We start from the raw sequence: 57671 nt of genomic DNA, 5'->3' as shown, positions 1-57671 counted from the left end.
ACTGAACAACATTACTTAATTTACTGAACAATGAAGAGAACACTATGCAACATACGGTAAGCACTAAAACCTTGATTAAAGCCAGCGTAACGGCGGCAGTTGTCGCTGTCATTGCACTGGTAACGTTAATTCTTCCTGCCGAGTACAACATTGACCCGACAGGTATTGGCAAACAGCTGGGCCTGACCAGTATCGCACAGGCGGCAAACGCTGAACCTGCTGCAGTACAGGCATTAGCAAAGGGCAGTGCTGAGTTTCAAACGATTGAAATCATAGTGCCGGCAGGTCGCGGCGTTGAGTACAAATTTGCCATGCCACAATACGCCAAAATGACTTTCGAATGGCTGACCGATGGCGAGCCTTTGTACTACGACCTGCATGGCGAGCCCGAAGGCGATACCACCGGATACTTTGAGAGCTACACCATCGCCACCAATAGTGAGGTTAAAGGCAGTTTTACCGCGCCTTTCGCAGGCTCACATGGCTGGTACTGGAAAAACAAGTCGGATAAACCGGTTGCGGTACAACTAATGGTAAAAGGCCAGTATGACGTCATTGGTCTAAAGCAATAATTCAACCTACATAACTTGGAGATTCAAATGAAAAAGTTAGTTTCAGCAGCTGCGCTGTGCTGCATATTAATCAGCGGCGGCGCATTGGCTCATGCCGATCACGGAATCATTAGCAGCCAACAGGCTGTGGCTATCGCGGTGAAGTCGGTGCAGCAGATGACGTTTAAAGATTTTGGTTTTGCTGTCGGCAAACTGGATACGTCATGGAAAGAGCTGGAAGCAAAGCAATTCTCGGTTGTTAGCATTGAAGAAGGCTTTTACATAGTGAGCGCAGTTAATAGCAGCAAAGCTGAACAGGTCTTTTTTAAAATTGCCAACAACGGCCAGGTATTAGATGTAAAGCCCGTTAATGAATTTTAGTTATCCGCTAAAGCTAAAGGCACTGTTAGTTCGCTAGCAGTGTCATTGCAAAGGTTATTTACTAATGCTTCCAAGTTTGGTTTACATTTTTAGCTGTTGTTAGCTGTTGTTAGCTGTTCTAAAGCATAGTGAACACCGATGCACAGTGCTTTGACAAGCCGAGGGACAAACTAATTGATGAAAGAAGTTGGTACAAATTTAACTAGCCAATTTAAATTTAGCGCACATAATCAAGTCAAAAAAAGTGTTTCAGTCTAATTTTTTGAGGAAACACAATTTGGTAACGTTGCCTTTCTGACTAAGTTTATGACGTTTCAACATTCAACTTGCTTGGTTTTATTGTGTCGTAAAATTACTGACAGACCCTCCCAATGTAATAGGATTATAAGTCAACAGCTCTGCAACCTGTTTTTGATGAATGTAATTGTGCTCTGATACTCGCTTAAAAGGCGATTGAAATCGTTATTTTTATAACGCTTTTGCCTTATTGCCGTTTTTAGTCTTTGGATTTCTTCGGGCGGTATTGTGTTGACAACTATCCCTTCAACATCAATACATACTCTATCAATTGCATCGATGAAGTCCTCATCCCGTTTTTCTAGTAGCGCTGTTTCGACACATATAGCGGCTTTATATAACTTCAACCTGTTTACGCTCTTATAGAGCGGAATATTTAATTGAAGCGCACGTTTAGACTGCGCAAGCAAGATTAGATACTCAATAACAAACTCCAGATCAGAGACATTGATTTTTGTAGAAGTTTGTTTAACCACATAAACCCCTTTGCCGTTATAAATATAACGGTAAAGATAGTATATTTCCCGATATTTGCAATGTTGTTTTCAACTTTCTCTTTTTGCGCTTTTCTATTGCTTGTCACAGCCACGGAAAGTACTCGGATAGTCTTCTTATATATGACCTGGTGGTAATAGTATCCGCAAAGCAATCGACCGTTTTCTTTACACTCACCGCCGGCCGCCAAATCAAATCACTCTAACCACAAAATGTGTAAATAAATTCTGTAAAGAAATCTATGTAAAGGTCAGGTACCTTTTCTATGCATTTGAGCTAGAATCCAAGGGATTAGTCGGTTGTCAGAGGTGTGCGATGATTGTTGGTTATGCCCGGGTGAGTACCCAGGACCAGTCTCTTGATCTGCAGAACGATGCGTTGAGAGCGGCAGACTGTGAGGAAATTTTCAGTGAGAAGATTACCGGTAAGCAAAGAGAACGGCCTGAATTGCAAAACTGCCTGCGGATGCTTCGTAAGGGTGATGTGTTGGTTGTTTGGAAACTGGACCGCCTGGCGCGTTCACTGAAAGACCTGGTTGAACTTATTTCTGAACTGGATTCAAAACAAGTTGGTTTTCGCTCAATTACTGAAGCTATCGATACCACCACCGCCGGTGGCAAGTTGGTGTTTCACATATTTGGCGCCTTGGCCGAGTTTGAACACAATCTTATCCGCGAACGCACACTTGCCGGTTTGGCTGCTGCCAGAGCGAGAGGACGCAAGGGTGGGCGCAAACCCTCAATGACTTCTTCCGATGTTCAGAAAGCTGCGGCAATGTTGTTGGATCCTAAAATAACGAAGACAGAAGTGGCAAAGCATTTCAGAGTAAGCAGGGTCACATTAAACAACTCACTCCGGACGTTATTGTGTGCTGAAAATTGAATAGGCGTTTGGGGACTATCTTTCTAAGGGTATTTAAAAATACAAAAGTCCCACTTGGGGACTTTTGATGTATCTTTACATTCTAGAGGTACACCGCAAAACCAGGGTTCGGCAGCTCCTCGAGGCTTACGTTCTAGAGGTACACCATAAAACAAACGTTCGATGGCTCCTCGAAGCTCGACGTGCAAATCTACAGTAGTCTTTCGTGATTTGCAAGCTCGAACTATTAATTGAGTGTACTAGAGGTTATACTTAATTCAAGTAACTAATTACATTAATTAAAAATTAGAACGCCTTTTTGCGTGAGACATTTGGGACAGTTATGAATTTTGAAGAAATTTTAGCCGCCGTTTCTGCCCCACGTTTGACATATTACTCACAGTACCTTAATTGCAACACAAACCCGAGCAAAGTTGGGGCATACTACTCTTTTTTGGAGCTTTCCGGTAAGTTTTTTCCTCTTATTCAGTTGATTGAAGTAAGTTTAAGAAATTCGATACATCAAATAGCCGCTACGCATTACAAGAACGCTCGATGGTATGAGGTGCACCCCACCTCAGAAAAATCTAAGTTATTAGTTTCTAACGCAATTCAAAAAGCACGAAGTGAGTTAAATTCAGTCCCCACTCCTGACGATATAGTGAGTAGATTAACGCTAGGATTCTGGGTGTACATGCTTGATTCTGAGTATCGAGATACAAAATCACCGTGCTATTTATGGACCCCTGAAAATAAAAAGAAAGTGTTTTCAAATGCTAGAAATGCTTGGGGAGCTGAGCTATCAATCAAGGCGATTTTCGAAGAGTTTCAGCAAGTTTTAAATTTGCGTAATAGGCTTTTTCATCATGAACCTATATGGAAAAAGCATGGTTGTAACTCTCTGGATATCGCCGTAAATAACGTAATGAAAAATTATGATTTTTTACTCAAAATTCTTGCTTTCATTTCACCTGCCAAGATAAAGCTTCTCACTGCAATGAAGACGCCTGAGAATTTTAAGAGCGAATGTACTATCGCCAGAGTAAATGCAATAATCCAAGAACTAGTTGGATTAGAAGTGCCAAAAGAGTTGGCAACTGAAGCTACCGTTTAACATGTGTTCTTACTTGAACTGTGAAAATGAGGTTCATTTCAATCTACGATGAGATACAAATTCTCATAATGGCAAGAGTAGAATGGCCAGATTTTCCTTTTACCGTGTACAAACTTAACACAATTAAAACTCCACTCTTCAGGATCAGAACCAATCACAACCATTACTGGGTGAGTACATCGCGCTTCAGTCGACAAGGCAATATTTAATAGCGTTTTTTCATCTTTTCGGCTTAAAGAAGGGGAACCGTTTGGGTGAGAGTGCCAATCACCTAAATAAGTCGTTTTGCCGTTGCTCAAGATAAACAGGCGTTCAATTTCTGCAAGCTGATAATCCTGATCCGGTTCGAAACTGTATCTACCTCTTTTAGCATCTGGGCCGGCATCAATAAGATCAGTCACGACAACATCGCCGTTGTCAGCAAAATAACCGAAGAAAGTACCTCCAGTTTCTAGTGGAGCATACTTCTCGATGTCTGTGATGATTTCATCTATGAAATGGCGACTTATCCAGAGGTTAGCCATGGCTATAATTAAAACCTTTCCAAGTTGGAGCTATTGGCCTTCCATCTGCCCATTGTTCCATAATGTAAACATCATCCTCAAATTGCCCATATGTGTCACCTTGCAACATTGAAACTGCAATTCGGCTTGCCATGTTTGACACATTATCGAGGTCGAACCCAGCGCCAGTGAATGTGGGATGAAAGCATCCTTTGGGTTGCACAAAACCTGATGGTTCTGTTGAAATAACATCCTCGGCGTGTTCTTCATTAAATCGAAACCACACATCATGTGTATAAGCACCAGGAGAGCGTCCTACGATACCACCCCACGCACCGTTAGTCGCACTACACCATACAAAATCGGTTGCCTGTTCATTACACAGACCAGAAAAATATTGATTAATATTTAACATTGCAGTGCAATCAATAATCAGGTCTGACTCTTTAATGATTTCTTGCTGTAAAAATTCGTGCTCACCTACGATAGAACCATCCTGGAGTTTGAAGGGCGCATTCGTACCAATTTCAATCTGATACTCTCTGATTTTCATGCCGACGAAATTTGAATTCAGTATGTTGGCTAACGCCTGTACCTTTGTTGCGCCAACCAAAGAGAGCCCGTTAATCCATCGAGAGAGGTTGCCAAGTTGGAGGTGGTCTTTATCGATAATTATCAGCTTTTTAATACCGGCTCTGGCAAGCTGAAACGCGACTTGTGAGCCAAGTGCACCAAGACCGATTAATGTAACTGTCTTATCAGCTAAACCCAAAAGCCTGGGGGTTCTCGCATATAATTGATCTGGGTGGAGGTAGTCAGTCCGGACAATACTACTTTTTCTATAATCTCTTCTATTTTTACGCCATTTACGGCGCACAAGAAATAGCCAGCTAGACTGGATATTTCCCCGAGAGGTTTCTTCGTCAAAACATACACCAATAATATCTGCTTCGACTTTCCCAAATTGAGAAAAAGATGGTAATGCGAGCTCCGGGAATTCACTGATCACTTGGCTCAATATCCCATCGGGGTCTACTGCACTTAACGGCTTTGACAACTTGACCCATCGTACAGGATGCCTAGTAGGAAATCTTTTGTGGTATTCCGTTTCATCCTCAAATACCAATTTACCTTTTTCATCAGATGCAGCTTTAAAGCAACCGGTAAAACACTCCGCATCACTTTCTTTAAACAGTTTGGTGCCTTTTACAAAGCTAATCTGCAGGTACCCTTTACCGCGATTTGGAAGATTTTCTGTATTTGTCGTTATGACAATGATCGAGCGAGGCTCCACATCCAACTGCCCACTGGGTTGATAACCCTCAAACTTATCTTCGTACTCTGAAATTACAGTTGGAGATTTATGTATCTCGTAGACTTGGGTAACTTGAGTTTGAAGCAGCCCAGCCAGGGTATCCCTCGCAATATTCCAATCGTTGTTTTTATCAGCGAACGTACAAATCGTTTTTCCCAAAGGTTCTAAGTGCCTTCCCGGGGGGAAGTTATGACTCGATATGAGTGGCGGAAAATATGGATAAGCCGAAGGATAGATGCATGTAAAATCAAGATCATCGCCATCAATGCGATACTTGACTTTAACAACAAGCTCGCCTTGACCCTTGGCGTGTTCGTCCACTTCGTACTGAGCGCCAATAGCTGCAAGACGATCAAGTTCGTCTTGCAGAATCTCTGGCTTATCTATAAACCAGACCATTATTTACCCCACTGGCCGTGAAGGCGGTTTTGGTGTTTCACCGGGCCGGCCCGGCGGGTTATCAGGTCGGTTACCTGGATTGTCTGGTCTTCCAGGTGGGTGATCTGGGCGATTGCCTGGGTTGTCAGGTTTGCTCATACAAGACTCCTTAATTTAATCAAAAAATCAGCTGCCTCAGAATTAAGTCGCTGAACAGGTAACTGTATACAGTTATTTAATTTCCGGCATACCGGAATTGAGTTTATATTCACACCGTTATATGCTATTGTCAATACATATTTTCCGGTATACCGAACTTAGTTCAGGAGATTGAAGTGGCAAACCAGTTGGGGAGTAAACTTAATAAACTCAGAAAAGAAAAGGGGTTTACATTAGAGTCTTTAGCAAAAGCCGCCAATGTAAGTAAAAGCTACTTGTGGGAGCTTGAGAACCGTGAAGTTAACAACCCCTCTGCGCAACGATTAGCGGCCATAGCTGATCAATTAGGTGTAACGGCCGATTTTTTCCTTGATGATGATACGAGTCATCCAGAAGAAAAGCATCTGGATGACGCTTTTTTTAGAGGATACAAAAGCCTTGGTTCACAAGAAAAAGAGCAGTTACGTAAAATCTTAGATGCATTTAAAAAGAGTTAAGCCTCAACTCGCGGTTTCCAGCAATCAAGATATTTTGGTAAAAGTAACAATGTGATAGTGCAATCGTACTGCTCAGAAAAGATCTTCATTTCGGTTAAATCAGCATCACTATCGGCATATTCAAACCATTTTTTGGCAGAGATCCCTCTGCCAATTCTATCCTCTGGCTCGTTGCTCAGCGATGCCAATGTTCCTTGTGGGATTTCTATAGTATTGCTCTTGGTCTTAAAATAGGCCCCGCTTTTTTTAGCGGCATTGCTTGAGCTCGCCCAATCCATATACCCATCTTTAGAGATAATTAAGACGGCCTTTTCTTCGGTATAACTCAGCCATTTTAATACTGCCGCTGTCAGTGAAACCTGATATCGCTCAGCGCAATTGCTAAACACATCAAAGTTAACATCGCCATTTAACTGCTCTCTAAAGTCATCTATGGGCATCAATAGATGCGATGCAAACTTATCGGCCTCTGCTTCGATATTTTTCCCGCCATCCCATTCAAGCATGTCTTCCTTACTGCATAAAAACTGCTCTTGTCGGTCTCGATGCAGCATGTAATGGCCTAACTCGTGCGCTTTTGTAAATCGGATGCGCCCATTTGAGGATAAGGTATCGTTATAGGCAATCATCCATTTCGATACATCGTCATTCGCTGCCAACATCCCCTCGAATCCTAGCAAACTGATAGGCGTAAGCTCTGTTATTGGGTCCTTCCATTTAAACAACTCAGCCGCCCCTTTTGCCATTGCATCGACATCAATTGGGAATCGGTCCACGCCATGAATTTCCTGCAACAGCATTGATGCTCTGTGGAGCAAGTTCGCTGCTTTGGGGGGGGCGAGATCTGTCGGTTTCAACTAATTCATCTCCTATGAACGCATTTATCCTGCCATAAAAATCTTCGAATGGAGCAAGAATATCAAACTCGACAGAGTATTCCGCTCCTCAGAAATTACTCATTTGGTTACTCACTGTATCTAATTTGGATCCAATGTAAACCTACAAAACACTTTTTGATCAAAGAATAATGATGTATTTTCAACTATCACTCGATTGAAAGGTGAGCTGTAAGTTTTTCAGCTATAGACTCAAGCATGCTTTAAGGAGGCATACAATTTGTCAAAGTTAGAAGCTCTTATCGATAACGCACAAGCGTATGCCGAAATGCATGCAAAACGTTGCTCTGAACTGGTTTCAAATGATGGCCTCGCAGCTGCTTTAAAATACTGTCAGGAGCAAGGGATAGAGCCTCCACAGTGTTCGCTTACAGCTGACTCTAGAAATGCCAAAATGCTCAGAGATAAAGCGACCAGAATGCTCTGTGAAACCAAATGGTGGAAACGGCGATTAGGCAATAAAGCAGGACGTGATTTTGAACATCGACAGATAATAGAAGGAAGAGTGACGAACATAATTTCGGATGAATCGTTGGAATACTATTTATCTAAAAAACGTCGATAGTATTCAGAGCGCCAGAAGGTCGAGTATGGTATTTAGAGATTTAAAAGGGAAGAAACTCACTCTGTTTGAGATGTGGCAACCATTTCGGCAATCAATATTACACCGTCACAAATTTTATGTCGAACAGGCTCGCGTTCGATTATTTTCGCAGTTCGACAATATTCAAGAGGATGCTTTTGAAGCTTCGGAGGAGTGGTTAGAGGCTCAGTCACGTCATTTCGATCCCGATAGACATGACCCAGCAGATTTATGTGAGCGCGCCAATAACATACAAATTGAGTTTTACCAGTTACTTGTCGATATACATGAAAGGACGCGCCTTAGCGTGGTTGCTGGTATTTATCATGAATGGGAAAAGCAATTCCGGCAATGGACTCATGATGAAATAAGACGTTGGTATCGCGGTGACAATGTACTGTCAAAGATATGGTCAGTCGACGTTGGAAAACTCGCAGAGCTCTTCGCCTGTCTTGGATGGAATTTTAAAAATGAAAGCTACTTTCCGAAGTTGAATGCATGTCGTTTGGTGGTCAATGTGTTTAAGCATGGTGACGGCAGCTCACTCAATAAACTTAAGCAAGATTATCCAGACTATCTGTTTAATCCATTGCAAAAGTTTGATGATATGTTCTCCGGTATAAATCATCTCGACCACACGGCATTAAAGGTTAGCGATGAGCATATCCGGGAATTTTCCGACGCGATAGCTGAGTTCTGGAAGGATGTACCCGAGAAAATAGTCGACTTACCTACAGCTTCGTTACCAAACTGGTTTAAGGATGCAGTTAAAAGTGATAAAAATGCCAACAACAACGAGGCTAATGTGAATCTATGAGATTGGGGCAGGTCCACCTTATTAAGAACTGCAACAAACAAAGGTATCAGATTATATCTCACCTATTGGTGAACCAAGATTTTGTTCTGCTCAAATCAAACGCCTTTGCACCATATCCAAGCGAGATGATTTTTTCAGGTAAGAACTCGTCAAATTTATCTACTCTTTTCTCCAGTACACTATCTGCAAGCTCTGCTGCGTTTGGAAGTGCATTCATCGATAGGGATCGCAATGAAGCCGCTACATCGCTTAAAGACGTTTTGCTGACCTCTATAACCCCTGCGTATGCACCCGCTTCGTATCCATTCATAATGAGTAGGGCAGCTATCGTGTTGACGACTTTGTCACCATGCCATGTAAAAATGTATACATCATTACCGTGTTGAAGCAACGAATTCTGTCGTAGTTCTGCCTCGTTAAAAAATGCCACGCTCTCTCTAAATAGTTCTTTTGCGTCGGCATCAGCAAAGTCTATTTTTTGGTCAGCAACAGCAATTCGGTAATCGCCCTCACTTAAAATTCTAAACATTTCCTGGCGCACCACGTCATGCACTGACATACCACTACCGCCAAATTTCGGAGGCTTCCCCCCTTTGGCGTGTTCAACATAAATCGTCTTTTTGTCGCTATCGATATCTTTGACTATCCACCTTTTTCCGCCAAAAATTATGTGTTGGCCAACGAGTACCAAAGAGTCGATAGGCAACGTACCAAGCGTTTTGCTACCACTGACAATCCTGAATTCTTCAGGGGTTTTGAACACGGCATAGAATGAGTAATGCCCGGTTATTCGTTCGCCTAATACGCCTAAAACTAACTCTCCACTGCCAAGCTGAGTAATTAATTCTGAGCTACCCATGTGCAGCAGAACCGCCTTGTAGTCGGCTGCAGAAACATTTTGGAAAGGCCCTTCTTTGCAGAGCAGGTTATACAACTGATCGGCTCTAATACCCCCCCACTGTGCAATAACTGCGAGGATCTGATGTAAGAGTGTAGAAAAGTGATAAAGGGAAGTATCTGCCGGTTCGTACCATTTACTGCTAATCAATAGCCTGATCATTGCAAATGACTGTATTAGCTCTAAACGAAGTTTATCAACAACACTCGAATCTTTAGTCAGTTCGTCTTCTGCAATCAACATTCGCAGAATAGAGGGGCCTCCACGGCGGCCAGAACGCCCCATTCTTTGGCGAAGACTTGAAACAGAGTGAGGGGCAGTAACCTGGACAACCGAATTAACTTTTCCAATATCAATACCGAGTTCCAAAGTCATGGTGCATACCGCGGTTGTTGGATATTGCTCTTGCTGAAGACGCTTTTCGAGGCTTTCCCTTAGTTCTTTAGACAGTGAACCATGGTGAGGAAAAAACTCATTAGGTACATGTTGTTGGTCACACATGTCGCTTAACGTTGCCGCGATGCTCTCCGTTCTATTGCGGCTGTTGGCAAAGACAAGGTGGTTTCCACCGCGGCAAAATTTAAAGAGATCCTGACAAATTTTGTATTCAGCATCGATGGGTTCTTTGACGTCTACCTGAGCAGGATTAATGTAGCCTTTGACCTGGACTTTAAGTGTCGATACAGAGTTTGAGTCTCTGATAATTTTGCATGGTAACGATTGATTAGGTCGCAAAGCCAAAGGGACTTTCTCTATCTCACCAAGCGTAGCACTTAACGCCACCCTTGGAATGGGGGACTTTAATCGTCCTAGAAGATGTTCAAGTCTATGTAGTAGCGAGAGCAAATGGTGTCCACGTTCTGAGCCTAAAAAGGCATGGAACTCGTCAATGACAACGTATTTTAGATGAGAAAAAGCCGACTTAACCCAGCCGGCATCACGAATGAGTAGTGACTCAAGTGACTCCGGCGTGATTAAGACAATGCCAGCAGGAGAGGTTTTCAACTTATTTTTTTTGCTCTGAGGGCTATCTCCATGCCATGGCGTAACCGGCATATCAAGTAAGTCTGATAGGCTTTCCAAGCGCCGGTCTTGGTCATTTATTAGAGCTTTAAGGGGACTGATATAGAGAATACCAACCCCTTCCTGTTGTTCTGCAATAGCACTTATTGCCGGGAGAAAAAACGCCTCGGTCTTCCCTGCGGCAGTTGATGCACTGATTAAAACATCCATTTTAGCAGATAAAATTGGCTCTATAGCAAGACTTTGGATCTCTCTGAGTCCAGACCAACCTTGCTGAAAAATCCAACGCTGAACTCTGATGTTCAGCTTCTCGTGCTCGTCTCTCATAGCTTAAAGTCGGCCAGATCATCCTCGGTATCTTCGATATCAAGCTCTACATCGGAAGGTTTTTCTTCTTCAATAGCCACAGAAGCGACCAGATTATTCCAGGCAATATTCGGATTCTGATCGATAACCGCCAGCATGTCTAGGAATGCCTTAATGGTGTTTCTGGGCGTTCTAAAGTATGCATCGCCGATAGTTTGGCTACAGTGTTTTAGAAACGCCTTTAACGACTCATCAGGAACAAGATACTTACTTTCATCACCTTCAGCGTAAACATGACGCAAGTTTTTCAGCAGGATGTAGAGCTCTTCCGGCGTTAAACTCGCAAGATGTAATGCAGGGGAGGAGTAATCGATAACACCTGCTTGTTTAGCAAAGGTGTTGCCAGCAAGCCTTGATTGCAAAGCTTCATAGCTATACAGACCTTTCCTGGGATCGAGAAGGAACTCAGGTGTGCCGCCAAGCAAGAAACCCAAGTGCTCTGCTGTACCTTGGAGACAGTCATTAAGAATTCGCAATATTTGTTCGTAATTTGACGTTCTGGCTGTAGTGTTATTCAACTTATAAAGGTTAACCAGCTCATCAAGGTTTACCAATAGACCCTGATAGCCGGCTTGGCGTACAAACAGACTCATTAGCTTAAGTGAGTCATAAAATGATGCGTCCGATATGATGGTTCTTACACCAAGGTCGTTGCGAGCATCGGTTTTAGTGGAGTATTCCGCGCGTAACCATTTAATGGCGTTTGCTTTAAGCTCTTCGTTATCAGCTTCATGCGCATTCCAATAGGCCTCAATAACCTTAGCAAAGTCATATCCACCAACAAGCTCAGAAAGTGATGATAGCTTTTCATGAATAACAGCGTTGATGCTTTTACTGCTGCTGTCTGCCTCCATCCGGGCTTCTGTGATAAATTTTTCAACAACACTCGTCAGCGCATTGCCATCCGGCTTATTACGAGTGGACATGTTACGCATCAGCTCTGAATAAAGGTTTCTTGCCTGACCAGCCGAGGCGTGGATCCGCCTGTCAGGTGACAAGTCGGCGTTGACAGTTACCAGCTTTCTTTCTAACGCAATTGCTCTTACTACACTCAAGAAGAATGTTTTCCCAGAGCCATACTCACCGATAATAAGCCTGAAGGCGGAGCCACCGTCTGAGATCCGCTCAATATCTTGGATCATGGCTTTAAGTTCATTCACCCGGCCAACTTGAATATGTTGGATCCCAACCTTGGGTGTTACGCCAGATTTCAGAGACTGGATAATTGCATCTCTTTCCTTAGCTCGAATTTTCTTAGCAATCATCATTTACCCCTTTAACTCTTCAACAATTTCGAGATCAATATAAATATCTCCATCGTCATCCAGCACCGGTGCATCGACTTTTTCGTATGCCCAATCATTAATCGTTTCGATAGCACCATCAATCATCAGTTTTAGCTTGCTGCAAAGCTCGTGAACGTCATTACGAGACCATACGGCCTTAGTTATGAGCTGGTCAAACAAGGCTTTGTGAGTCATATCCAGACTACCTTCCTGAGTAGCTAATTGGCTTATTTGTTCGGTGTCAGGCTCATCATCCAGCGCAAAAATATTTGCCAACATCAACTTGGCATCACTGGTATCACTCTCGTGCATTGCCAAAATGTCTTCATCCAGTTGGAATATCTCTTTGCTTTGGTCAACGCCTGATCTCGCAGATGATTTTGATTTCCAAGTAGTTGTCACATTGTGAATGTCACTTGCGACAAGTGATTTATCAAGTCCCAAAGAGGTATAAAGCTTTTCAATTTGCTTGATTTCGGATGCATCTACCTTGCCGTCAGCAAGGGCAATGGAAATGATGAACTTCTTCAGAAACTCAATTTGAGTAGCGTTTAATAACTCTATTCTTGTACTCAATCCTACGGTGTTAGCGGGACTATTTAGCCGCCATGTTAGGTAAGCAGATAAAGAGTTTTTTTCCGCTGGCGACAATTTATCATCATGCTCAATGAGCTTACGTAGAGTTTGTTCCTCATCATGATCAACAATGTCGTCAATAGTTGCCACCATTGCGCCTAGTCTTAAGGCGAGCATTACCTGATGATAAGCTGGGCTGGGCTCAAAAAACTCTCCATGGCCAGGCGAGAACAAGACGATATTTCCGTCTGCTTTGAATTTGGTGAGATGAAAACGTTGGTCGGGTGCAATTCCTATATCTGCTTTAGCCGCGAGATTAGTCAATAGTTCAATCTCTTTTTTATTAATGGCCTTCGGCAACGGCGTTCCTGTATGAGACCAAAACTCCTGAACGGTTGTCAGTCCCTTATTATTCTGGATCAGTTGTACAGCCCATAGCTTGAATGATTCGATAATAGGGGAGTTTGATTCATTTGCTAACTCTTTAGACAATAGCATTAATGCTGCAATATCGTTCTTAGAGGTATCTGCTTTACCTAAATAACGACTGTAACTGTTCAGTTCTTCTGTGCACTGCTCTGCAATGGGAATGAGTTTGTTAATTGGTGCTTTTAAAAGACTTGGGTCCGGTAAATCGTGTTTATTGATTTCAATACTGTGAATGCCATTATTCGCAGGATGGTAAGACAGCGATAGCTTGGTTTTATTTGGCTTAACCAACATGCCATTGCCGAATTTTTTAGTAAACCTTATATTGAACAACTTTCTGAATTCGTCTTCACATCGACGTGCAGGCGTTTTCAAAGAATACTCGAATGTGTTTTTTAGCCAGTCTAGTGCCAAGTCTGCGTCAACAGGCTGACCGCTTGCTATCGTAGTGGCAAGTTTTACTTTAAATGAAAGCCCATTGCTGGTTTCCGGTATTTCCTTCGCCCTGTGCTCAAGCAGATGGGGTCTTATCAAAGCCATTAACTCGAGGAAATTTGCCGAATACCCTCTAAAAGAACGGTTTGTACTGAACACTTTATTAAGACGTAGCACCTCCTCAAATATGGTAAGGAACTCTTGATCTGAAATCAGATTATTTGCTCGGTTTTCAATAATCCGTCTCTCGAATCCATAAAAGTAAATAAATACATATCCAATCGGAGTAGTTGGGTCAGAACGATAAGATGCTAAGAAGTCGAGATATGCTCCTCTACAACCTTTTGAAATGGATGCATAGCTTGGCCAGTATCCTAGCGTGTCATCGGTATATAAATGTGATCCGACGTTCGTAGAACTTACTAAAGCAGGTCGTTTTTCATCGACCAAAGAGGGCTCTATTCCGAACTCGGAGAGGGAGTTCATAACTCCGCCGAAATAAAAAAGTCCTTTTTCTATTGTTCTTCCCTTAACAGTCAGTTGTTCATTCTCATCAAGCCAGCGGCCCTTTTGTTTGTTAGACGATTTTTCGCTTTCTCTACCAAAACTTGTGTGAATAGTAAAAGTTGCAAAGTCATCATTATCACTGTGGGAAACTGTCGTAGAGCGAGTGCTAGTTGGGTAGCTGCTATGAGTATCTAATTTGGCTGTCCTATTAGTAGCAGAGCGATTAGTTGAGTTAGGTGTAGGTTTTGCTGATATGATTTTGTAAAGGAAATAAATGACTATAGCCCCTATAACGAATTCCATTTTCTTGTCCTTATGACCGCTGGGAGTATTCACTTTGTAGCTTTATTAGAGCCTGTTTTTTTCCTAAAATAAACACTTTAACAACTTTCATTTTCAATTAGACGTTGGTAGATCTGGTAAAAGTTGATCTAACCAATTAAGACAATAGTTCATTAAAGTAGTAAATAGCCGTTCATATTGTTAATCTTATTAAAGACTGCTAAAGGGTATTCAGCATATTTTTGAACATAAAACGAGTCTGCTACGGTGTTCAAAAAAGCAGATTTTCACATTCGCTCAGTGGAAAGTAATGCAGTCAGTACCTCAGTTGCTTTCTAAAAGCGAGCTGTTTTGTTGTTGGATGAAGTACCCTAAACACTCCATTGAAGACCGTTTTTTTAGTGACTGTGAGTGAGTTTTAAGTCAATATACTACAAGTACAGTATATGTTTGCTTGGTTTTATTGTGCAGTAAAATCATGGGAAAGGCCGACGTTTGAAACATAAAATGTAGAGTCGAGCCACGCAGGGTGTATTTGAAATGGGTAAATGTAAAGTCGTTGAGGGCTTTTAAGCAGGTCTTTACATTTTGAACGTATCAGGATGGGGTAATCGATTAGTATGTTGATTTACATAGATAACTGTCTTTACATTCTAGTAAGTGTAATAGTCCCGTTCTGATAACGAAACCTGATAAAAAGCCTGCTTAGTCAGGCTTTTTACTTTAGTTTGGCGGTTCTCTAAGCGGGTTCTCTAGGCGGATAGTGCTGGCATGCGAATTCTTCACAGCTCTGACTGGCATTTAGGCCAGCATTTTATTGGTAAAAGCCGCGCCGCCGAGCATGCGGCTTTTTTGCGCTGGCTGGTGGCGCAGGTAGATGAGCTGAACATTGATGCGCTGATTGTCGCCGGTGATGTTTTCGATACTGCTACCCCACCCAGTTACGCCCGCGAGTTATATAACCAGTTTATTGTTGATTTGCAGCCAACGGGCTGCCAGCTGGTTATTTTAGGGGGTAATCATGACTCGCCGGCAGTACTGGCTGAAAGCAAACAGCTGCTGGCCAGGCTGAATACCAGCGTAATACCGACGGTGCCCGCTGAGTTATCCGAACAGTTAATCGTATTAAAAAATAACAGTGACCAGCCAGGCTGTTTGCTGGCCGCAGTGCCGTTTTTACGCTCGCGTGATGTACTGCAAAGCCAGGCGGGCCAGAGCGGTCAGCAAAAGCAGCAGCAGCTGCAGCAGGCTATTGCTGAGCACTATCAGCAGTTATTTAAACTGGCACAGCAGTACAATCAGCAACATCAGCAGCAGTTACCGATAATGATGACCGGCCATTTGACCACTGTTGGAGTCAGCCAGTCCGAGTCGGTACGCGATATTTATATTGGTACCTTAGAAGCCTTTTCAGCCAGTGCTTTTCCGCCTGCCGACTATATTGCGCTCGGTCATATTCATCAGGCGCAGCAGTTGAACAGCAGCACCGATATCCGCTACAGCGGCTCGCCGATAGCGCTGAGTTTTGATGAAGCGCGCCAGCAAAAGCAGCTGTGGTTAATTGAATTTGATGGTAGTGATAAAACTGTCAGCAGTATTGTTGTCCCGTGCTTTCAGGCGCTGGCCAGTATAAAAACCGATTTAGCCCGCTTACCGGCGATGCTTAAGCCGCTTTTGGCCAGCATCACCGGTGACGAACGGCTATGGCTGGAAGTGGTAATCAGCAGCAGCGATGGTTATTTAACTGATTTGCAGCCGAGGGTGGAGAAATTGCTGAGCGAGCTGCCGGTAGAGCTGTTAAGGCTGCGCCGCGAACGCACCAGCAGCGGAGCCAGCCTGGCGCAACTTGAGCAAACCAGCCTGGCAGAGCTGTCGCCGGCTGAGGTCTGGCAGGCCCGGCTGGCTGATGAAGTATTAACCGCAGAGCAGCAGCAACAACTGACAGCGTTGCATCAGCAGGTGGTTGCCAAAGTGCTGGACCAGACGCAGCCCGTGGCTGAGGGCAATAAGGAAAGCGGCGAATGAAAATTCTGGCGGTAAGGCTGCAAAACCTTAATTCGCTGCGCGGAGAATGGATCATTGATTTTCGGCTGCCGCCGTTTGACAGCGCCAGTTTATTTGCCATAGTCGGCCCGACCGGCGCCGGTAAAACCACTATCCTCGATGCCATTTGTCTGGCGCTGTATCATCAGACCCCCCGCTTAAAAACCTCGCCCACCAGCAACGAGCTGATGAGCCGGCATAGCAGCGACTGTCTGGCTGAAGTCGAGTTTGAGGTGGCAGGTCTGGGCTACCGGGCATTCTGGAGTCAGCGCCGGGCCCGTGGTCAGGCAGAGGGAAATTTACAGCCGGCGAAAGTCGAGTTGGCGCGGCTCGATGGCACTATTCTGGCCGAAAAAACCAATGAAAAGCTAAAACTGATTACGGAGCTGACCGGCCTGGATTTTGGCCGCTTTACCAAATCGATGCTGCTGGCGCAGGGCAGTTTTGCGGCTTTTTTAAATGCTGACGCCAATGAGCGGGCCGAATTACTGGAAGAGCTGACCGGCACCGACATTTACGGCCGCATTTCAGAACAGGTATTCAGTGATGCGCGTGAGCAGAAAACGGCGCTGGAACTGCTGCAGGCTAAAGCATCGGCAACCGAGCTGCTCTCTGCAGAGCAGCAGCAGGCACTAACGGCTGAACTGGCAGCAGTAAAAGCGCAGCTCAGTGAGCAGCAACATGCGATAAATCAGCAACGGCAACTGCTGCAATGGCGCCAGCAGCTGACTGCCGCTGAACAGGCACTTACGCACAGCAGACAGGAAGTTACAGAGCTCAAAGCAGAGCACGCCAGACAACAACCGCGGCTGGCCCGGCTGCAATACCATCAGCCGGCCAGTAAACTGGCACCGCTTTATCAGGCTGTACAACAGACAACGCAGCGCAAGCAGGACTTGCAGAGCAATCAGCAGCAGCTGCAGCAAAACCTGCAGGCAGGCCATACTGAGCAAGGTGTGCTGCTGTGGCAGGGCTGGCAAACTCTGCAGGCCGAACAGCAACGGGCGAAACAACAACAAAATAAACTCAGCGAGCAGCAGCAGACATTGCAGCAACAACAGCAGCAACTGGCAAACGAGCTACAGCAGCAAACTGATACCCATAAATCTTTACAGCAACAACTGGCAAAGCTGGCCAGCGGTGCTGATGTTGCAACATTGCGCCGGCAGCAACAACAACTACGCGACCGGCTGTATCAGTTACAACAGGCCGGGCACTTGCTGGCGCAGCAACTTAAGTGGCAACAGCAACAGACAGATTTGCAACAGCAGCTTGGCAGCAAACAACAGCAACTGGCACCGTTGAGCGAGCAGCTGAGTACGTTACGCCACCGCTTTAAAAGCCTGACTGAACGAATCAGCGATAAAAAGCAGCTGCTTGCGCAACAACAGCTGATTATGCAGCTATCGGAGCACAGAGCCAATTTGCAGCCACAGCAGCCTTGCCCGCTTTGCGGTAGCACAGAGCACCCTGCGGTCAGTGAATATCAGCAGCTGGATAGTTCGGCTACTGCCAAACAGCTTGCGGCAACAGAAGCAGAACTGACTGAGGTGCAACGTGCCGGCGAAGCAGCGCGTACCCGCCAGGCAGAGCTGATGACGGCAACAGAGCAATTGCAGCAGCAGGCAGTGCGGCAACAGACTGAGCTGGATGAACTCAATAGTCAGTTACAGCCGCTGCTGCAGGACCTGACTGAGCTATCAGCCTCAGCAGGCAACACTGAAATAAATGAACATTTAAAGCAACTGCAGCAGCAACTGACGGCTAACGAGCAGCAGTTAAGCCAGCTGGAACAGTTGCAACAGCAGTTGCAGCAACTGACAACTGAGCAGCAGCAAACCGAGCGTAAGCAAACTGAAGCAGCCCATCAGCTGGCGTTACTGGCCCGGCAACAACAAAGCCTGACTGAACAACAGCAGGCCCGCAGCAGCGAGCTGAACAATTGGCAGCAGCAATGGCAGGCGCTGCAACAAGCTGCACCGACAGCTGCAGCTGCAGCTGCCTCTGCTGATCTGGCGGCGCTGACCAGCCAGTTACAACAACTTCAGCAACAATTGCAGCACTATGCCGGACAGCAGCAGCAATTACAGCGCCAGCTGGAGCAGGCCACCGTCGAACAGCAGCAGGCCAGTAAGCAATGGCAACAGGCGATTGCTGCCAGTACTTTTAACGATGAAGCTGCTTTTCTCAGCGCCTTACTCAGTGATGCTGAGCTGACTGAGCTCAGCGCTCTGCAACAACAACTGCAACAAGCTGAGATTGCCGCTAACCGGCTATTGGCCGACAGGCAGCAACGTGTTGATGAACTGGCCGCACAGCAACTGTGCAGTGAAGCTCAGCCCCAATTAGAGCAACAGTTGCAGCAGCTGGAGCAGCAGGTACAGCAGCTTACCGAGCAGCAGGGCCGGCTGCAGCATCAGCTAAGCAGTGATCAGCAGCGCCGGACGGCCCGCCAGAGCTTGCTGGCAGAGATCGAGGCTGCAGAGCAGCAACTTGCGCTGTGGCAGCGGCTGAGCAGCCTGATTGGTTCGGCTGACGGTGCTAAATACCGCCGTTTTGCTCAGGGCCTGACGCTGCAGCAGTTAGTCATCCTGGCCAACCGTCAATTGCAGCTGCTACATAATCGTTATCAGCTGGCACGACACCCGACTGCAGAGCTCGAGCTGCAGGTGCTGGACACCTGGCAGGCTGATGCTGCCCGCGATACCAAAACCTTATCCGGTGGCGAGAGCTTTCTGGTAAGCCTGGCACTGGCGTTAGCCTTGTCAGATTTAGTCAGTAATAAAACCAGTATTGATTCGCTGTTTCTGGATGAAGGCTTTGGTACGCTGGACGCCGATACCCTGGAAAGTGCACTGGCTGTGCTGGATCAGCTTAATGCCAGCGGTAAAATGATAGGGATTATCAGCCATGTCGAGGCGTTAAAACAGCGGGTGCCGGTACAAATAAGGCTGGAGAAGCAACAGGGGCTCGGTTACAGCCAAATCCGGATCAGTCGTTAGCCGCTTCGTCAGCGGCGCGTTGCTGTTGCAGTAAGGCGGCAAATTCGGCTGCCGGCACCGGTTTACTGAAATAGTAGCCCTGGTAGTAATCACAATTTTGCTGACGCAAAAAGGCCAGCTGCTCTGCTGTTTCCACCCCTTCAGCCAGCACTTTAAAGCGCAGGTTATGGGCCAGATCGATGATGGCTTTGGCAATGCTCTGATCATCTTCTGCCTGCGGCAGGTTTTCAATGAAGCGCCGGTCAATTTTCAGCACGTCCAGTGGCAGCCGTTTTAAATAGGCCAGTGACGAGTAACCGGTACCAAAATCATCGATTGCCAGCTTAATACCCAGCGCCCGCAAAGCCATAATGGTTCTGATTACCACATCTTCGTCACCCATTAACGCATTTTCGGTGACTTCCAGTTCCAGACAGGCCGGGTCAAACCCCGTTTCCTGCAAAATGGCCGTTATTTTCTGCTGCAAATCGCCTTTATTAAATTGCTGTGCTGAAACGTTGATTGCCAGATTGATATTTGCCAGGCCCTCCAGCTGCCAGGCTTTGCCCTGACGGCAGGCCTGTTGCAAAACAAACTGGCCAATAGGATGGATAAGACCGCTGGCTTCGGCCAGCGGGATAAAGCTGTCCGGACTTATCATGCCATCAACAGGATCAAGCCAGCGTAGTAATACTTCAGCACCAATAATCCGGCCGCTGCTGATCTCCAGCTGCGGCTGATAGTAACAGGTTAAGTGGTTCTGTTTCATGGCACTGCGTAAGCGCTGCTCCAGCACCAGCCGTGCCCTGGCCTGCATTGTCAGGCTGTCAGAGTAAAAACTGTAGGTATTCCGGCCATCGGCTTTAGCCCGGTACAAGGCGGCATCAGCGCCCTGCAATAACGCTTCTGCACTGTCGGCATGAATGGGGTAAATGCAAATACCGATTGATGCAGCCACGTTAACATCGGCTTGCTGTCCCAACGTAAAGGGGGCATGCAATTGCTGCAGAATTTTATCTGCCACTCTGGCGGCGTCTTCCGGCTGTGCCAGTTGCTCAACCAGAAATACAAATTCATCACCGCCGAGCCGGGCCAGGGTATCGGTTTCGCGGCAACACAGATTCAGCCGCTCGGTAACCTGCAGCAGCAGGCTGTCGCCGGTTTGATGGCCAAAACTGTCGTTAATATCTTTAAAATGATCTAAATCCAGAATCATTACCGCCAGAAATTGCTGATTGCGCTTTGCCAGCTTAACTGCACTGGCTAAGCGGTTACTGAAATGCTGCCGGTTGGGTAACTGCGTTAATGAATCGAATTCAGCTAAAAAGGCCAGCTCTTTCGCCTGGCGTTTACGCTCTGTTAAATCAATGTCGATACAGAAAATCTGCGGTGGTTTGTCTGGCAGTTTTACCACGGCATGATTAGAGAATACACTAATCAGGGAGCCATCTTTGCGCTTTAACGTCAGCTCTTCTGCGGCGATGGGCTCTGCGTGTTCGGCCATATAGGTTATGGCCTGGCGTACTTCAGAATGCGCTTCTTCGGGGATAATTAATTCCAGCAAGCTGCGGCCCAGAGCTTCTTCTTTGCTGTACCCATAAATCAGCTCGCTGGCGCGGTTCCAGTATATGGTAGTGCCATCCTGATCATAGCCCTGCACTGAAATTTGTGGTGCATTGTCCAGTAAGGTTCTGAAGCGTAATTCACTTTCCAGCAGTTGGCGTTCTGCCAGTTTCTGTGCTGAGATATCCTGAACTACCGCAATAAAATAGGGCGTGTCGCTTTGGGTCTCAGGTGCTTTGGCCACCGCCAGTTTTACCCAGATGCTATCGCCTGCTTTGTTAAAGTAGCGTTTTTCTAAGGTGTAGCTGCTGGTTATGTCCTGTGCCAGCTGATTAAACTGGTGCTGATCCTGATCTAAATCTTCCGGATGAGTTATCTGCTGAAACGACATGCTGAGCATTTCAGCCTGGCTGTAGCCGAGCATAGCCGCGAAATGCTGGTTTACCTGTAAAAACTTGCCATCCGGGCCGGCATGAGCAATGCCGGCAGCAGCGTGGTCAAAGGTCAGGCTGAACGCTTGTTCACTTGCCTGCAATGATGCGGTCAGGCGCTGATGCTGGCGTAACAGCAACCACGCCAGTAATCCGGTCAACGCAACATAAAATATTCCTTTGTAGGTTTGATAACGGAAAAGTTGTTCTGAATTGTCTGTTAGCATAAACAGCAGTTGATCGCTGAACAATATCCAGATCACGCCAAGCAGAACATACATCAGCACACCCATAATTGGGTACAGACGCAGCATTCTGGCGGAGCGTTTGTGTTTCATCGTTTACATCTCTGCTGCAAATAGTGTGGCGCAGTTAATGGGCGGTTAGGAAATTAAGCATAGTTTAAAAATTAAAATTAAAAAACTTATTTGATTAAATTCTCATTAAATAATAATGCCTTAGCCGGGGAAGCCGGCTAAGGCGCGATAAGACTAAAAAGAATAGACCAGGGTAAGCGAGGTTTGGGTGTCAGTGTTTTCTTTATTTGGCTGCACATCAGAATCGTTCTGCACCAGAAAGGCAGCTTTCATTTGCATGGCACCATTTATTTTCGCCGTCACTGAGGTTTCGGCAATGGTACGGGTATTGTCTTCACCGTACTCTACACTCAGGGTCTGACTAAAAGCTGCCGATTCACTGATTTGCCAGTTGAAGGCCGCTGCGCCACGGACAATAAGCCCGCTTTCTGACTCACCGGTCGCCCGTTTACCACTGAAATAACCCGGACCTATTTCTACATCCAGATGTTGTGTTTCAGCGTCATAAATCCGGGTACCATAACCTACAGCTACCGTATTATATTTTTCAAAGGCACCAAATTTATCGCTGGTATGCGAGCCAATGATAAATAAATTATCGTGTTCGGTATCCAGTTTATAGGCACCTTTGGCCGAAATAAGATAACGCTCGGCAGAGCGTTCGGTTACGGTATTACCGTCAGCATCGGTTTTTTCATCCTCTTTAAAATAAGCACTGACGATATACTGATTGCTCCATTGCTCCAGTTCCTGCCGGGCATCAATTTTACCGGTAATTGACGTGCCGACAGTATTCCCTGACGTGGTTATGGCGCCTAATTCAGCTGAGGTTTGCCACACTTTATCGTCATCGTTGCCGGCTTCCTGCGCACTGAGGGCGCTGCTGACAGCCAGGCTGCCCAGCGCCAGTACAGTGAAAAGCTTCATGCTTACTCCTTATTTTCAGTTTGCTCTTTAATTAAATGCACGTCCATTTGCGGGAATGGGATACCGATGCCTTTCTCGTCAAAGATCAGTTTCACTTTTTCCAGGGTATCCCAGTAAACACCCCAGTAATCGGCTGAGTTTACCCAGGGCCGGACATTTAAATTAACAGAAGAGTCGGCCAGCGCTGCTACTTTAATGCTGAATTCCGGGTCGGCCAGCACCCTCTCGTCATTTTGCAGAATTTCTTCTAATGTTTTTTTCGCCAGTAATAAGTCTGAATCGTAGCTGATACCAATCACCAGATCGACCCGGCGGATAGGTTCGGCAGAGTAGTTGGTGATAGGGTTGCTGGTGATTTGGGCGTTTGGCACGATAACCCGCTTGTTGTCCGGGGTTTTCATTTGTGTCTGGAAAATCTCTATTTTTTCGACCGTGCCGCTGACACCACCGCCCTCGATAAAGTCGCCGGCTTTAAAGGGCCGGAACAAAATAATCAGAATGCCAGAGGCAAAATTGGCTAATGACCCCTGCAATGCCAGGCCAATAGCCAGACCGGCAGCACCCAGAATGGCGATAAAGGCGGTTGTTTGCACTCCCAGTTGCGACAAGGCCATCAGAATAGTGGCAATAAGAATTATGGCATAAACAATACTGACCAGAAACGCGACCACGGCTTTATCAACAGAGCGGGCAAGCAGACCGCGTTCCAGCAACCGTGAGACTCCTTTGGCGACAATCCGGCCAATATAGAAAATAACAATAGCGGCTACCAGTTGCAGTAGATAGCCCAGTACGACCTCGTGATTTTCCTGATAAAATGTCGTTATCTCTTCCATTACCCATTCCTTATTAAAACGTAATATCAGCGCAAGTTTAGCAATCTTAGTCCGGTGATGGTACGCCAGTGCATGCTTTAAGTAAAAAAACTTGGTTGGCGCAGCAATTTTAGCTAAAATATCCCGCATACACTGCGGTGACTGTAGCTCAGTTGGTAGAGCCCCGGATTGTGATTCCGGTTGTCGTGGGTTCGAGCCCCATCAGTCACCCCACTCTGCTTCTGCTTGCCGGGATCGCCTGGTACAACAGTCACAGGCTTGACCCTGTTACGTCTGCCCTCTATTGTTAAGATCACTTGCAACAAAAACCCATACTGAAATGGATTTAGCGTCCCTGCAACAGCAACTTCAATGTCCGGATCTGGCACCGGTAGAAAGCTGGCAACCCAAGTTCTGTGGCGATTTACCGTTGTTAATCACTGCCGACGGTCGCTGGTTATATCAGGGCAGTGAAATACGCCGTCAGCCTATGGTACGGTTATTTGCGTCTGTGCTTATTTGCCAGCAGCAACAATATTATCTGCAAACACCGGTCGAAAAAGTACGGATCGAAGTTGAAGACGCGCCTTTTCTGGTGGTTGCCAGTCAATGGCAGAATACAGTAAACGGGCCCCTGCTGACCCTTACCACAAATATTGGTGACGCAGTCAGTGTTACGCCGCAGTATCCGCTGCGCTTAAAACAGTTTGAGCGGCAACAGTTACCCTATTTGCAATTATGGCGGGGCTTGTCTGCCCGTTTAAACCGCAATACCTATTACCAGCTGATTGAGCAGTGCAGCGAAGTTTACTGTGATGGCGCCAGTCATTATCAGCTGAAAAGCGCAGGCTACCCATTTACGCTGGGCGTACTGGCCTGATCTGGCAGTTCAACGTACAAAATATGGGCTGTATCGCAGCGTTGTTGCTAAGCGCTTAACAGCAGGTGCACAGTATGAAAATCACTAAAAGGAAACCCTACTATGCGTCAAGCTGTACTGTCCGTCGCCATTTGTCTGAGTATCAACGCTAGTGCTGTCAGTGCCGCAACACTGATCCACGCCGGTAAGCTGATTGATGTTGAAGCTGGTAAAGTGTTGACCGAATACACCATTACTGTTGATGGCGATAAAATCTCATCGCTGGCAGCCGGTTTTCGCCAGCCAGCAGCTGGCGACATCCTGATTGATCTGTCACAGCATACTGTGCTGCCGGGCTTAATGGATATGCACACCCACTTTTATACTCAGTTCAGCCCCACTGTCTATAGCGAAGGCCAGCGCATGAACGAAGCTGACTTTGCGCTTCGCGGTGCAGTTTTCGCAGAGAAAACCTTACTGACCGGTTTTACCACTGTGCGTGAGCTTGGTGATCAGCACCATATCAGTGTGGCGTTGCGTAAGGCTATTGCTCAGGGCTATGTGGATGGGCCAAGAATATATGCGGCAGGTAAGTCTATTGCCACCACTGGCGGTCATGCAGACCCGACCAATGGTGTGGCGTTTAATCAGATGGGCAACCCTGGCCCGAAAGAAGGCGTGATCAACGGCGCTGATGATGCGCGCAAAGCAGTGCGGCAACGTTATAAAGAAGGCTCTGATTTAATTAAGATTACTGCAACCGGTGGTGTACTCAGCGTGGCCAAAAGTGGCAGCAATCCGCAATTTACCGATGCCGAGCTGGTAGCTGTGGTGGAGACAGCGAAAGATTACGATATGAAAGTCGCGGTACATGCTCACGGCAAAGAGGGGATGGAGCGGGCCATCAAAGCCGGCGTCGATTCTATTGAACATGGCACCTTTATGGATGAACAAACCTTTGCTTTGATGCGCAAGCATGGCACCTATTATGTTCCTACCATCAGTGCCGGTAAATGGGCGGCAGAAAAAGCGGCCATTAACGGTTTCTTTCCCGAGTTGGTGCGACCCAAAGCAGCCAGTATTGGTGGTTTAATTCAGCAAACTTTTGGTAAGGCTTATCAGGCCGGGGTGAAAATTGCCTTTGGTACTGATGCCGGCGTGTTTCCGCATGGTGAGAACTGGCGGGAGTTTATTTATATGACAGAAGCGGGTATGCCGGCAATGGCCGCTATTCAGTCTGCCACGATTGAGGGCGCGAAGTTACTGGGTGCAGAAGCAGAGTTAGGCAGCATCAGTAAAGGTAAAATTGCTGATATTATTGCCGTGCCCGGCGATCCGCTGCAGAACATCGGGCTGATGGGCGAAGTGAGTTTTGTCATGAAAGCCGGTAAGGTTTACAAGCAGTAATATTGCGACGCAGCTAAGCTGGCTACTCTGCTGTCAGCATTACGCCAGCGTAGGTACACAATTACTTAAGCTGGCTTAAAACGCTGCAATAATTTACTGGTCTCGGCCATTATTTGCGCTGCTAAATCCTGTTCAGCCTGCAACCGCTGCTTATCCTGCGCTGCCGTTGCTTGCTTACTTTGCTGTTTTCTGGCCTGATGCGTGGGCATGTCTTTAATTACCTGATACATCTGAAATATACCCGGGTAATCTGTGGCCAGCGGCCCCTGCTGTTGTTCTGGCAGCCGGTTCAGTAACACCCACACCCGCAATGCACCCTCCGACAGCTCACACTGGCCGGCGTCCACCGCCTTACAGATAGTATAAATGCTTTGTTCAACATAAAGTTGATTCTGTAACTGCTGCTGTTGCTGCTTCTGGGCCTGCTGTGACTGTTGCTTTTTCTGTTGTTGCAGTAACCACAACAGCTTACCGGCATAGAATGCCAGGCCCGCAATAATCAGCAGTGCTAAACTAACCAGCGTTATTATCCAGGGGTTTTGCATTAATCCTCATCACCTAAAATAGACTTACGCCAGTCAATACGCTCGAACTGGGCCAGCGGATCGTCTTCTTCTGCAGCGCCAGTTGGTTCTGCCAACCCAAGTTGCTCCAGCAGTTGCTCAAGTCTGGCGGTTTTGGCGTTAAAATACTTAGCGTCTTTTCCGGTCAGCACTTCATTATTTTCAACCCGCTCCAGCAACTGTTGCAACAGCGTGTCGTTTTCAATCATTGCCAGTTCTTCAGCTGCACTCAAGCCAGGCACCACGGCTTTAGTTAATCTGGCTTTTGGTTGCATATCAGGCTTTAATTGCGGGGCGACAGCCGGTTCAGCGACCAGTGCTATCGGTTTTTTACTGCCGGTTCTGGGGTCTTTCGGCCCACTGTGTCCCGTTTGCTGCTCTGCCTTGTATTCAACAATGGCGTTACGGCTGCCGGATTTTTTGCCCGCGCCTTTTTTCTTGGTTTCTTCTTTGGGCTGGCGCAGTTTGCGAGCTTCTGCTGCAGGCATATGGCGTTGGCCATTGTTGCCGGTACTACGACTTTTCTTTTGACGCGTCATAACAGGATACCTGTAAAAAAGGGCGCGTATTTTAACCAGTTTTCTGCAGGATCACCACATCATTCGTCACAAAGTCGGCGCTCATTTTGTGCCGGGCAGCCAGCCAACCGAACGTGTCCTGATGAAAAAAGCTGACATGCGTCGGGTCATTTTTGTAGTGCCAGTGACGAAACGCCGCTAAATCGGTATAGCGCTTGGTCATTATTGCCAGCAAACCAGCCGGTTTAAGCAGCTGCAGCCAGAGTTGCCACTCGTGTTGTGGATTAACAAAATGTTCAATCGCCTCGCTGCAACAGATAAAATCGTATTGTTGCTGCAATGCCGCCGGATTATCAGCAAAGTATGGATCCCATACCTGCATCTGTTGACCGGCCTCTGTCAGCATGCTGGCTAGTAACGGACCCGGTCCACAGCCAAAATCAAGACCACTATAGCCAGCAGAATGGCCAGCAGATGAGCCAGCGCCGGCTAACCGGGCAAGTAACGGCTCGCTTAGTCTGCTGAGGAATTGCCGGTAACCAGCGTCATTCAGATCATTGTTGTGCAACAGGTACTGGGCATATTCGGCCTGGCTGCTAAGCAGACAGGTTCTGTCGGCAAAGACCAGAGCGCAAACATCGCAGCGGAAGTAGCAGCGCTGCTTATCCTGATGATAAAAATCGGTAGTGGGGGCCTGGCAAAGTGGACAGGGTGAAAGCGCAGACATTGCCTTAGGTGACCTCAGAGAAGCAGCAGATTCTGACATGGGGTTATTGTAAAAAACAAAAGGGCGATAAGATAGCCTTATCGCCCCGTATACTTGTGTCTAGGTGGACACTTCTCTCAATTTCGCTAAATCATCCTGATGCGTTTACAACGACCCTGTTAATACAAGTTCCATATATTGTTGCTTATCTTCCCTGTATAATATTTTCTTCTTCACGACCATCCTGGTACTTTATTACTCATCCATGGGCGTTTTGCAACGCTATGCACCTTCCTGATGCCAAATAGAGTGTACCGATACCGGCACTTACTTCCTTGCCGCTTGCGCAGTTCCCTGTTGTTATTTGTTACTAAACGTAACTGGGTTTAATTTACTCTGATCTGAGCAGATGACAAGCCTTTGCTGAAAAAAAATGCAATTTTACTGGCTGCATATTCAGTTTTACTATTTAAATCAGTTGGTTATTTTTCAGTGGCAATATCAGAAAAGTTCAATATTTTTTTCGATTTGGCAGATTGCTTACAGCTTTGTAAGAAATATCTCACAGAAAGGGGGGAGTGACGGGGCAGTAGCCCCGTCAACAGCGGAGAAATCAGTGCAGACCGCCTAAATACTGTGACAGCACTTCAATATCTTCATCGGTCAGTTTTCTGGCAATGTCACCCATCATACCATTCATGTCGTTGGCACGGGTGCCGGCACGAAATTCTAACAGGGTTGCTTTCAGATAAGAGGCATGCTGGCTGGAAATTTTGGGAAAGCCCGCCAGACTGGTGCCAACGCCACGGGGGCCATGACATGCAATACAAGCAGCAATACCCCGAGCTTCATCACCACCCCGGTATAACTGCTGGCCTTTGGCAATCACATCTTCAGGAGTGGTGCCGTTGCTCATACTTTGCGAAGCAAAATAGGCTGCCAGATCTTTCATATCCTGATCTGATAGTGGCGCGACCATCCCAAACATGATTGGATTGTTGCGGCCTTCTTTGCCTCCTGTTGCCATACCCAGCTTATAGTCCGTTAACTGTTTATACAGGTACTCAGCATGCTGGCCGGCAATTTTTGGATAAATATCTACCATGCTGTTGCCATCTGTGCCATGACAGGCTACACAGGTGGTCGATTTAGCTTTGCCTGCTTCAGCATCACCGTCAAAGGCATGAGCTGTACCGATTAAACCGATTAACAGCGTCAGTGGAAGTACGAGTTTTTTCATTTTATATCCGTCTCTGTCCGCATTAAACCGCCAGCAAACTGGCAACCAAGTAAGTTTATAAGAATTAGTGCAGCCATTTTACACGAAACTGCCCAAAGTAAAATCCCATCTGCGTTGCAAAAGCTTCTTCCGATCCGCCAGATCCGTTACAATGGCCCAAATTTAACCGCCGGAGCAGGCAGTGTACAAAGCAAAATTCAATTATCAACAAGCTACTTTTTTAACCAGCGCACCGGATATTAAGGCATTACCAGCCGACACCGGTATTGAAGTTGCTTTTGCCGGTCGGTCCAATGCAGGAAAATCCAGTGCATTAAATACGCTGACCCGGCAAAATAGTTTAGCCCGTACCAGTAAAACCCCGGGCCGGACTCAGCTTATTAATACCTTTGTCTTTGCCGAGAACAAAAGACTGATTGATTTACCAGGCTACGGTTTTGCCAAAGTGCCACTGGCGGTAAAGGAAAAGTGGCAAAAATCACTGTCGCAATATCTGGAACAGCGGCAAAGTTTGCAGGGGTTGGTGGTGCTGATGGATATTCGCCATCCACTGAAAGATTTAGATCAGCAGCTGGTACACTGGGCGGTTCAAAGTGAGTTACCGGTACTTATTCTGCTGACCAAGGCCGATAAGCTCTCACCCGGCCCCCGCAAAAAAACCTTACTGGAAGTGCGGGAAGCCGCGTTGGCGTTTATGGGAGATGTGACGGTACACATGTTCAGTTCGTTAACTAAAATTGGCATGACTGAATTTGAACAGACGCTGGATAACTGGTTCAGCGCTGACAGTAATGCAAATTCGCCAGGGTAAAAACGTCAGCTATAAAAAAACCGACACTGCAAAGTGTCGGTTATAGCAATCGGGGAGAAGCTAATAATTCAAATCAACAGGGTGTCTTATCGCTAAGACGGCGCCATTATACAATAAATTCTGCCTGTTTAAAGTATTTGCTCTAAAAAATATTGTTTAATTTCACTTCAAGCCGGGCTAGTTCAGCTGTACTGGCGGTTTTCAGATAAAAAAACGCCCCGCTGTAAAACAGCGGGGCGGCTAAATAAGCCTACTTTCTATAGCCTGCCATGCTGGCGTGGCGCTGAAAGATAGAACATCTTACCTCTGTACCCTACCCGACAAATTTTAACCACTCAGCCGGCAATTGCAAGTTTTTATGTAATAAAACTACAAAAAAATAAAAATTAAGCCTGTTTAGTTTGTTTCTGTAATTAAATTACCATGCAGACATGCTACTTTCACTAATGAGCCTGATCCCAATTATCGCCGCTGCCTGCTTCAGCCAGTAATGGCACCTTTAAACTGGCGGCACTTTCCATAATACTGACTAATTCAGTTTGCACTGCAGCTAAATCAGCGGCGGGTACTTCAAATACCAGTTCATCGTGGACCTGCATAATCATTTTCAGATCATTATTTGGCTGGCTAGCTAGCCAGTTGTCCACTTTGATCATCGCCATTTTAATAATGTCGGCAGCAGTGCCCTGCATCGGAGCATTAATTGCTGCACGTTCAGCGGCTTTCTGCCGGCCCATATTGCGGGCATTAATATCGGGTAGATAAAGCCGGCGGCCGAACAAAGTCTCAACATAGCCCAGCTCATGCGCCTGTTTACGGGTATCTTCCATATAGCGCAGTACGCCCGGGAACCGATCAAAATAGCGGTTAACGTAATTTTGTGCGTCGCTGCGACTAATGCCCAGCTGTTTGGCCAGACCAAAAGCCGACATGCCATAAATAAGGCCGAAGTTTACCGCTTTTGCCTGACGCCGTTGTTCGCTGCTGACATCGCTGAGCCCGACCCCAAATACTTCAGCGGCAGTGGCTTTGTGCACATCTAAACCTTTGGCAAAAGCTTCGAGTAACGCGTTATCACCCGATAAATGCGCCATAATCCTTAATTCAATTTGCGAATAGTCGATCGCCAGAATTTTTTTACCCTCAGGTGCGATAAAAGCCTGGCGAATGCGCCGGCCCTCTTCACTGCGAATGGGAATATTCTGCAGGTTCGGCTCAGTTGAGCTCAAGCGGCCGGTGGCAGCTATCGCCTGATGATAAGAAGTATGCACCCGGCCGGTTGCCGGATTAATCACTTTTGGCAGTTTATCGGTATAGGTTGATTTTAATTTGCTTAAGCCACGGTGCTCGGTAATAAGTTTGGGGAAGTCATATTCCAGCGCCAGTTCTGCTAAAACGTCTTCGGCAGTAGACGGCGTGCCGCCCGGCGTCTTTTTAAGTACCGGCAAGCCCATCTGATTAAACAGTATTTCCTGCAACTGTTTGGGCGACGCCATATTAAATGTCTGACCCGCCTGCTGATATGCCTGCTCAGCCAGCTCATCAATTCGCTTTGCCAGCTGCTGACTTTGCCGCTCCAGCACTTTGCTGTCAATCAGCACACCATTGCGTTCGATTTTACTCAGCACAGACAGCAAAGGCACTTCTATTTCTGTAAGTACTTTGGCCAGACCTGGCTCGGCTGCAATTTTCGGCCACAGTGTCTGATGTAATTGCAAGGTAACATCGGCATCTTCCGCTGCATAAGGCGCAGCCTGTTCCAGCGCTATCTGATTAAAACTCAGTTGCTTGGCGCCTTTGCCGGCGATATCTTCAAAGCTGATATTACTATGGCCCAGATATTTAAGTGCCAGGCTGTCCATATCATGCCGGCTGGCCACAGAATTAAATACATAGGATTCGAGCATGGTATCGAACCGGATACCTTGCAGGATAATATCGTAGCGGGCCAGTACGCTGCGATCGTATTTCAGGTTCTGACCTACTTTCGCCTTGTTGTTATTCTGCAGCCAGGGTGTCAGGGCAGCCAGCACATCTTCACGGTTCAGTTGCTCAGGTGCGCCGACATAATCATGCGCCAGTGGCAGATACCAGGCCTGACCGGGGGCAATGGCAAACGACATGCCGACCAGCTCTGCCTGCATATAGTCCAGGCTGGTGGTTTCGGTATCGAATGCGGTCAGCTCGGCGTTATCCAGCAACTGCAGCAGTTCTGTAAAGTCTTTCTGGTTCAGAATAGTTTTATATTGACTGCGATCCAGCGTTGGCGTCACGGTTGCAGGCACTTCTGCGTCAGCATTATTCTGATCATCTGCCTGTGTCTGTTCGGCGGTGGTCAGCAGCTCGGGTGCCTTCTGCTGCAGAATTTCTGCCAGCCAGCGTTTAAACTCGCAATGGCGGTATAACTCAGCCAGTTGCTGTTGGTCTGCCGGCTGAATTGCCAGATCATCCAGCTGACAATTCAGTTCCACATCGGTTTTAATCGTCGCCAGCTGATACGATAATTCCAGTTGTGCTTTGTGCTCAGAGAGCTTGGCAGCCATAGTTTTGGCTCCACGGAAATTCAGCTCTGCGACTTTATCCAGCTGCTGGTAAATGTTTTCAATCGAACCCAGCCCCTGCAGCAGCGCTGCGGCCGTTTTTTCACCAACACCAGGCAGGCCCGGAATGTTGTCGACTTTATCACCCATCAGCGCCAGATAGTCGATGATGGCTTCCGGTCCTACGCCGAATTTGCTGACGACAGAGTCAGGATCGAGCAGGGTGTTAGTCATCGTGTTGATCAATGTAACGTGACCATCTACCAGCTGGGCCATATCTTTATCACCGGTAGAAATCAGGGTGTGCCGACCGGCGCTGCTAGCCTGACGAGCCAGGGTACCAATAACATCATCAGCTTCCACGCCACTGATGCACAGCAACGGTAAGCCCATGGCCCGCACGATCTGATGAATGGGCTCAATCTGGCTGCGTAAATCATCAGGCATTGCCGGCCGGTGTGCTTTATATTCACTGAACATATCGTTGCGAAACGTCGGGCCTTTGGCATCAAATACTACCGCCATATGGCTGGGGCTGTACTGCCGCAACAGGCTTTTCAGCATATTGATTACCCCGTAAATAGCACCAGTGGCTTCTCCCCGTGAATTAGTTAAATGTGGTGGTGAATGGTAAGCGCGGAATAAATAAGACGAACCATCTACTAATATCAGTGGATTTTTCGGGATGTAAACCATAGCTAAGCTGTCCTGCAGAAATTTGCTATAGCATGCCACAGCCGACGGATGACAGCCACAATTGTGGTACCCGGTACTTCGAAGATTTTAACGAATAAGCTGTGGATAACTTTGTGTAAAACTAATAGAAGACAGCCACGCATTTAAATAAATGATGGGTATCTGTATTGGCTAACTGCATGATTTGTAATGTAAACGAGGGGGAATCGCGAACGCCCTTGTTATTATTATTTTTACATCCATTTTGTGGAAAAACTTTCTACAGGGTCGGGGGAAGGATGACAACCTGGTCATTCCCTGACTGAGTAGGTCGATTAGACTACCACAAACCGGACTATTGCATAGCAGTTGTTTTAAATAATTTTGCTATTAAAAGTGGCTTGTTAAAGAAGCTAAAAGCATAAACCAGAGCAGGCAGGGCTTAGCGGGCTGTTAGCTAATTCAGGTGCAGCTGATCCTGGCTGAAGCCGGAACCGTAATCAGCAAAAACAGAGTTGCTTAATAAAACAGCAGGTCAGATCGACATTGCAGTCTTTTAATTGCGACAGCTTGCAGGCTATAATGGCAGCAATATCATTCTGTCTTGAGCTATGGGAAACTTTTAATGAAGAAACTAACTTTTGCGCTGGCGTCGTTACTGCTTGCGGTTGGTGCAACTGCCAGTACAGATAATAACGAAGAATTAGCTAAGCGTATCGCGCCGGTAGGACAGATATATATTGCCGGTCAGCAAGCCGAAGTTGCTGCTGAAGCCAGTGGCCCGCGTTCTGGTGAGCAAGTTTACAAAGGTGCCTGTATTGCCTGTCATGGTACGGGTGCACTTGATGCGCCGAAACCCGGTACAGATAGCTGGAAACCACGGATCGCTCAGGGCTTTGATGTTATGCTGAAGCACTCGATTGAAGGCTTCAACAATATGCCGGCAATGGGGACTTGCGCTACCTGTAGCGAAGACGAAATTGCTGCGGCCATCCGTTTTATGATTGATGGCGTTTAATAATCAGCGACGTTGCCAGAACAAAAGCCGTGCTTTGCACGGCTTTTGTTTTTAAAAAAGGCACCCAAGATAGTGTGTTTAACGTCCGATCACTTCCATGTGGCGAAACTTTGTGCATAATAAAGATTATTCCTACGCCAGCAGAAGCAGAGCAGAATTAAGTTGAAGCTAAACGGATCACAACTCCAACTAGTAAAAGCCAAGGCCCGCCGGCTGACCACCCTGATTGGTCGTTACCGGCAAGCTTATACCATTCAGGGCGCGTTGTTAAAATTGTCTGAACTGGCCAGCACCATCAGTGATATGCGGGAGTTTTACCCGGCTATCCATAAGATGGTGTCGGAGTTACTGCATGCCGAAAATTTTTATGTGGTGTTGTACGACACCAGTACAGAGCAGTACCAGCTGCAATACTTTTCTGATGAGAAAGATCAGCAATATATTAAACAGGTGCCTTCTACCGCGTTCTCCAGCGGTCTGACCGGCTACGTCACTAAAACCGGTAAGCCGTTGCTATGTGACAAAGATCAGTTTGATGCAATGGTAGCTAATGGTGATATCCGGGCCCAGGGTTCAGAATGTACCCACTGGATGGGCATTCCACTATGGCGGGATTCACAGTTAATTGGTGTGATGGCCATTCAGACTTACGACAGTGACTATCGCTATGGTGATGAAGAACTGGCGATGTTCCTCAGTATTGGCGGCCATACTGTTACCGCGCTGGATCGGGTAAAAAGCCGGGAGTTGCTTGAGCTCACCGTGCAGGAACGCACCCAGCAACTGCAGTTAATTAATCAGTCGTTACAAAAAGAGATTAAAGAGCGGACCAATGCCGAACGGCTGCAGGCCGCGTTGTACGAAATATCTGAGCTGACCGCCAGTAGCCGGGATATGCAAAGCTTTTATAAAGCGGTGCACAAGGTACTGTCAGGCCTGATGTCAGCCGATAACTGTTATATCGCCCTGCTTAATAGCGATCAGACCAAGCTGACCTTTCCATTTTATCTGGATCAGTATTCGCCGCCGGCCCGGGAGCGGCCTATCAGTCGTGGCTTTACCGAATATGTAATTCGTTGTGCTGAAGCGCGGTTAATTAATACTGATGCTGCCGAGCAACTGGCGGCAGAGGGTGAAATTCGTCGCGGGATGGCTGATCCGCTGCAACGCGCGCGATTGTCTTCATGCTGGTTAGGCGCGCCATTGCTGATAGATCAGCGGGTGATCGGCGTCATTGCCGTACAGTCATACGATAATGCTTATGACTATACCGAGCAGGAACTGAGTATATTACGTTTTGTTTCCCAGCATATTGGCGTCGCTATTCAGCGCAAGCTGGCCGCAGAGAAGCAAAAGCAGCATCAGGAAGAGCTTGAGCGCAAGGTGTTTGAAAGCACCCGCGAGCTGCGGCAGACCAATTTATTTCTGCGGTTACAGGTAGAAGAGCGTAAAAAAGCCGAGCAAAAGTTGTTTTACGAAGCCAACCACGATTTGCTAACCGGCCTGGCTAACCGGCAGATGTTTCTGGAACAGCTTAAGCGCCAGTTTGCCATTTATAAGCGTCAGCCAGATATTGGTATGGCCTTGCTGTTTCTGGATTTAGACCGTTTCAAACTGATTAACGATACGCTGGGCCATCATATTGGCGACGCTTTTCTGATTGAAACCAGTAAACGAATATTAAGTGCGGTACGTGAGCACGATCTGGCAGCCCGGCTTGGCGGCGATGAATTTGTGGTGCTGCTGCAGAACCTGCAGGGCGAACATGACGCAGAAGATGTGGCCCAGCGGATTATAGAAAAGGTCCGTGAGCCTTATTACCTGGAAGGCCAGCAGGTAAATTCCGGTGTCAGTGTTGGCATCGCGCTGATGCAGGCCGATTACAGTAACGGTGAGCAATTGTTACGGGACGCCGATGCCGCTATGTACCATGCCAAGGCGCTGGGGCGGGGTCGTTATGCCATCTTCCAGGACAAAATGCGCGACCAGATGCTGCGGGCACTCGGCGCCGAGTAGGTTAGTCAGTCTTTTTTCAGCATCTGGCGCAGCCGCTCCAGATGGGCCTGGCCGGTTTGCTGGCGTTGCTGCTCGGTTTTCACCGGCGCTGCCTGTTGCCACTCCAGATCGTCCTGCGGTAATTCATGTAAAAAGCGGCTGGGTTCCGGCCGTATTACTTCACCATACTGGCGGCGTTCTTTGGCGTAAGTGAATATCAGTTCACGCTGGGCCCGGGTAACCCCGACATACGCCAACCGTCGTTCTTCTTCCACGTTATCTTCATCAATACTGCTTTGATGCGGTAATAAGCCCTCTTCCATACCCACCATAAACACATAGGGAAACTCGAGACCCTTTGAGGCATGCAAGGTTAACAACTGCACCTGATCGGCGTTATCTTCCTGCTGCTGGCGCTCCATCATATCACGCAGGGTCAAGCGGGTTACCACTTCTGGCAGGGTCATGGCTTCATGCTCGTCATCACCCTCCAGCATGGTGCTGATCCAGCGATACAGCTCGTTGACATTTTTCAGCGCCATTTCAGCTGCTTTCGGGCTGTTACTGGTTTCAAACAACCAGGCTTCATAGTGGCTCTGCCGGATTAAATCGCGCACTGCTTCAGCCGGGTCGGCCCGTTTGGCATTATCGGCTACCTGGTTTATCCAGTTGGCAAACTGCTGCACCGCCTGCTGGGCCCGGGCTGATAAGTGCATGGACAATTCGATATCGCAGCAGGCTTCGAACAGGCTGATATTTTTGCTGTTAGCCAGATTACCCACCTGCTGCAAGGTCGCTGCGCCAATTTCACGGCGGGGCACATTGATGATCCGCAGCAAAGCATTGTCGTCATCCTGGTTTACCAGCAGTCGCAGATAAGCCATCACGTCTTTAATTTCACTGCGGGCAAAAAACGAGGTGCCGCCGGAAATTTTATATGGGATCCGGTTGGTCATCAGTGCTTTTTCAAATACCCGGGCCTGATGGTTACCGCGATACAGCAGAGCATAATCACGGTATTCGCTGCGGTTAATAAAGCGGTGCGAAATAATCTCGGCCACCACTTTTTCAGCTTCGTCTTCTTCGTGCTTGCAGGGCAGTACTCTGAGCGGCACACCATAACTGTTCTGACTGAATAGCTTTTTTTCAAATTCATGCGGATTATTGGCGATCAGAATATTGGCCGCTTTTAAAATCCGCTCGGCCGAGCGGTAATTCTGCTCCAGCTTAATCACATTTAAATTCGGAAAATCAGTTTTCAGCAACACCAGGTTTTGCGGCCGGGCGCCGCGCCAGGAATAAATGGACTGGTCATCGTCGCCGACCACGGTAAAACGCTGGCGTTCACCTACCAGTGCCTTAACCAGCTCATACTGGCTGGTATTGGTATCCTGGTATTCATCGACCAGCAAATACTGGATCTTCTGCTGCCATTTTTGCCTGACTTCATTATTGTGCTGAAACAGCAACGTCGGGATCAGAATAAGATCATCGAAATCCAGCGCGTTATAGGCTTTTAACTGGTCGCTGTATTGCTGATAGTAATTGGCAAAGCTGATACTTTGCGGGTCGCTCGCGCGCTGGATCGCCAGCGCCGGCAGGGTTAAATCATTTTTCCAGCCGGATATTTTACTCTGCAGCGCTTTTAATAAGTCTTTATCACCCTGAAACTCGTTGGCGGTCAGCTCTTTTAACAACGCCATACTGTCCTGATCGTCAAACAGGCTGAAACTGGGTTTATAGCCGATATGGCGGTACTCTTTTTTAATAATTTCCAGGCCAAGGGTATGAAAAGTAGAAATTGTCAGGCCGCGGGTTGCGGTTTTCGGCAGCTGCGCCTGAATACGCTCACGCATTTCCCGCGCCGCTTTGTTGGTAAAGGTAACAGCAGCGATATGGCGGGCAGGTAGCTGACATTGCTGAATTAAATAAGCAATTTTATTGATAATGACCCGGGTTTTACCACTGCCCGCACCGGCCAGCACCAGACAGGGGCCGGCAATATACGTTACTGCGGCATTTTGTTGCGAATTTAACTGCATAACCTATACCTTATTCCGGGGCCGGCATTGTAACCAAAATAAGCGGCAAATAGCATTCGCGTTCTGAATTTATCTCCGTAGAATAGACGTATTACTATGCCAGACCGGGTAACAGGAGACGATTATGTTAGATCCCAAAAAAATTGAAGATATTGCTAAGCAAATTGGCAATGCGCTGCCACCGCAAATAAAGCAGTTTGCCGATGATACTGAGGCCAAAGTGAAGCAGGTACTGCAGCAAAAGCTGGCTAACCTGGATTTTGTCAGTCGTGAAGAATTTGATGTACAGCGCCAGGTATTGTTACGCACCCGGCAAAAGGTTGAACAACTTGAGCAGCAGGTCGCGGCTTTACTGGCACAAAATGTGACTACTGACTCACAAACCGATCTGCCGACAGCCGATCAGCAGTAAGCTGTAATACCCGGCAACACTACTTTGCATTGATGCCGGGAGATACGATAACTGCCTGCTTAATCATAATGGCAAATTAAATAGCAAGGCTTCACTATCTGCTGTGGCCATTAGCTGCAGGTCGGTTTGGTCACTGACCATGACACCGTCACCCGGATTGACAGTAAAGTTATCTACCTTTAATTCTCCGCTGATTAAATGCAGATAAAGTTTGCGTCCCGCTGCAGGGTAGTTAAGTTGCTCGTCAGCACTGATACTTACGCGCAGTAAGTGCGCTTGCTGTTTCAGCATTAAGCTGCCATCACGGCCATCAGGTGAGGCAATCAGAGTTAATCCTGGTTTACTGGCAAAATGCTGCTGCTGATAACCCGGCGCACCACCCTGCCGATCGGGCATAATCCAGATTTGTAAAAAGCGCAGGTCTTCCGTCTGGCTGGCGTTATATTCAGAATGGTACACGCCGCTGCCGGCACTCATTAACTGAAACTCACCGGCCGGCAGGATTTTTTCATTGCCGGCGGAATCTTGATGGACGATAGCGCCCTGCAGCACCACGGTAATAATTTCCATATCGCGGTGGCCGTGGCTATCAAAGCCAGCGCCGGGGGCCACCCAGTCATCGTTAATAACTCGTAGCGCTGAAAAACCCATATGTGCCGGGTCGTAATAGCTGCCAAAGGAAAAGCTGTGGCGGCTTTTCAACCAGCCAAATTCAGCTTTGCCGCGTTCATCGGCTTTGCGTAGGGTAATCATTGTGTTCTCCATATTACTAAACAGCCTGTATTAAAAAACTTGGCCACTTATTACGGTGTAAAGGCAGGGTGGCGGCCATACTGACTTCACCGGCTTCAAGGATCACATCCCTGTGCCCCTTCAGCCTGCGCAGCATCCCTGCTGCTGTTACGTCAACACGCCCGCCACCATGCGGTCAGGTTCTGCGTATGTTATTGCCTCATCCATTAACGATTCAGTTTGCCGGCCAGTAATTTATCAACAGACAATTTGCCTGCACCGCTAAACAGCAGTGAGACACTGGCCGCCAATAGCGCTAAACCAAATTCGTAACCGTTGTTGGCCATAAACAGGCCGTTTGCAAAATGCACTGCAAAAATCGCGACCAGCATCGCTATTGATAAAGCTGCTGCGGCCGGCCGGGTTAATAAGCCGATGATTAATGCCAGGCCGCCAAAAAACTCAGCAGCACCGGCTAAAAATGCCATCAGCATGCCCGGGCTTAAGCCAATACTGTCCATCCAGCCGGCGGTGCCTTCAAGGCCATAGCCGCCAAACCAGCCAAACAGTTTCTGAGCGCCGTGCGCAGCAAATATCACACCTACCGGCACACGTAATGCCAATGCCGACCAGCCCGCATCAGTAGAAGTCAGTTTCGCAATTAATGTTTTCATAAGTCACCTGTCAAAATATTTAATGGTTCTATAAAGAGTTTATGGTTATCAGACCGCTTACAACCTGTCGATGTGTTAAAGATAGCGCTATACTGGCTTTTACAAAAGCGGAGCTTTTCGCACTATTAGTTCAAATAATTTGAATTAATATGCCATGGGCGGCCGCGGGCTGCCTTTCCGACCTCAATGGCTTAACGCAGGCAAATTACAAGATGCAGCAATTGATTAATTTAGATGCCTTGCGGGCACTCGACGCAATTGACCGTAAAGGTAGCTTTGCGGCCGCGGCCGAAGCATTGTACAAAGTACCGTCGGCGCTCAGTTACACTATGTCTCAGCTGGAACAAAACCTTGGCGTGAGCTTATTTGACCGCAGTAAGCAAAAAGCCCGCTTAACCCCGGCCGGTCAGTTGCTGTTGCAGCAGGGCCGCGAGTTACTTAAAGCTGCCGATCAACTGCAAAAAGCCGTGCAGCAACTGGATAGTGGCTGGGAAGCGGAGCTTACCCTGGCACTGGACAGTGTGGTGCCGGCCGAGCCGGTTTTTGCCCTGATAAGCCAGTTTTTGCAACTGGGCAAACTGACCCGGGTGGCTTTGCGGCAGGAAGTAATGGCCGGTGGCTGGGAAGCGCTGAATACCGGCCGGGCCGATATTGCTATTGGGCTGCCAGCTACCCAGCATACCAGCGCTTATCAGTTGCAGTTATTGGGCGAAGTGGAGTTTGTGTTTGCCGTGGCGCCGCACCACCGGCTGGCTCAACTGGATAAAGTGTTGACCCTGGCCGATGTGCAGCAGGAAACAGCAATAATCGTCGCTGATTCAGCCATCGACAGCCAAAAACTATCCAGTGGCCTGTTCGACAGCCGTCAGCAAGTGGTGGTCGCCAACCTGGCACAGAAAATTACTGCCCAGCAACAGGGCCTGGGGGTCGGCTTCTTGCCACGCCATCTGGTACAACAGCAGTTAGCCCGCGGCGAGCTCATTGCCAAGCAGCACACCATTCCGCGCGACAGCGCTAAGTTATACCTGGCCTGGCATAAGCAACAGCAAGGCAATGCGCTTAGCTGGTTTTGCCAGCAGCTGTGCAGCTACCCATGGCAGCAGGTGTTTAGCGTTAACTGACAAACTAACTTAGAACGGAGCATACTGGCAAAACATAATCGCGCTATTAAAAAAGCACTTTTAATTGTCAGTGAAAACGAAATGTTTCAGAAACACTTGAGCGAAAGGTGAGTTTTCAACCTGAGCTTTATCAAGCGGGTTACCCCACCACATCCCTTCACTATTCGCCAGAATAATAAAAGTTAAGTTACGTCCGGGGATTTTCAGATAAAGCGCTGAGAAACCCGCATCTTCATCCCAGCCACCATGCCAGATTAATTTTTCTCCATTGTAATGCTGTACATACCAGCCAAAAGCGTAAGGCAGTGCCGTGCCATCCGGTGCTTTAGCCGGTTCAAATACTGTTTGCATTACAGCGGTAGAAGCAATAGCACCGGTATCAAACGCAATATCAAACCGGGCTAAATCGTTGACTGTAGAGACAATACCAGCGCCGCCGGCAAAGTGACGATCGGGACGCAAGAGCTTGGCATAGCGGCCATCAGAGTATTGGTAGCCTTGCGCCATATCGAAGAATACGCTGGCTTTTTCTGACTGCCACTGGCCTGCAGTGGTACGCTCCATTGCAGCGGGGCCCAGAATATATTTTTGCATCAACTGCGCCATAACATTATGGCCTTGCTCTGCGGCATTTACCGGATTGCCATGCAAATACTCCAGATAGCGGGACAGGCGTGAATACATGATGGGGTTATACAGAAAGGCAGTGCCGGGCTGACCATTAACGTTATGGTTTAGTACGTTACGGATACTGATTTTTTCATTACAACGGAGATCCTGACCAAATATGATAGTTGACTGTGCTAACCAGCCACAAAAATTCTGCCAGCCCGGCATGTCATTTATCGGCTTGTCCAGGTTAACAATGTCCTGCTCAGCTAACTTCAGAAAAAGCAAAGCCAGCAAAGGCTTGGTAACCGAGGCGATCCAAAATGGTGTATCGGCTGTGGCTTTGCGATAAGAATTGCCATCACCGGTATCAAAATGCGAGCTTCCAAAGCCATCAGACCAGCGTAACTGTTGATCAGCCACAATTGCCACGGCAAGACCGGGAATATGTTTTTGCTGACGTAAAGCATCCAGTGCCTTAGAAAAATCAGCAAGTTGTTCATTGCTAATGCTGTTGACAGGCTGATTTGGCGGTGTAGCAAAAGCAGGTTTAGCGACAATTAAATCAGTTAAACCCAGCACACAGAGTAGCGTAACAGTGCCGACAATGCCTGCTTTGTTCATTTTCAGAAAGGGGATGGCCAGTGGATAGCGGCAGCCTTTGTTATGCAGTACTGCAACAATATTACTAAGCATCACGATAACTGCATAAGGCAACACGGCCAGAAAGAACAGGAAACCAAAACCTTCAATGGTCAGCAGCGCAATGAAAGCAAGTATAAACATCAGGGTCATGGTAAGTTGAAAGTTAATGACCGCCCGGCCATGTTGTTCATATACCGGGTTATCTTCGCGCTTATGGATCCAGAGAAACAGCGGTAGCAAAATATTCATAAAAGGCAGCACAAAACCAAGAAAGGGTGCGCTATGCATCAGCAACAGCCATTTCTGCTGAATGGCTTCATTGCCAGGATTATCCAGCTGCAATAAATCATCTACTTCGATTTCCAGCGCCGCAGCTAACATTTTAACGGTTTTCAGATGCGGCGTAACTTCAGCTTTTTCCAGCCGTTGAATGGTGCGAACCGTGACTCTGGTTTTTTCAGCCAACTGCTCCTGCGATAGCCCTTTTAATTTGCGCTGATATATCAGCGTCTCTGCAATTGATTGTTTTTTCATAGTTTTCTCATTAGTCTTGTTTGAGCGAAAATGAGGTTAAAATCTAACAATTAAAGCCCGACATTGTTACGACATCTGACTGTCATGTTGCTGTCATTTGTCATTTAGTGCTGATGAATGAAAGGAAAAACCCACTTAACAGCGCGGTTGCCAATATTAAGCAACAGATCCATTTTGTACAGTGGTAAGGGGCAACGAGCAATAATGCAGTAAATTCAACTGGTGGCGAAAAGCTGCACAATTAGTATCTGTGCAGCTGCGCTGGCGTCACTTAAGGCCGTGTGTGGTCTTCGTCACGCATTGGTTCGGCTGCATGCTCTGCAGAGGGGTGGCGTTCGCCGCGGTCTGTCGTCGCTGAGTCTGTACTGGCAGCGTGGTCGGCTTCCTCCGGGTAGTTGGGTTTATGGTCCTCTACCCATTGCTCATCCTGACGCGGGTCCAGTTGGGCAAGTGAAGCACCCGACGCTGCCGGTACGGCAACAAATACACTTAACTGCTCATTGGCAATCCGCTCTGCGGTTAAGGCATAACCACCTAGTAGCAGTGCAGCTAACGCTAGCACGGTAAAAAACAGGCTGCCTGATAGTCCCAATACGGCGCCGAGGATTAATGGCGCTAAAAATGAGCCGATACCATAGGCAAACAGCAAACTACGACTGATTTCTACTAAGTCTTTGCCGTGATCCAGCCGGTCATTAGCGCGGGCGACACTTAGCGGGTAAATACTGAATAAGCTGGTGCCGAGTAAAAAACCCAGCAGATAAAACAACCAGGTCTGGCTGGCGAACAAGGCAAGCAGCAGGCAAATAGCAAAGCTGAATAAGCCGGCCCAGGCCAGTAATTTGCGCCGGCCGTAGCGATCAGACAGGGTACCGACCGGCCACTGGGCCAGCAGGCCGCCCAATATTGAAATAGCCATAAAGGATGCTACTACCGATTGCTCGCCATAAGTATTCAGCACAAATACCGGCACCATGGTGTAAAAGCCGCCGACAAAAAAGCCGCCAATGACACTGCCGACCAGCGCCAGCGGTGCAATATGCAGTACTTTCGGTAAACTGTAGCGCTCAAAAGGCTGTAACTGCGGTTGGCTGATCCGGGTAATGGCCACTAAAAACAATGCAGCCAATACCAGTACCGATCCCAGTACAAATACCAGATGCGAACTGATGTCCATGCCTAAAATCAGCTGACCAACGGCGGTGGCCAGAAAAAACACCACCGTATATACCGCCAGCACCCGGCCGCGGTCCTCTGAGCTGCTTTTTTCATTCAGCCAGCTTTCCAGCACAATTAACAGCGCATAAAAGGCAAAGCCGGACAGCAGACGTAAGCCAGCCCAAAACCACGGTTGGTAATGTAAAGTGTGGCCCAGAAAAGCAATAACCATGACGGCAGAAAAAGCTGAAAAACTGCGGGCGTGGCCAACCGATACGATTAACTTCTGGCTGAAGACAGCCGCCAGTAAGGCTCCCAGAAAAAACGCCGAGTTAATAATACCAATCACCAGCTCTGACAGCCCGGCTTGTTTTAAATACAGACCGATGTAAGTCATCAGCATGCCGTAGCCGGTAGCCAGAAAGGCAATGGAAATAAATAACGACGAAATGGGCAGTAACGCTTGCTTTAAAAACACAGCTTTCTCATTTTTAACAATCAATGACTTAAACATAGTGTTTCGTCACGTGTCAGGCAAGTTGCTGAGATATGCATTGGTATTTTAGAAGAATAGGTGTCCGTTTATTTGCAGGGCTTTCAGTGCCCTGGTAATGCGCTACACTGAAATATAATATTAGCAATGGTTTAATTTATGCGCGCTGTTTTACAGCTGTTAACCGGTATATTGCTGACGACACCCGCTTTTGGTAAGGCAACCCAGATTATTATCGCCGGTGATAACTGGTGCCCTATTAACTGCAGTGCCAGCGCTACAGACAAAGGTTATATGATCGATGTCGCCAGTCAGGCATTAGCAATGGCTGGGTATGAGCTGGTTTATCAGGAAATGCCATGGGCCCGGGCAATTGCTCTGGCCCGACGTGGCGCTATTCATGGCATAGTGGGGGCGTTTAAAGGTGATGCCCCGGATTTTTACTTTCCCGCTAATGCCATTCTTAACATCAGCCCGAACCACTTGTTTACGTTAAAAGACAGCAGTTGGCGCTATAGCGGCCCTGCTTCGTGGGGTAATGTCAGACTTGGTACCATTATCGGCTACGACTATGGCGAAGAGCTTAATAACTACCTCATTACAGTAACTCCGCCTTTAACCCACGAGGTAAAGCAATTGTCAGGCGATGATGCAGTAAAGCGGAGCATTGAGTTTTTGCTGAAGCGGCGCACCGATGTGCTGGTAGAGTCGGCGCCGGTATTGTGGTACCACGCCAACCAGCTGGGAGTAGCCGACCAACTGCAGGAAGCGGGGGTAATCAGCGCCCCCGAACCCTGTTTTATTGCATTCTCGCCAAGCCGTCCGGAGTCGGCGCAACTTAGCCATGCTCTGGATGCCGGTATAACCTTAATGAAACAACAGAACGCTCTGCTACCCATCGCCAAACGTTATGGCCTTAGCAGCGCACTGGCCCCGGTTGTGCCACTGCCGGATTAAACGACTACTAGTCTTGTGGTTGCTAAATCAGCACGCCGCGCAAAAAAATATCAAATCGCCACATTTAAAGACTGAGCACGTTGATTCAGGTGTCCACCTGAATCAACATCACCAAGTGATGCTCATATAGTTTACTGATCACTGTCATCGAAGATTTGCTCAATCGCCAAACCAAACACTCTAGCTGCCTTAAACGCCAGCGGTAAACTGGGATCAAATTTGCCCGTTTCTATCGCATTGATGGTCTGGCGGGAAACATCCAATGCTTTTGCCAGATCAGATTGGGTCCAGTTGCGTTCTGCCCGCAATACTTTTAACCGGTTTTTCATTGGTATTTCCGGGAATTAACAACCAAACTGATAAAGTATGAGATACCCATTACAAACAGAATGTTAGATGGGCTGGGTGTCGATTCAAGTAACCGCGCAGGTTCCAACAGGCCGTAAACAGCACCGAATACCATACTTACTCCCAGTGATATCGCCATAGCGTTAAGGTGCAATTGGCGCTGCAGTTCATCTAAGCCGTCCAGATATTTTTTATTGGCAATAATCATCAAATAACCAAAAACAACATTAACAGCAATAATACAAAGGCTGATGGTCACATTAAAGTCCCAGATAAATTTGGGGCCAAAAGCAAACAAGGCCAACGATAATAACCATCCCAGAGTCCATACAAATAATGATTTTTTAGACGCTTTATAGCGCTGCGCCAATGTAGTAGATGCCATGTCGTTCATAAAAACTCCTGGTAAAATTCATTTAACTAAAAGTAAAGCTTGCTTGACATATGAAGGGTAGAGCAAACGGCTTGGCATGTCAAGTGTGCTTGTCATTATGTAAAGCGTTATAGATATTGCTGAGTTAGGTCAAAATAGCAGGTTGCATCTTTCCTACCGCAATGCCAGTTCAGCTGCACTGCGGGCGTGAATGCGGGTGGTGTCAAACAGCGGTACTGCTGCATCCTGCTGCGATACCAATAGCGAGATTTCAGTGCAGCCGAGAATAATAGCCTCGGCACCCTGGTCGATAAGCTGGCCAATGAACTGGCGATACTGTGCTCGTGACTCTGGCAGCACCTTGCCCAGACACAGCTCGTTATAAATTATCTGGTGAACCTGCTCGCGCGCTGCTGCATTGGGCACAAGCACGTTCAGGCCATGCTGCTCTGTTAGCCGGTCTTTGTAAAATGGCTGTTCCATGGTGAATTTAGTGCCTAACAGGCCCACGCTTTTATAGCCTGCAGCTTTTACCGCCGTGGCGGTGGCATCGGCAATATGCAGTAGTGGCAGTGTTGTCGCATCCTCAATAGCCCCTGCAACTTTATGCATGGTGTTGGTACAAAGCACAATAAAGTCGGCACCGGCGGCTTCAAGGCTTTTGGCGGCCTCTGCCAGCAACTGGCCGGCAGCCTGCCAGTCACCAGCGCGTTGCATCTGCTCAATGTCGGCAAAATTAACGCTGTATAAAACAACTTTAGCCGAGTGCAGGCCACCAAGCTGCTGTTTCACCGTTTCATTTATTATGCGGTAGTAAGGAATAGTTGACTCCCAACTCATTCCGCCCAGCAAGCCAATTGTTTTCATGGTAGTTACCTTAAAAATAGGATAGCCAGCACCTAAACGATGTTAAATTGTAAATTGGCTGATAGTCAACTAATGCTGATTTTTAATTAACAATATATTTATCTTTTGGTATCTCTGAATTATCCTTATGGTTTCAAAAAGCAAAGGAATAAGTCATGGTAAAGGTACATATCTGGTTAAGGGATGAACAACATATTGGCCACGCGGCTCTTACAATAAGAGATGTTTACGTTAGCTTCTGGCCCGATGGCGATGCTGGCAAAAAAGACTTAAAAATAAAAACCAGCCACCCAGGTTCTTATGTCGAGACGTTGGCACAAGATATCATCAATGAGGGAGGTCGCAAGCCCATCACAGTTGATATAGCCAACCTGAATGAGGTTGCGATGCTGCACTATGTAAACTATTTACAAAATAACGTACCGCGCTATCAACTTGCCCGACATAATTGTTCGCATTTAGTTGTAGATATACTGCAAAAAGGCGCCAGTAAAAAGCCAACATTTAAACCTAACGCTGCAGAGTATGCTAAAGTCGGTCGCATATTGGGTTACGGTATATGGACTCCGGCGAACGTAATGCGCTATGCAAACGAACTGAAATCAGCATGAAGATTATCTACCACGAAAATTACAATATTGATGTCGGCATTTTTAAATTCCTGCATCCGTTTGATGGTTGCAAATTTCGTAAGGTGCGCGCTGCGCTTAACGATGAGAATGTTATAGCACCTGACGCTGCTATTTCGGAATCTGCCATTCTTGAGTCGGTAAATGAACTGCTAAAAATACAGCTGAAAGATAAAGCGGCATTATGCCGGGCGCTGGAAATTCCTAAAATTCCGTTTTTGTCATTTTCGTGGCTGGACAGTCATATCCTTGGGCCTATGCGTTGGGGCGTTGCTGGCACATTAGCGGCCAGTCAATTAGCATTGACAGGCACCGATGCCTGGAATCTGGCTGGTGGCTATCATCATGCCAGCCCACATAAGATGGAAGGTTTTTGTATATATAACGATATTGGCATCAGCTATCAGCAGTTGTTGGCAAGTGGCAAGCTAACAGCTACCGACCGAATTCTGATTATTGATATCGATGCTCATCATGGTAACGGCAATGCCCGCACCTTTGACGACAACAGTAACGTCACCCTGCTCGATGTATATAACCAGGATATTTACCCCAATACACCGGTCAGCCGGCAGCGGGTCGATATCCCGGTACCTTTGCCCTCTGGCACCGGCGCCGAGTTATATTTGAATAAACTAAGCGGCGCACTGGAGCTGCTTAAAGGTGGCTATAAGCTGGCCTTTGTCGTAGCAGGTACCGATGTTCTGGCAACCGATCCGCTGGGCGGCTTAAAGCTGAACATTACAGATGTCGCACAAAGCCATAAGCTGGTGTATCAGCGCTTAAAAGCTTTGAATATTCCAACGGTATTTTTAGGCGGTGGCGGTTATGGCAAAGATAGCGCCGCAGCAATTATATCGGGAATTAAAGCGATAACTGGCGACTAAAAATAATGACCAACTTTTAAAATTATCACTTGTAACAATGGGAGCCGGAGATGATTGAGTATCAGGAACAACTCGGTATGATTTATGGCGTATTCAGCCTTATGCTGATAATCGGCATGCCGGTGTTAATTAACCGTTTATTGAATATTAGCTATCCCAAAGCCATTTTTATGCTACTCGCCAGTTGTCTGATTTTTATGGCGGTTGATCAATTAATTCACAGTCTGGTTTTTGACATTACCATTCAGATTGACCCGTTAAATAATGCAATTGCGATGCTGGTGCCGATTTACGCTTTTGCAATTGCTTTAGTAGTAGATGTTATCGCGATGTCGTGGCAAAAGATTAGCAGACAGAAGGCTGCCAAAACTTAGTCAGTGTCTAATGTCGTGTTAGTTTTTAACGCAGCGATTAAAAAGCCAGCATTACGCTGGCTTTGATTTGCTTGCTTAGTTTAGTCTGCCATCAGCAAATGCAGCAACTGGTCATACAGCTGGCGCTCTTGCTTTGCTTCTTCGCCGTCGCTTTGCATCAGCTCTCTGGCGGTGTCCAGCGCTTGCTGTTTATTAAACTGCAACGCCGGTTTCAGATTGGTTAGATATCCTTCGACCTGATTGCTGCTGATCGCCTGCCGTACATCGGCTAACGCCTGATTCTGGACGGCGGTAATGCTGTTAACGCCTTGCCAATCCAGTTGATCGCCAATTTCGTCCAGCAGTTCCTGTTCATTCAGCCGTATTTTGCCGTCAATCCGGTACATTAAAATGGCCAGCTTGAGCAGCGCTTCATTAAAATCCTGTTGAGTTGCCATACATTACTCCTTTGGTCGTGGCCTTATTTAGCGCCTGGCCGGGCTATTTTCAGTATTTCAGTTAAGCCGGCAACAGCGCCTCCAATATTGGCCAGTTCGGCTGGTACTATCATGGTGTTATTGGCTTTTGCCAGGTTACCGAACTCTTTAACATATTGCTCGGCTACCCGCAGGCTTACTGCTTCTGACCCACCCGGGTGGTTAATGGCCTCAGCTATCTGGCGGATACCTTCTGCGGTGGCGATCGCCACTAGTTCGATTTCCCGGGCGCGACCTTCTGCTTCATTAATTTGGCGCATCTTGTCACCTTCCGACAGGTTAATCACTTCCTGCTTCTGGCCCTCTGACACGTTAATCATCGCCTGACGTTCACCTTCCGATTTAGCAATGGCGGCGCGGCGTTCCCGCTCGGCGCGCATTTGCTGCTCTAACGCATCTTTAATGCTAAGTGGTAACTCAATATCAGAAATTTCATAACGCAGCACTTTAATACCCCATGGCGAAGCCGCTTCATCCAGCGCTTTTACCACTTCTTCGTTTATTTTAGCCCGCTCTTCAAAAGTTTTATCTAAATCAGTCTGGCCGATGACAGAGCGCATCGTGGTTTGTGCCAATTGCGAGGCCGCATAACGGTAGTCATTAATGCCGTAACTGGCTTTGTGCGGGTCGACAACCTGTAAATACAGCACGCCATTAATGCCAACCTGAATGTTGTCTTTGGTAACACAGGTCTGGCGTTCTACATCGATCACTTCCTCTTTTAAGCTATGGGTGTAGGCCACTTTGTCGATAAACGGAATAAGAATATGAAAGCCCGAGTCGAGAGTGCGCGAGTATTTGCCCAGCCGCTCAATTACAAAGTTTGATTTTTGCGGCACCACCCGGGCGGTTTTGATAATGGTGATAACTACCGCGACGGCAAAGCCCAGCGTCAGTATCGTTTCGATATTTATTTGTTCCATCTTAGGTTTTCCCTTTTACACTGCCAATTAAACTGGTTGTTGAGCCGATACAATTAAATGAATGCCTTCATTGGCAATTACCCAGGCCACTTCACCTGCTTTTAACGGTTCGCTGGAGCGGGCGTCCCATTGCACGCCGTTTAATACCACCCGGCCGGCGCCCTGGGTAAAATCATTGAGTACAATAACCCGGTTGCCAATGTCGTCTTTCAGCCGGCTCGGCTGCTCGCCACTGTCGGCGACATAGCCAGTAAACCAGCGTTTAAAATGGCCACGGGCCAGCAGTAATAAGGCCAGGCTGACAATGCCGAAAATAAGGTATTGCATGGTGGCGGTTTCTATCCAGCCAAGCTGCAATAAGATGCCAACGACAATAGCACCAATACCCAGAAAAACGGCAACAATACTGGTTGCCAGCAATTCTGACAGAATTAACAGCACGCCAACGATGATCCAAATCATTGCGACACTCATAGCTTTATCCTGTATAAGAAATTGAGCCACAAACAGTAACTGATGTTAGATAAAAGGGTCAATCAATTTAATAGCTTGCTGCCGTTTCATTTGTAATAAACTATAACGGTGGCAAGGGTTCAGAATTAACAAAAGAAGCAGGGCTATGGCCGAGCGTAAAATATACGAATTACTGGTGAATGAGGAAGACGCCCGGGCTTGCCGGGATATTCCGGACAGTGCCTGTACCCGGGTACCGAAAAATTTTGTGCTGGTGCTGCTTAGCCAGTTGCTGTTAAGCCTGGGAGACTTACTGACCAGCCCGAAAACCGTACTTACCTGGCTGATGAATGTGGTTGGAGCGCCGGCGGCAATGGTAGCCTGGCTGGTACCGATTCGGGAATCGGGTTCAATGTTACCGCAACTGCTGATCGGTGCCTGGGTGCGACGCTACGCCATTCGTAAAACCTTCTGGATTGCCGGCAGCATTGTTCAGGGTAGTTGCGTACTGGCAATGGCGCTTGCCGTTAGCTACTGGCAGGGCGCAGCGGCTGGTCTGGCCATTATTGGCTTACTACTGCTGTTTAGTCTGGGCCGTGGCCTCTGTTCGGTCGCGATGAAAGATGTAAAAGGCAAAACCGTACCTAAAGGCCAGCGCGGTCAGCTCACCGGCATTGCCGGCACGGCGTCCGGTGTTCTTACCTTATTGGTGTCGCTGTGGTTACTGCGGGAAGAGCCGGACAATCTGGTTGTTTATGTTGTGTTGCTGGTGGCTGCGGCAATGCTTTGGCTAAGTGCTGCTGTTATTTTCAGTCAGGTGCAGGAGCAGCCCGGCGAGACTGACGGCGGGGCCAATGCGCTGCAGCGTGCCTGGCAAAACCTGGGTTTACTGCAGACCGATAGGCAGTTTCGCCAGTTTGTTATTTGTCGCGGCTTACTGCTGGGGTCGGCGCTGGTATCGCCCTTTCTGGTGCTGCTGGCCCAGCAACAGCATGGCAATGGCCAGACTCTGGCCTGGTTTTTAATTTGCACCAGTTTAGCCAGTGCTGTCAGCGCAGTATTCTGGGGCAGGCTGGCTGATCGCAGCAGCCGCCAGGTGATGATTATTGCCGCAACGCTGGCGCTTGGCGGTTGTGCCGTGCTGGCGGTAGTGCAAATGGTTATTGGCGAGCTGCCACTGTATGGTTATCTGCTGTTGTTTTTACTGTTAAGCGTTGGCCATGCCGGTGTGCGGGTGGGCCGCAAAACCTATTTGCTCGACATGGCATCAGGCAATCAGCGCACCGACTATGTGTCGGTCAGCAATACGATTATTGGTGTGTTGTTATTAGTGGTGGGCGGCATCAGCAGCCTGCTTGCCTGGTGGTCTTTGCTGGCCGTGCTATGGTTTTTCGCCGCCAGTTGCCTGGCGGGTTTGCTGTATGCAGTAAAACTGCCTGAAGCCTGATATCAGGATAATACTGTTGCCGCTTTTTTGCGGGCAAACAGCTGCTGCTCCAGGCTTTTGCCTTTGCTTAGCTGTTTGTACTGCCAGCCATTAGCGGCCAGACATTGCAGCAGCCGGATATCAAAGTCATCTACCACCTGTGGCTGATAGCTCACCTGATACTCCTGGTTACGGCCGGCTGTCACCTCTTTTACCCCGGCCAATTGGCGCAGTTGCTGGCATACTTCATCCGAATCAGCCGTAGCGGCTCCATTGCCGGTTGCCAGCTGCAGGCTTAAATGGGCGGTGCTTTCATTCGGCTGGGCACGATGCTGCTGCAACTGACCATCCTGCAGGTACAACACCTTGTTGCAAAGCCGCTCCAGCTCAAAAATATTATGTGAGCTGATTAAAAAACTGGCGTGCTGGCTTAAATCGCTGATAAGTTCCCGGATATGCAAGGCATTGGCTGGATCCAGCCCGGCAGTCGGTTCGTCCAGTAAAATAAGGGCCGGCGAGCCGATAAAAGCCTGCGCCATACAAGCCCGTTTGCGCATACCATGGCTAAGTGCGCCAGCTTTGGTGTGGTAATGTCCGGCCAAATCAACCAGCGCCAGCACCCGCTCGGTTTCTGCCCGGGCTGCCCTTGCAGTTAAGCCCTGCAGTTTGCCATAAAAGCTTAGTTGCTCGCCAATACTGAAGGCCGGGTCGAGCTGAGCGTCTTGTGGCAGTGCTGTTACTTTACCAAATAAAGCCTGACTACCCGGCTGCTCACCCAGTAACTGCATGCTGCCACTATCGGCTTTCAGGTAACCACACAGCAAACTGAATAAGGTAGTTTTACCGGCACCGTTCTGGCCAATCAACGCTACTGTTTCGCCTTTATTTACTTCAAAGCTGATATTGTTCAGTACTTTATGCCGGCCATAGCTTTTAACCAGCTGGTCTACTTTGATAACAGGATTAGTCATTACAGTGCTCTCCGGCTTAAAATTTGCTGGGCAATTAGCAGTAAAATGGCAGTCTGGGCTAATGGTAAGGCGGCCAGTTGCAGACTTTGCCAGCCCTGGGCCGGAATAAGCTGCCATATTTGCGCACCCGGCATGTATTTCAGTAAAAATGCGGCGTCGGGCTGATGATAAATAAGCCAGCTAAGCAAACCAAATATCACGCCCAGACTAACGATGGCTAAACTGAGTGCCAGCCGTGATGAGCGGGCCCAGGCAGAGAATACCGTCATCAGGGCGGTAAATGGCATTAACACAATCAGCAAATGGCAGCTGATCAACAGCGCAGCTTCAATAGCCTGCCAGCTGATGCTGCCCTGGCGCACCGCGCTGATAATCAGCGTTGCGCTAAGGGATAACAGAATTAAACACAGCTGCACTACCAACTGGCCACAGAAGCGGCCAAGCACAATAGCGGTGCGGCTGCTGCGCAGGCTGATAAAGCGCAAAGTGCCGCGGGCTGCATCGCCCGATAACTGGTTGGCGGTAAACGCCAGACATAAGATTGGCAGTAAAATCAGACTCAGCATCCAGTACAGGGTCAGCTCCGGCGCCGGCCAGTTCAGCAGTTGGTGCAGGCCCAGCATGCCAAAAGCCGCTGTTAATGATTTCTGAAAATTCGGTTCCTGCAAAATTTCGCTGGCCGGGGCAATAGCGTACCGCAACAGGAAAAACCAGACCACCGCAGTGGCTGCCAGGGTCATCAGGCCACGGCGGGTTAGCCACAGCCGCGATAGTTCGACCTGGCTGAACAGTCCGATCTGACGTAGTAACATCATCGACATAAACACTTCCTTTTATTATTTGTTCTGTTGTTCTATCCGTGATTTTGCACAAAGAGTGCCATGTTTTTAATTGTTATATTTCATGATGTTAAGGTTTTCTCGCTGAATTATTAGCGCTGCTGTTGGTAATATCAGCCGATAAAGTAGTTGTTTTCACCACTTTATCGGCTGCAAAACAGTAAGCTGATTAATTGTGCTTAAACTGCTGATCCAGCAGCTGAATAAAGCTTAGAATGGTTTCACTGACCTGAGCATAAAAGTCCGGGTCGACTTTCTCAGCGGTATCCCGCACCGAGTGATAGTCGTCATGATCGGCCACGCCAAAATAAATAAAGGGCACCTGCTGCTGATAAAAGACGCCGTGATCTGAGCTTAAGGTCCAGTCCTGAGTATTGCCTGCCCGGTACCAGGGGCGGTCGTGACCGGCAATGATTTTTACGGCACTTTGCTGCTGCAGGGTATGTAACAGCGGGCTCAGCCAGGGTTGCTGGTAGCTGCCTACGGCAAACAGCAACTGATCTGTGTCACGGCTGAGCATATCCATATTAACGTTAAAGGCCAGTTGCTCTGGTTGTAACAGCTGGTGTTTAAATAACGCCACAGCGCCCTGTAAGCCGCCTTCCTCCGCATCCAGCGCGACAAACAGCAGCGGATGGTCAAGCGGGTGTTCGCTGAAATAACGGGCCAGGCCAAGCAGGGTGGCAACGCCGGAGGCATTATCGTCGGCGCCGGCAAATACCTCACCGTTTTCCACGCCCAGATGGTCATAATGGGCAGTCAGCACAATAGGTTTTAACTGAGGGTTTAAACCGGGCAGCAGTCCCAGCACATTAGCGGCATTTTCCGCGGCCGGCACCGTGGCGGTTTTGCCCCTTAACCAGCGGCTGAATACAAAGTGTTGTTTTACATGAAAAGGCTGTAAATAGCCGTCAGTACCGGCAGGCTGCAAGCCAATTTCGGCAAACTGCCGGGCCAGCCAGTTACGGGCTTCTATACCGCCACGGCTGCCCGGCTTGCGGCCCTGCCGATCCGGGTGAGCCAGCCAGTTCAGATCGGCCAGCAGCTGCTGATGATCTAACCGCTGCTGTGCTGCAGCCGGTTTTGCCGCTGCCTGTAACTGCGCCAGCCGGGCACTCTCCTGCCCGGTTAACTGCTGTTGCCAGGCCGGCCAGGCCAGGGTATACAGCAAAATAGCGGCAATAACTAAGGCGGCGCCCGCCAGATACAGCCTTTTAGTAACCGACATTCACATTCCTTACTGCTTAAATAATTGGCGCACAGCTTAGCAAATTACTGCCGGAAGCCGCTGAAAAAAATCACTCTGACCCATTTTAATTTGCGGTTGGTTAAACCGGGCTGCTCAGGTAGGAAAGGCCTGCAGCAGCAGGTTCAGTTGCGGATGTAACAGCTCGCGCTGGGTGGTGATAATGTAAAAGTTTTCGTATATCTGCGGCAGGGTCAGGTATTTATGCAGCCGGCCGCTGAGTAACTCGTCTTTTACCACCACTTCCGGAATAACCGCCAGGGCGCCACTATCGCGGGCCAGTAAGCGCAGCATCGCCATGTCATCAGCTTCAGCAACAATACCGGGTTGCAACTGATACTGTGCTGCCAGGGCATCAAAGGCGGTACGCACCGGGCTTTGCACCGGAGGCAGCACCCAGCGCTGACCTTTGTATTCGCTTAAATTTTCAGCGAGTTGCTTGCCCGGCGGGCCAATTACCGCGACAGGTTGCCTGGCCAGCAACCGGCATTGCCATAGCTGACTATCGTTACCCTGCACAGCAATATTGCTTAGTGCCAGATCCAGCTGATGTTGGGCCAGCGCATTTAACAGCATGGTCTGATCCATCGACAGCAAACTGTAGCGTGCATTGTTCGTGCTCAGTAGTGGTGTAATAAAGCTTTCAATAAAGTTGCGTGACATGGTCGACAAAGTGCCAATCCGGATCGGACTATGCTGAGGTTGCATCCCCTGTAATAGCAGCTGTTCAAGCTCGGCACCGCGACTGAAAATATCTTCGGCATACTTCAACGTCTGGTAGCCGCTATCGGTTAATACCAGCCTGCGGTTTTCGCGCCGGAATAGCTGCACCTGCATGCTTTGCTCTAGCTGCTTAATTTGCGATGACAGTGCAGATTGTGAAATATGCAGTCGCTGTGCAGTTTCAGTCAGATTGGTGCCCCTGGCAACCTGCCAGAAATAATACAGATGATGATAGTTTAACCGGCTCATGGTTCTCTTTTAGTGAACGATTTCTGATTTATTATGTATTTTACTAATGCTAATTCAGTGTAGACAATAGCGCCAGTTAATTAAATTAAAAAGGTGAGCGATGGACTCGTTACTGACAATAAATGCACTGAAGCTGGTTTTACTGGCCCTGGTAGCGCTGCTGGCCGTGGTGATCTGGCGTTACAGCGCAACCGCCCTGGCAGGTGAGCGAGACAAACTGCGTTTTATGCGGGCACTGGCCCTGACGTTGACTGCCACCGTTTTTACTCTGTTAAGTAATCACCTGCTGTTGTTCTGGCTCGGCTGGTGCTGGATTAGCCTGAGTTTACAGCAGTTGTTGTTGTTTTATCCTGAACGTCCGCGCGCCCGGCTTGCTGCTCATAAAAAGGCCTTGAGTGCCCGGGCAGGTGAAATTTTGCTGGCACTGGCTTTTACGCTGCTTTATCTCGAGTTCGGCACGGCGGATATCAGCAGTATTACCAGTCAGGCTAGTATCCAACAAAGTATTGGTCTGTATGCTCATATCGCCACCGTGCTGCTGGTACTGGTGGCGTTAATTAAATGCGCTCAGCTGCCGCTGCATGGTTGGCTGATCCAGATAGTGGAAGCACCGACGCCGGTGTCGGCATTGCTGCATGCCGGTATCATTAATCTGGGCGGCATTTTGTTGCTGCTGTTCTCGCCTTTACTGAAACTAAGTGCACCCGCAGCCACGCTGTTACTGGTCACCGCACTTACCAGTACCGTGCTGGCAGCACTGATAATGACGACGCGAATTAGTATTAAGGTGCGTCTGGCATGGTCGACAATCGCCCAGATGGGCCTGATGCTGGTGGAAATTGCCCTTGGTTTATACACGCTGGCGTTGCTGCATCTGTTAGCGCACTCCTGTTATAAGGCATATGCCTTTCTGCACAGTGGCAATGCCGTCAACCATTACCTGGCAGCACAGCTGGCCGAGCAAACCGAACCGGATGTCAGACACTGGCTACTGGCATTGCTGATGACATCGGGCCTGGTGCTGCTGACCCACCAGATACAGCCGCTGTCTGGTTTAAGCAGTGCCGTATTACTGGTGCTGGCTGTTACGGTGCTGTTGATGCCGTCGCTGGCGCGTGCTGACAGTCGCCGGCCATGGCGGGTTATGCTGGCAATGGCGTATGGCATTGGCTTGCTGGCACTGTATAGCAGTGGCAAGTTTATATTGCAAAGTATTGCCCCAACCACATCGGTGCTCTCACCACTTGCTGATCTGTTTACCAGTCTGGTGTTCGCCGGGTTGTTCGTGATGGCTGTATTGCTGCGTTATCACAGCCGGCAGCGTTTCGTTAACCGGGTGTTTATCTGGTTAAACGCCGGCGGTTATCTCGATGAGTGGGCCACCAGGTGTACGCTGAAAATCTGGCCTTATCAGAACAAAACGGCTGATATTGCCAGCAACCTGTCACAAGC

52 protein-coding genes and 1 tRNA gene (1 of these 53 cut by a window edge) are annotated in these 57671 nt (G+C 47.8%); 23 read left to right on the top strand and 30 right to left on the bottom strand.

What is annotated here, in order from left to right; genetic code table 11:
• The first annotated feature begins 44 nt into the window (after positions 1 to 44).
• Entirely contained in the window at positions 45 to 572 is a 528-nt protein-coding gene (locus R3187_RS05900) for a hypothetical protein (RefSeq protein ID WP_318965779.1), read from the top strand.
• A gap of 27 nt (positions 573 to 599) precedes the next feature.
• Entirely contained in the window at positions 600 to 932 is a 333-nt protein-coding gene (locus R3187_RS05895) for a DUF6488 family protein (protein ID WP_318965778.1), read from the top strand.
• 389 nt (positions 933 to 1321) lie between these two features.
• On the opposite strand, the gene R3187_RS05890 is transcribed toward R3187_RS05895, so the two are convergent.
• Positions 1322 to 1705 (bottom strand): hypothetical protein, encoded by a 384-nt coding sequence (locus tag R3187_RS05890; RefSeq protein WP_318965777.1) that lies wholly within the window; start codon positions 1703 to 1705, stop codon positions 1322 to 1324.
• A gap of 334 nt (positions 1706 to 2039) precedes the next feature.
• On the opposite strand from R3187_RS05890, the gene R3187_RS05885 reads away from it, so the two are divergent.
• The gene (locus R3187_RS05885) at positions 2040 to 2606 is read left to right on the top strand and encodes a recombinase family protein (RefSeq protein WP_318965776.1); all 567 of its coding nucleotides are present in this window, start codon (positions 2040 to 2042) and stop codon (positions 2604 to 2606) included.
• 322 nt (positions 2607 to 2928) lie between these two features.
• Positions 2929 to 3699 carry a hypothetical protein gene (locus tag R3187_RS05880; RefSeq protein WP_318965775.1) on the top strand — a complete coding sequence of 257 codons (771 nt, stop codon included), beginning with the start codon at positions 2929 to 2931 and terminating at the stop codon, positions 3697 to 3699.
• A gap of 38 nt (positions 3700 to 3737) precedes the next feature.
• On the opposite strand, the gene R3187_RS05875 is transcribed toward R3187_RS05880, so the two are convergent.
• Entirely contained in the window at positions 3738 to 4223 is a 486-nt protein-coding gene (locus R3187_RS05875) for a Mov34/MPN/PAD-1 family protein (protein ID WP_318965774.1), read from the bottom strand.
• Positions 4216 to 5916, bottom strand: coding sequence for a ThiF family adenylyltransferase (locus R3187_RS05870; RefSeq protein ID WP_318965773.1), 1701 nt, complete (start codon positions 5914 to 5916; stop codon positions 4216 to 4218). Before R3187_RS05870 ends, R3187_RS05875 begins: the two co-directional genes overlap by 8 nt.
• Positions 5917 to 6230: 314 nt before the next feature.
• Here R3187_RS05870 and R3187_RS05865 point away from each other — a divergent pair, with 314 nt between their 5' ends.
• A complete protein-coding gene (locus R3187_RS05865; protein WP_318965772.1) occupies positions 6231 to 6551 on the top strand; it encodes a helix-turn-helix transcriptional regulator in 321 nt (106 codons plus the stop codon).
• Here R3187_RS05865 and R3187_RS05860 read toward each other — a convergent pair.
• Entirely contained in the window at positions 6548 to 7408 is an 861-nt protein-coding gene (locus R3187_RS05860) for an ImmA/IrrE family metallo-endopeptidase (protein ID WP_318965771.1), read from the bottom strand. The two genes, R3187_RS05865 and R3187_RS05860, sit on opposite strands and share 4 nt — an antisense overlap.
• Positions 7409 to 7667: 259 nt before the next feature.
• Here R3187_RS05860 and R3187_RS05855 point away from each other — a divergent pair, with 259 nt between their 5' ends.
• Together R3187_RS05855 and R3187_RS05850 are read left to right on the top strand one after the other, a co-directional pair.
• On the top strand, positions 7668 to 8012 hold the full coding sequence (locus R3187_RS05855; RefSeq protein WP_318965770.1) for a hypothetical protein: 345 nt from the start codon (positions 7668 to 7670) through the stop codon (positions 8010 to 8012).
• Between the two features lie 25 nt (positions 8013 to 8037).
• On the top strand, positions 8038 to 8847 hold the full coding sequence (locus R3187_RS05850) for a hypothetical protein (RefSeq protein ID WP_318965769.1): 810 nt from the start codon (positions 8038 to 8040) through the stop codon (positions 8845 to 8847).
• Positions 8848 to 8905: 58 nt separating this feature from the next.
• Here R3187_RS05850 and R3187_RS05845 read toward each other — a convergent pair whose 3' ends face one another.
• From R3187_RS05845 to R3187_RS05835, 3 genes are read right to left on the bottom strand one after another with little or no spacing between them, the layout of a single operon-like run.
• A complete protein-coding gene (locus R3187_RS05845) occupies positions 8906 to 11095 on the bottom strand; it encodes a DEAD/DEAH box helicase (RefSeq protein ID WP_318965768.1) in 2190 nt (729 codons plus the stop codon).
• Positions 11092 to 12402 (bottom strand): ATP-binding protein, encoded by a 1311-nt coding sequence (locus R3187_RS05840; protein WP_318965767.1) that lies wholly within the window; start codon positions 12400 to 12402, stop codon positions 11092 to 11094. The genes R3187_RS05845 and R3187_RS05840 overlap by 4 nt, the downstream gene beginning before the upstream one ends.
• On the bottom strand, positions 12403 to 14670 hold the full coding sequence (locus R3187_RS05835; RefSeq protein ID WP_318965766.1) for a TerB N-terminal domain-containing protein: 2268 nt from the start codon (positions 14668 to 14670) through the stop codon (positions 12403 to 12405). It abuts the gene before it with no gap.
• Positions 14671 to 15420: 750 nt separating this feature from the next.
• Here R3187_RS05835 and sbcD point away from each other — a divergent pair.
• Both sbcD and sbcC read left to right on the top strand, forming a co-directional pair.
• On the top strand, positions 15421 to 16674 hold the full coding sequence (sbcD, locus tag R3187_RS05830) for an exonuclease subunit SbcD (RefSeq protein WP_318965765.1): 1254 nt from the start codon (positions 15421 to 15423) through the stop codon (positions 16672 to 16674).
• Positions 16671 to 19694 (top strand): exonuclease subunit SbcC, encoded by a 3024-nt coding sequence (gene sbcC / locus R3187_RS05825; protein ID WP_318965764.1) that lies wholly within the window; start codon positions 16671 to 16673, stop codon positions 19692 to 19694. The genes sbcD and sbcC overlap by 4 nt, the downstream gene beginning before the upstream one ends.
• Here sbcC and R3187_RS05820 read toward each other — a convergent pair.
• From R3187_RS05820 to R3187_RS05810, 3 genes are all read right to left on the bottom strand, one after another.
• Complete coding sequence (locus R3187_RS05820; protein ID WP_318965763.1) at positions 19684 to 22005, bottom strand: EAL domain-containing protein; 2322 nt, start codon at positions 22003 to 22005, stop codon at positions 19684 to 19686. The genes sbcC and R3187_RS05820 overlap by 11 nt on opposite strands.
• Before the next feature lie 153 nt (positions 22006 to 22158).
• Positions 22159 to 22911: a DUF481 domain-containing protein gene (locus R3187_RS05815; RefSeq protein ID WP_318965762.1), complete on the bottom strand. Its 753-nt coding sequence runs from the start codon at positions 22909 to 22911 to the stop codon at positions 22159 to 22161.
• Positions 22912 to 22913: 2 nt separating this feature from the next.
• Positions 22914 to 23747, bottom strand: coding sequence for a mechanosensitive ion channel family protein (locus R3187_RS05810; RefSeq protein ID WP_318965761.1), 834 nt, complete (start codon positions 23745 to 23747; stop codon positions 22914 to 22916).
• Between the two features lie 137 nt (positions 23748 to 23884).
• Here R3187_RS05810 and R3187_RS05805 point away from each other — a divergent pair.
• The 3 genes from R3187_RS05805 to R3187_RS05795 all read left to right on the top strand — a co-directional run bounded on the left by R3187_RS05805 (position 23885) and on the right by R3187_RS05795 (position 25992).
• Positions 23885 to 23960: transfer RNA gene (locus R3187_RS05805), tRNA-His, on the top strand.
• Positions 23961 to 24066: 106 nt separating this feature from the next.
• Positions 24067 to 24606, top strand: coding sequence for a DUF1285 domain-containing protein (locus R3187_RS05800; protein ID WP_318965760.1), 540 nt, complete (start codon positions 24067 to 24069; stop codon positions 24604 to 24606).
• Positions 24607 to 24708: 102 nt separating this feature from the next.
• Positions 24709 to 25992: an amidohydrolase family protein gene (locus R3187_RS05795; protein WP_318965759.1), complete on the top strand. Its 1284-nt coding sequence runs from the start codon at positions 24709 to 24711 to the stop codon at positions 25990 to 25992.
• A 65-nt stretch (positions 25993 to 26057) separates the two neighbouring features.
• On the opposite strand, the gene R3187_RS05790 is transcribed toward R3187_RS05795, so the two are convergent.
• From R3187_RS05790 to R3187_RS05775, 4 genes are all read right to left on the bottom strand, one after another.
• On the bottom strand, positions 26058 to 26537 hold the full coding sequence (locus tag R3187_RS05790) for a DUF2489 domain-containing protein (protein WP_318965758.1): 480 nt from the start codon (positions 26535 to 26537) through the stop codon (positions 26058 to 26060).
• A complete protein-coding gene (gene yihI, locus R3187_RS05785) occupies positions 26537 to 27094 on the bottom strand; it encodes a Der GTPase-activating protein YihI (RefSeq protein WP_318965757.1) in 558 nt (185 codons plus the stop codon). Before yihI ends, R3187_RS05790 begins: the two co-directional genes overlap by 1 nt.
• Positions 27095 to 27125: 31 nt before the next feature.
• Positions 27126 to 27800, bottom strand: coding sequence for a class I SAM-dependent methyltransferase (locus R3187_RS05780; RefSeq protein ID WP_318965756.1), 675 nt, complete (start codon positions 27798 to 27800; stop codon positions 27126 to 27128).
• A 592-nt stretch (positions 27801 to 28392) separates the two neighbouring features.
• The gene (locus R3187_RS05775; protein ID WP_318965755.1) at positions 28393 to 29019 is read right to left on the bottom strand and encodes a c-type cytochrome; all 627 of its coding nucleotides are present in this window, start codon (positions 29017 to 29019) and stop codon (positions 28393 to 28395) included.
• A gap of 181 nt (positions 29020 to 29200) precedes the next feature.
• Here R3187_RS05775 and yihA point away from each other — a divergent pair, with 181 nt between their 5' ends.
• Positions 29201 to 29830: a ribosome biogenesis GTP-binding protein YihA/YsxC gene (gene yihA, locus R3187_RS05770; RefSeq protein WP_318965754.1), complete on the top strand. Its 630-nt coding sequence runs from the start codon at positions 29201 to 29203 to the stop codon at positions 29828 to 29830.
• A 443-nt stretch (positions 29831 to 30273) separates the two neighbouring features.
• Here the strand turns inward: yihA and polA are convergent, their stop codons facing one another.
• Positions 30274 to 33066 (bottom strand): DNA polymerase I, encoded by a 2793-nt coding sequence (gene polA / locus R3187_RS05765; protein ID WP_318965753.1) that lies wholly within the window; start codon positions 33064 to 33066, stop codon positions 30274 to 30276.
• A gap of 604 nt (positions 33067 to 33670) precedes the next feature.
• Between polA and R3187_RS05760 the strand changes: the two genes are divergently transcribed.
• Together R3187_RS05760 and R3187_RS05755 are read left to right on the top strand one after the other, a co-directional pair.
• Positions 33671 to 34063 carry a c-type cytochrome gene (locus tag R3187_RS05760; RefSeq protein ID WP_318965752.1) on the top strand — a complete coding sequence of 131 codons (393 nt, stop codon included), beginning with the start codon at positions 33671 to 33673 and terminating at the stop codon, positions 34061 to 34063.
• Positions 34064 to 34225: 162 nt separating this feature from the next.
• Positions 34226 to 36079, top strand: a complete 1854-nt coding sequence (locus R3187_RS05755; RefSeq protein ID WP_318965751.1) for a diguanylate cyclase domain-containing protein — start codon at positions 34226 to 34228, stop codon at positions 36077 to 36079.
• A gap of 5 nt (positions 36080 to 36084) precedes the next feature.
• Here the strand turns inward: R3187_RS05755 and rep are convergent, their stop codons facing one another.
• On the bottom strand, positions 36085 to 38100 hold the full coding sequence (gene rep, locus R3187_RS05750) for a DNA helicase Rep (protein ID WP_318965750.1): 2016 nt from the start codon (positions 38098 to 38100) through the stop codon (positions 36085 to 36087).
• A 124-nt stretch (positions 38101 to 38224) separates the two neighbouring features.
• Here rep and ubiK point away from each other — a divergent pair, with 124 nt between their 5' ends.
• Entirely contained in the window at positions 38225 to 38512 is a 288-nt protein-coding gene (gene ubiK, locus R3187_RS05745; RefSeq protein ID WP_290620586.1) for a ubiquinone biosynthesis accessory factor UbiK, read from the top strand.
• Between the two features lie 63 nt (positions 38513 to 38575).
• Here ubiK and R3187_RS05740 read toward each other — a convergent pair whose 3' ends face one another.
• Together R3187_RS05740 and R3187_RS05735 are read right to left on the bottom strand one after the other, a co-directional pair.
• Positions 38576 to 39265: a pirin family protein gene (locus R3187_RS05740; RefSeq protein ID WP_318965749.1), complete on the bottom strand. Its 690-nt coding sequence runs from the start codon at positions 39263 to 39265 to the stop codon at positions 38576 to 38578.
• Positions 39266 to 39471: 206 nt separating this feature from the next.
• Positions 39472 to 39918 carry a DoxX family protein gene (locus tag R3187_RS05735; protein WP_318965748.1) on the bottom strand — a complete coding sequence of 149 codons (447 nt, stop codon included), beginning with the start codon at positions 39916 to 39918 and terminating at the stop codon, positions 39472 to 39474.
• Between the two features lie 212 nt (positions 39919 to 40130).
• Here R3187_RS05735 and R3187_RS05730 point away from each other — a divergent pair, with 212 nt between their 5' ends.
• Positions 40131 to 41039 carry a LysR family transcriptional regulator gene (locus R3187_RS05730; protein WP_318965747.1) on the top strand — a complete coding sequence of 303 codons (909 nt, stop codon included), beginning with the start codon at positions 40131 to 40133 and terminating at the stop codon, positions 41037 to 41039.
• 60 nt (positions 41040 to 41099) lie between these two features.
• Here R3187_RS05730 and R3187_RS05725 read toward each other — a convergent pair whose 3' ends face one another.
• On the bottom strand, positions 41100 to 42827 hold the full coding sequence (locus R3187_RS05725; RefSeq protein WP_318965746.1) for a serine hydrolase: 1728 nt from the start codon (positions 42825 to 42827) through the stop codon (positions 41100 to 41102).
• A gap of 271 nt (positions 42828 to 43098) precedes the next feature.
• The gene (locus tag R3187_RS05720; protein ID WP_318965745.1) at positions 43099 to 44463 is read right to left on the bottom strand and encodes an MFS transporter; all 1365 of its coding nucleotides are present in this window, start codon (positions 44461 to 44463) and stop codon (positions 43099 to 43101) included.
• 174 nt (positions 44464 to 44637) lie between these two features.
• On the opposite strand from R3187_RS05720, the gene R3187_RS05715 reads away from it, so the two are divergent.
• Positions 44638 to 45435, top strand: a complete 798-nt coding sequence (locus tag R3187_RS05715) for a transporter substrate-binding domain-containing protein (RefSeq protein ID WP_318965744.1) — start codon at positions 44638 to 44640, stop codon at positions 45433 to 45435.
• 131 nt (positions 45436 to 45566) lie between these two features.
• Here the strand turns inward: R3187_RS05715 and R3187_RS05710 are convergent, their stop codons facing one another.
• From R3187_RS05710 to R3187_RS05700, 3 genes are all read right to left on the bottom strand, one after another.
• Complete coding sequence (locus R3187_RS05710) at positions 45567 to 45764, bottom strand: helix-turn-helix transcriptional regulator (RefSeq protein ID WP_318965743.1); 198 nt, start codon at positions 45762 to 45764, stop codon at positions 45567 to 45569.
• Positions 45761 to 46177, bottom strand: coding sequence for a hypothetical protein (locus tag R3187_RS05705; RefSeq protein ID WP_318965742.1), 417 nt, complete (start codon positions 46175 to 46177; stop codon positions 45761 to 45763). The genes R3187_RS05710 and R3187_RS05705 overlap by 4 nt, the downstream gene beginning before the upstream one ends.
• A gap of 153 nt (positions 46178 to 46330) precedes the next feature.
• The gene (locus R3187_RS05700) at positions 46331 to 47023 is read right to left on the bottom strand and encodes an aspartate/glutamate racemase family protein (RefSeq protein ID WP_318965741.1); all 693 of its coding nucleotides are present in this window, start codon (positions 47021 to 47023) and stop codon (positions 46331 to 46333) included.
• A gap of 155 nt (positions 47024 to 47178) precedes the next feature.
• On the opposite strand from R3187_RS05700, the gene R3187_RS05695 reads away from it, so the two are divergent.
• The 3 genes from R3187_RS05695 to R3187_RS05685 are packed head-to-tail and all read left to right on the top strand — an operon-like array spanning position 47179 to position 48913.
• Positions 47179 to 47634 (top strand): hypothetical protein, encoded by a 456-nt coding sequence (locus R3187_RS05695; RefSeq protein ID WP_290612108.1) that lies wholly within the window; start codon positions 47179 to 47181, stop codon positions 47632 to 47634.
• The gene (locus R3187_RS05690; RefSeq protein ID WP_318965740.1) at positions 47631 to 48539 is read left to right on the top strand and encodes a histone deacetylase; all 909 of its coding nucleotides are present in this window, start codon (positions 47631 to 47633) and stop codon (positions 48537 to 48539) included. The genes R3187_RS05695 and R3187_RS05690 overlap by 4 nt, the downstream gene beginning before the upstream one ends.
• Before the next feature lie 50 nt (positions 48540 to 48589).
• Entirely contained in the window at positions 48590 to 48913 is a 324-nt protein-coding gene (locus R3187_RS05685) for a hypothetical protein (protein WP_318965739.1), read from the top strand.
• Positions 48914 to 48993: 80 nt separating this feature from the next.
• On the opposite strand, the gene R3187_RS05680 is transcribed toward R3187_RS05685, so the two are convergent.
• From R3187_RS05680 to R3187_RS05670, 3 genes are read right to left on the bottom strand one after another with little or no spacing between them, the layout of a single operon-like run.
• A complete protein-coding gene (locus R3187_RS05680) occupies positions 48994 to 49350 on the bottom strand; it encodes a hypothetical protein (protein WP_318965738.1) in 357 nt (118 codons plus the stop codon).
• A gap of 23 nt (positions 49351 to 49373) precedes the next feature.
• Positions 49374 to 50312 (bottom strand): stomatin-like protein, encoded by a 939-nt coding sequence (locus R3187_RS05675; protein ID WP_318965737.1) that lies wholly within the window; start codon positions 50310 to 50312, stop codon positions 49374 to 49376.
• A gap of 27 nt (positions 50313 to 50339) precedes the next feature.
• On the bottom strand, positions 50340 to 50786 hold the full coding sequence (locus R3187_RS05670) for an NfeD family protein (protein ID WP_318965736.1): 447 nt from the start codon (positions 50784 to 50786) through the stop codon (positions 50340 to 50342).
• Between the two features lie 145 nt (positions 50787 to 50931).
• Here R3187_RS05670 and R3187_RS05665 point away from each other — a divergent pair, with 145 nt between their 5' ends.
• Entirely contained in the window at positions 50932 to 52212 is a 1281-nt protein-coding gene (locus R3187_RS05665; protein WP_318965735.1) for an MFS transporter, read from the top strand.
• A gap of 2 nt (positions 52213 to 52214) precedes the next feature.
• Here R3187_RS05665 and R3187_RS05660 read toward each other — a convergent pair whose 3' ends face one another.
• The 4 genes from R3187_RS05660 to R3187_RS05645 all read right to left on the bottom strand — a co-directional run bounded on the left by R3187_RS05660 (position 52215) and on the right by R3187_RS05645 (position 56219).
• Positions 52215 to 53162, bottom strand: coding sequence for an ABC transporter ATP-binding protein (locus R3187_RS05660; RefSeq protein ID WP_318965734.1), 948 nt, complete (start codon positions 53160 to 53162; stop codon positions 52215 to 52217).
• The gene (locus R3187_RS05655) at positions 53162 to 53983 is read right to left on the bottom strand and encodes an ABC transporter permease (protein WP_318965733.1); all 822 of its coding nucleotides are present in this window, start codon (positions 53981 to 53983) and stop codon (positions 53162 to 53164) included. The genes R3187_RS05660 and R3187_RS05655 overlap by 1 nt, the downstream gene beginning before the upstream one ends.
• Before the next feature lie 187 nt (positions 53984 to 54170).
• Positions 54171 to 55229 carry a M28 family peptidase gene (locus tag R3187_RS05650; RefSeq protein WP_318965732.1) on the bottom strand — a complete coding sequence of 353 codons (1059 nt, stop codon included), beginning with the start codon at positions 55227 to 55229 and terminating at the stop codon, positions 54171 to 54173.
• Between the two features lie 114 nt (positions 55230 to 55343).
• Complete coding sequence (locus R3187_RS05645; protein ID WP_318965731.1) at positions 55344 to 56219, bottom strand: LysR family transcriptional regulator; 876 nt, start codon at positions 56217 to 56219, stop codon at positions 55344 to 55346.
• Positions 56220 to 56319: 100 nt separating this feature from the next.
• Here R3187_RS05645 and R3187_RS05640 point away from each other — a divergent pair, with 100 nt between their 5' ends.
• On the top strand, positions 56320 to 57671 hold the 5' portion of the coding sequence (locus tag R3187_RS05640; RefSeq protein WP_318965730.1) for an NADH-quinone oxidoreductase subunit L. Its footprint extends 16 nt past the window's final position; the window shows 1352 of its 1368 coding nt (coding positions 1-1352); the start codon lies at positions 56320 to 56322; its stop codon lies beyond the right edge, outside the window.

Source organism: Arsukibacterium sp. (assembly GCF_033721375.1).
Classification (GTDB): Bacteria; Pseudomonadota; Gammaproteobacteria; order Enterobacterales; family Alteromonadaceae; genus Alishewanella.
This window is presented reverse-complemented; position numbering and strand designations above follow the sequence as displayed.

Coding starts and splice junctions, on each gene's coding strand:
- R3187_RS05900 (WP_318965779.1), top strand. CDS start 45: ATGCAACATACGGTAAGCACTAAAACCTTGATTAAAGCCAGCGTAACG.
- R3187_RS05895 (WP_318965778.1), top strand. CDS start 600: ATGAAAAAGTTAGTTTCAGCAGCTGCGCTGTGCTGCATATTAATCAGC.
- R3187_RS05885 (WP_318965776.1), top strand. CDS start 2,040: ATGATTGTTGGTTATGCCCGGGTGAGTACCCAGGACCAGTCTCTTGAT.
- R3187_RS05880 (WP_318965775.1), top strand. CDS start 2,929: ATGAATTTTGAAGAAATTTTAGCCGCCGTTTCTGCCCCACGTTTGACA.
- R3187_RS05875 (WP_318965774.1), bottom strand. CDS start 4,223: ATGGCTAACCTCTGGATAAGTCGCCATTTCATAGATGAAATCATCACA.
- R3187_RS05870 (WP_318965773.1), bottom strand. CDS start 5,916: ATGGTCTGGTTTATAGATAAGCCAGAGATTCTGCAAGACGAACTTGAT.
- R3187_RS05850 (WP_318965769.1), top strand. CDS start 8,038: ATGGTATTTAGAGATTTAAAAGGGAAGAAACTCACTCTGTTTGAGATG.
- R3187_RS05845 (WP_318965768.1), bottom strand. CDS start 11,095: ATGAGAGACGAGCACGAGAAGCTGAACATCAGAGTTCAGCGTTGGATT.
- R3187_RS05840 (WP_318965767.1), bottom strand. CDS start 12,402: ATGATGATTGCTAAGAAAATTCGAGCTAAGGAAAGAGATGCAATTATC.
- R3187_RS05835 (WP_318965766.1), bottom strand. CDS start 14,670: ATGGAATTCGTTATAGGGGCTATAGTCATTTATTTCCTTTACAAAATC.
- sbcD (WP_318965765.1), top strand. CDS start 15,421: ATGCGAATTCTTCACAGCTCTGACTGGCATTTAGGCCAGCATTTTATT.
- sbcC (WP_318965764.1), top strand. CDS start 16,671: ATGAAAATTCTGGCGGTAAGGCTGCAAAACCTTAATTCGCTGCGCGGA.
- R3187_RS05820 (WP_318965763.1), bottom strand. CDS start 22,005: ATGAAACACAAACGCTCCGCCAGAATGCTGCGTCTGTACCCAATTATG.
- R3187_RS05815 (WP_318965762.1), bottom strand. CDS start 22,911: ATGAAGCTTTTCACTGTACTGGCGCTGGGCAGCCTGGCTGTCAGCAGC.
- R3187_RS05810 (WP_318965761.1), bottom strand. CDS start 23,747: ATGGAAGAGATAACGACATTTTATCAGGAAAATCACGAGGTCGTACTG.
- R3187_RS05800 (WP_318965760.1), top strand. CDS start 24,067: ATGGATTTAGCGTCCCTGCAACAGCAACTTCAATGTCCGGATCTGGCA.
- R3187_RS05795 (WP_318965759.1), top strand. CDS start 24,709: ATGCGTCAAGCTGTACTGTCCGTCGCCATTTGTCTGAGTATCAACGCT.
- R3187_RS05790 (WP_318965758.1), bottom strand. CDS start 26,537: ATGCAAAACCCCTGGATAATAACGCTGGTTAGTTTAGCACTGCTGATT.
- yihI (WP_318965757.1), bottom strand. CDS start 27,094: ATGACGCGTCAAAAGAAAAGTCGTAGTACCGGCAACAATGGCCAACGC.
- R3187_RS05780 (WP_318965756.1), bottom strand. CDS start 27,800: ATGTCTGCGCTTTCACCCTGTCCACTTTGCCAGGCCCCCACTACCGAT.
- R3187_RS05775 (WP_318965755.1), bottom strand. CDS start 29,019: ATGAAAAAACTCGTACTTCCACTGACGCTGTTAATCGGTTTAATCGGT.
- polA (WP_318965753.1), bottom strand. CDS start 33,066: ATGGTTTACATCCCGAAAAATCCACTGATATTAGTAGATGGTTCGTCT.
- R3187_RS05760 (WP_318965752.1), top strand. CDS start 33,671: ATGAAGAAACTAACTTTTGCGCTGGCGTCGTTACTGCTTGCGGTTGGT.
- rep (WP_318965750.1), bottom strand. CDS start 38,100: ATGCAGTTAAATTCGCAACAAAATGCCGCAGTAACGTATATTGCCGGC.
- ubiK (WP_290620586.1), top strand. CDS start 38,225: ATGTTAGATCCCAAAAAAATTGAAGATATTGCTAAGCAAATTGGCAAT.
- R3187_RS05740 (WP_318965749.1), bottom strand. CDS start 39,265: ATGATTACCCTACGCAAAGCCGATGAACGCGGCAAAGCTGAATTTGGC.
- R3187_RS05735 (WP_318965748.1), bottom strand. CDS start 39,918: ATGAAAACATTAATTGCGAAACTGACTTCTACTGATGCGGGCTGGTCG.
- R3187_RS05730 (WP_318965747.1), top strand. CDS start 40,131: ATGCAGCAATTGATTAATTTAGATGCCTTGCGGGCACTCGACGCAATT.
- R3187_RS05725 (WP_318965746.1), bottom strand. CDS start 42,827: ATGAAAAAACAATCAATTGCAGAGACGCTGATATATCAGCGCAAATTA.
- R3187_RS05715 (WP_318965744.1), top strand. CDS start 44,638: ATGCGCGCTGTTTTACAGCTGTTAACCGGTATATTGCTGACGACACCC.
- R3187_RS05710 (WP_318965743.1), bottom strand. CDS start 45,764: ATGAAAAACCGGTTAAAAGTATTGCGGGCAGAACGCAACTGGACCCAA.
- R3187_RS05705 (WP_318965742.1), bottom strand. CDS start 46,177: ATGAACGACATGGCATCTACTACATTGGCGCAGCGCTATAAAGCGTCT.
- R3187_RS05700 (WP_318965741.1), bottom strand. CDS start 47,023: ATGAAAACAATTGGCTTGCTGGGCGGAATGAGTTGGGAGTCAACTATT.
- R3187_RS05695 (WP_290612108.1), top strand. CDS start 47,179: ATGGTAAAGGTACATATCTGGTTAAGGGATGAACAACATATTGGCCAC.
- R3187_RS05690 (WP_318965740.1), top strand. CDS start 47,631: ATGAAGATTATCTACCACGAAAATTACAATATTGATGTCGGCATTTTT.
- R3187_RS05685 (WP_318965739.1), top strand. CDS start 48,590: ATGATTGAGTATCAGGAACAACTCGGTATGATTTATGGCGTATTCAGC.
- R3187_RS05680 (WP_318965738.1), bottom strand. CDS start 49,350: ATGGCAACTCAACAGGATTTTAATGAAGCGCTGCTCAAGCTGGCCATT.
- R3187_RS05675 (WP_318965737.1), bottom strand. CDS start 50,312: ATGGAACAAATAAATATCGAAACGATACTGACGCTGGGCTTTGCCGTC.
- R3187_RS05670 (WP_318965736.1), bottom strand. CDS start 50,786: ATGAGTGTCGCAATGATTTGGATCATCGTTGGCGTGCTGTTAATTCTG.
- R3187_RS05665 (WP_318965735.1), top strand. CDS start 50,932: ATGGCCGAGCGTAAAATATACGAATTACTGGTGAATGAGGAAGACGCC.
- R3187_RS05660 (WP_318965734.1), bottom strand. CDS start 53,162: ATGACTAATCCTGTTATCAAAGTAGACCAGCTGGTTAAAAGCTATGGC.
- R3187_RS05655 (WP_318965733.1), bottom strand. CDS start 53,983: ATGTCGATGATGTTACTACGTCAGATCGGACTGTTCAGCCAGGTCGAA.
- R3187_RS05650 (WP_318965732.1), bottom strand. CDS start 55,229: ATGTCGGTTACTAAAAGGCTGTATCTGGCGGGCGCCGCCTTAGTTATT.
- R3187_RS05645 (WP_318965731.1), bottom strand. CDS start 56,219: ATGAGCCGGTTAAACTATCATCATCTGTATTATTTCTGGCAGGTTGCC.